Raw genomic sequence first — 55,858 nt, forward strand, 5'->3', positions numbered from 1 at the left:
CGAGCCGGTGATCCGTCGCCGGGCGGAGCGTCACCTGGAGAAGGGCCGCATCGTGATCTTCGCCGCAGGCGTCGGCGCGCCCTATTTCACCACCGATAGCGGGGCCGCCCTGCGTGCGGCCGAAATGCGCTGCGATGCGCTTTTCAAGGGCACCAGCGTGGACGGGGTCTATGATTCCGATCCCAAGAAGAACCCGCAGGCAAAGCGTTACGACAGCGTCACCTACGACAAGGTGCTGGCAGACAATCTGAGGGTGATGGACGCGAGCGCCGTGGCGCTGTGCCGCGACAACAACATCCCGATCGTCGTCTTCTCGATCCGCGAAAAGGGTAATCTTGCCCGTGTTCTCGCAGGCGAAGGCGTGCAAACGATCGTTCAGGAAGACTAGAGTTCACAAGGGTACGAGGAAGGCCGATCATGGCGAAATACGACAAGAGCGATATCGAGCGCCGGATGCAGGGCGCGGTGGAAAGCCTGAAGGGCGATCTGGCGGGCCTGCGCACGGGCCGTGCGAACACCAGCCTGCTCGATCCCGTGGTGGTCGAGGTCTACGGATCGATGATGCCGCTCAACCAGGTGGCGACAGTCTCCGCTCCCGAACCGCGCATGCTCAGCGTGCAGGTGTGGGACAAGGCCAATGTCAGCGCGGTTGAGAAGGGCATCGCGCACGCGAACCTGGGCCTCAATCCGATGCAGGACGGCCAGACGCTGCGCATCCCGATGCCCGACCTGACCGAGGAACGCCGCAAGGACCTTGCCAAGGTCGCCGACAAATATGGCGAGAGCGCGAAGATCGCGATCCGCAACGTGCGCCGCGACGGGATGGAAGCGCTCAAGGAAGACGAGAAGAAGAAGGACATTTCCGAGGACGATCGCAAGCGGTCGGAGGACGAAGTCCAGAAGCTGACCGACAAGTATGTCGCCGACACGGATACCGCCGTCGAGCACAAGAAGAAGGAAATCCTGTCGCAGTGATGGGCTGCCCAGCCACCGGTCGAGCCGAGCTGGTGGCGCTGTGCGCCGTCCGCGACTACAAGGGGCCAGCGCGCGCTCGCCCCTTGTGCTTCGACCGGTTGATCGAGGGCAGGCTCTGACGATGCCGGAAGAAAACCAGGCCAGACATGTCGCCATCATCATGGATGGCAATGGACGCTGGGCGAAGCGCCGCGGCCTGCCGCGCGCGATGGGCCACAAGCGCGGGGTGGAGGCGGTCCGCAAGCTGGTCCGCAGCCTGGAAGGCACCGGGATCGAGTGCCTGACGCTCTACGCCTTCAGCACCGAGAACTGGAAGCGCCCGGAGGAAGAGGTGTCCGACCTCATGAACCTCATGCGCAGCTTCATCCGTTCCGACCTCGAGGAATTCGTGGCCAACGGCGTGCGGCTGAAGATCGTCGGCGACTGGCGCGCGCTCGATCCCGATATCGTCGCGATGCTGGAGGACGCGCTGGAGCGTACCGCAGGCGGCACGCGCACCGTGGCGGTCGCGCTCAATTACGGCGCGCAGCAGGAAATCGCAGCCGCAGCCCGTGCCGCGGCGGAAGAAGGTGAGATCACCCCGGAGGCGATCGAGCGGCACCTGTTTACCGCCGACCTGCCACCGGTCGACCTGCTGATCCGCACCAGCGGCGAGGTGCGCCTGTCGAATTTTCTGCTATGGCAAATGGCTTATGCGGAAATGATTTTCGTCGATACGCTGTGGCCGGACTTTGGCCCTGAAGATTTGCGCAAGGCTTTGGACGTCTTTGCGAAGAGGGAGAGGCGCTATGGAGGCCGCTGAGAGCGACGGCGCAGACAAGCCGACGCTGGAAGAGGTGCGCGAGCATTCGCGGCGCAAGACGCTGGGCATCAGGGCCGCCTCTGCGGCGGTGATGCTCGCGATTGCGGTTGCGGTGTACTGGGCGCTGGGCGCCCGGGGTCTGGACATCATCGTGGCGGTGGTCGCCGCGCTGTGTTTCTTCGAACTGCTGTTCCTGATCGTGAAGGCGACCGACAACGTCGCATTCCGGCTGGCGGGAATCCTGGCAGGCGCGGTCTATATCGGGCTTGCGGCGCTGATCCTGATCGATTTCGACGTGCAGTATTTCTACATGGCGATCGCGGTCGTCGTGCTCGCCGATACCTTCGCCTATATTTTCGGGACGCTGATCGGCGGCCCGCGCATCATGCCCAAGGTCAGCCCGAACAAGACCTGGGCGGGGCTGATCGGGGGAATGTTCGGCGGCTTCCTCGCGCTGACCCCGCTGATCTATCTCTCTTCACGGATCATGGGCGTGCTGGACATGCAGGCCCTGACCGTCGCCGCCGTCGCCGGGCCTGTCCTGGCGGTGATCGCGCTGGCCGGCGACCTGTTCGAAAGCTGGTTGAAGCGTAAGGCGGGGGTCAAGGATTCCAGCCGCCTGATCCCGGGCCATGGCGGCTTCTTCGACCGGTTCGACGGCGTCATCCCGGTCGCGATCGTGATCGGCGTGATCGTGTCCCTGGCGTGATCGGCTGATGCGTTCCATCTCCATCCTCGGCAGCACCGGATCGGTCGGCGATTCGACGCTCAAGCTGCTGCGCCAGCACCGCAGCGACTGGCGGGTCGAGGCGCTGACCGCGCATTGCAGCGCCACCAAGCTGGCCGAACTGGCCCGCGAATTCGACGCGAAGATCGCCGTGGTCAGCGACGAGGCATGCCTGCCCGAACTGCGCGAGGCGCTCAGCGGGAGCGGGATCGAGGCTGCGGGCGGCCGCGCTGCGCTGATCGAGGCGGCGAGGCGCCCGGTCGATATCACCATGGCCGCGATCGTGGGCTGTGCCGGGCTCGCTCCGGTCATGGCCGCGATCGAGCAGGGCGGTACGATCGCGCTGGCCAACAAGGAAGCGCTGGTTTCCGCAGGCCCGGTGATGACCGAAGCGGTCGCCAAACACGGCGCGACGCTGCTGCCGGTCGATTCGGAGCACAACGCGATCTTCCAGTGCCTCGCGGGCAATCGCCTGTCCGAGGTGCGGATGATCACGCTGACCGCGAGCGGCGGCCCGTTGCGGCTGCTCAGCGCCGAGGAACTGCACCGGGTCACCCCCGATCAGGCGGTCGCGCATCCCAATTGGGACATGGGCGCGAAGATCAGCGTCGATTCGGCAACGATGATGAACAAGGGCCTGGAACTGATCGAGGCGCATCATCTGTTCCCCGTCGGGCTCGATAAGATCCGTATCATCGTCCACCCGCAAAGCGTGATCCACTCGATGGTCGAATATCTGGACCACTCGACGCTCGCCCAGCTCGGCCCGTCGGACATGATGGTGCCGATCGCCTCGTGCCTCGCCTGGCCAGAGCGGATGGATAGCCCTTGCGAGCCGCTCGACCTGGCAAAGATCGGCGAACTCAGCTTCTTTGCCCCCGACGAGACGCGCTTTCCGGCAACGCGCCTTGCGCGCGAGGCGTGCGAGGAGGGCGGGGCGGCCCCGGCGGTTCTCAATGCCGCCAACGAGATAGCCGTTGCGTCCTTCCTGGCCGGTCACATTCCGTTCACGCGGATTGCCGCACTGGTGGAGGACGTTCTGGAACAGTCGAACCGGCCGCCAAGGCCCGCCACGCTCGATGACGTGCTGGCGATCGACGAAGCTGCCCGCAGGCAGGCCCAGGCGATTCTGGAGAACGCATGATCGAACAGCCTCCCTTCTGGATGTGGATAGTCGGCTTCCTGCTGGTGCTGGGGCCGCTGGTGACACTGCACGAGCTGGGCCACCTGCTGATCGGCCGCTGGCTCGGCGTGAAGGCAGAGGCTTTCTCGGTCGGTTTCGGCAAGGAACTGGCCGGCTTCAACGACAAGCACGGCACCCGCTGGCGGATCTCTGCGCTGCCGCTGGGCGGCTACGTCCAGTTCAAGGGCGACATGAACCCGGCGAGCATGCCCGATCGCGATGCCCCGGTGGAAGACGGCGCGTTCCAGCACGCATCGCTGTGGCGGCGCGCGCTGATCGTGTTTGCAGGGCCCGCGACCAACATTCTGATCGCAGTGGGTATTTTCGCCGCCTTCTTCATGTTCATCGGGCGCCCGGTTCCGGTCGATCCCAACGCCCAGCTGACCATTGCGAGCTTTACCGAGGATTCGGCGGCGCGCGAGGCGGGGCTGCAGGTCGGCGACCGGCTGGTGTCGGTGAATGGCGAGAAACTCGAGTCGTTCAGCGAATTGCAGAACACGATCATGCTGCGTCCCGAAGAGACGATGACCTTCGAGATCGAACGTGACGGCGCGCTGAGCACGGTCGATGTGACCACCCGCAGTACCGAGGTCGAAGACCGTTTCGGTAACGAAATGCGGATCGGGATGATCGGGGTCGCTCCGCAGGAGGTCCAGTACGATTATCGTGCGCTCGGCCCGATAGAGGCGATCGGGGCGGGGGTCGACCAGTCGGTCAAGACGGTCGACATGATGATTACCGGTATCGGCCAGATTTTCACCGGCAAGCGCTCGGTCCAGGAGCTGGGCGGGCCGATCTCGATCGCGAAGTTCTCGGGCGAGCATCTCAGCCTCGGGCCGCTCGCGTTCATCAGCTTTGTTGCGCTGATCTCGCTTAATTTGGCATTCATTAACCTGCTGCCAATCCCGGCGCTGGACGGCGGTCACCTGGCTTTTTACGCGGCGGAAGCGATCCGTCGTAAACCGGTCGGCCCCCGGACGACGGAAATGGCGTATCGCACCGGTGTGGCCCTAGTGCTGGCATTGATGCTATTCGTGACTGTTAACGACCTGGTGAAGCTGTTGCCCTTCGGGTGATAGCGAGCCGGGAAGCATGAGAGAGGCGGACCCAGCAGCGATTTCGACCTGCTTGAAAGGGGCGCGCGTATCGGGCACAGGGCGCCGGATCGTTTGGTCCGGTTGTCGATACGACAAAGCAAGGTCCGATCCGGGGTCAGAAATTTTGACGGGACAACTTCGCCAATGACGGCCATTCAGACGGGCGCATCGCGCCGCAGCTGCAATATTCGCAATTATGCGCTCGCACTTCTTGCCGGCACTACGCTGGCCGGGCTTCCTCAGGCGGCCTTGGCCCAAGCGGAGGATGACGCGCAGCAGACCGATCAGGCCGCTGAGCAGGCCGATCCGGCTGCGGACACGACCGGCCCGGTTGCCGCGCTCCAGCAGGGCGACGTGATCCGGTCGATCTCCGTTCAGGGGGTCCAGCGGCTCGAGCCGAACACCATTCTCAGCTACGTCCGGCTGCGCCCGGGCGATACCTACACCACCGCAGCCGCCGACCAGGCGCTGAAGGATCTCGCCGCGACCGAGCTGTTCGAGAGTTTCTCGATCCGCAACGATAACGGCAATGTCGTGATCGAGGTCGAGGAAAACCCGGTCATCAACCGCATCATCCTCGAAGGGAACGAGCGGCTGAAGGACGACAAGATCGTGCCGGAGATCAAGCTCGCCCCGCGGCAGATCTTCACCCGCTCGAAAGTCCGTGCGGACGTTGCTCGGATCATCGAGCTGTACAAGCGGCAGGGGCGCTTCGCCGCGACGGTCGAGCCCAAGACCGTGCAGCTGAGCCAGAACCGCGTCGACCTCGTGTTCGAGATCACCGAGGGGCCCAAGTCCAAGGTCCGCCAGATCAACATCATCGGGAACGAGGAGTTTTCCGACGGTGATCTGAAAGGCGAAATGGTCACCAAGGAAACCGGCCTGTTCAGCTTCCTGAGCGGAAACACCGGTTACGATCCTGACCGTCTGGCATTCGACCAGCAGAAGCTGCGCGAATTCTACCTCAAGCAGGGCTATGTCGATTTCCGTGTCGTCTCGGCGGTGGCCGAGCTGACGCCGGACAAGCGCGATTTCATCATCACCTACGTCGTCGAGGAAGGCGAGCGCTACAAGTTCGGCGATGTCGAGGTGACGAGCGAGATTCGCGATTTCAATGGCGAGACGCTGACCCAGGGTCTGGGGATCACCAGCGGCGACTGGTACGATGCTCAGCGCATCGAAGACACGGTCGAGCAGCTGAGTGAGCTGGCCGGCCGCTTCGGTTACGCCTTTGCCGACGTGCGACCGCAGTTCCGCCGCAATTCCGATGACCTGACCATGGATGTCACGCTGGTCATCAACGAGGCGCCGCGCGTTTACATCGAGCGGGTCGACATCAACGGTAACACGCTGACGCAGGACAAGGTGATCCGCCGCGAATTCCGGTCCGCCGAAGGCGATCCGTTCAACTCGCTGCAGGTGGAACGAACCACGGCCCGCATCAACTCGCTCGGCTTCTTCCAGGAAGGCTTCGAGGTCGAGCAGAAGGAAACCGGGGAAGACGACCGGATCATCCTTGAAGCCAACGTTGTCGAACAGCCGACGGGTGAACTGCAGCTGTCGGCTGGCTTCTCCTCGCTTGAGAGCTTCCTCTTCTCTGGCTCGATCCGACAGCGCAACTTCCGCGGTCGCGGTCAGACCGTCGGGGCGTCCGCGCAGTTCTCGCGCTATTCGCGCTCGTTCAATCTGAGCTTCTCCGAGCCTTACGTGTTCGATCGGAACATCTCGGCCGGCGTCGATCTCTACCGTCGGGACGTCAGCAGCTTCAACTTCCTTGGCAATGATCGCGAGCCGAGCTTCAAGCAGGCGACCACCGGTGGCTCGCTGCGGCTGGGCGTGCCGTTGACCGAATATTCGACCATCGTCGGCAGCTATACGCTCAACTACGATCAGGTCAGCGTCGACGAGCGGCTCTATTTCCGCGATCTCGACGGAGACGGCACGACCGAGTGCGACCCGCTTCAGGCCAGCCGCTTCCTTTGCGACGTGATCGGGGACCGGGTCAGTTCGATCCTCGGCCTGAACTACGTCTACAGTTCGCTCAACAGCTATTATCGCCCGAGCCGGGGCGAGCGGATTACGCTCGGCGCGAGCTTTGCGGGCCTTGGCGGCGACGTTAAGTATGCCAAGTTCACCGCCAATGCCTCCAAGTACTGGTCCGTCTTCGGTGGCTTCATCTTCTCGCTGTCTGCCGAAGGTGGCTACATCAAAGGTCTTGAGGATCGCGGGCCGGGCGTCGACGATGTCCGCCTGACCGACCGCTTCTTCCTTGGTGAGCCGCAGTTCCGGGGCTTCGATATCCGGGGTGTCGGTCCGCGTATTCTGCGCCAGCCGTATGTGGACGGAGAAAACGGGCCGGAACTGATCACCGATCGCGACCGGGTCAGGGACGATTCGCTGGGTGGCAGCGCCTATTATCTGGGACGTGCTGAGCTCGAAATTCCGCTCGGCTCGGGTGCCCGTGAACTTGGTCTGCGCCCGTCGATCTTCGTCGATGTCGGTGCTCTGTTCAATGTGACGACGCCGACGCTGATCGATTACCCCAACGGGCTTCAGGGCACCGACGCCGACGGTAACCCGCAATATGTCGAGGATGGTCTGATCGTGACCGATCCGCTGGATGACGAGGGCAATGCCAACACTCCGTACATCCTGCCCAACTCGCGTGTTCGCGAAGTCTTCCTTGGCGACAGCGCGAGCCCGCGCGTGTCGATCGGCGCAGGCGTGGACTGGAACTCGCCCTTCGGCCCGTTCCGCATCGATTTCGCCTATGCCCTGCGCAAGGAGCCGGGCGACGACACCAAGACACTCTCATTCAACGTAGGGACGCAATTCTGATGAAACTCGCCAAAGCAATGCTCGCCGGTGCGACCATCCTGGGCGCCACGCTGGCCGCCGTGCCCGCCGCCGCTCAGGTCAACGGCATCGCAATCAGCAACCCCGAAGCGGTGATCCTGCAGAGCGCGGCGCGTCAGGCCGCCTATCAGCAGATCAGCCAGCAGTACCAGGCGCAGCTCCAGCAGCTCAGCACGGTCCGCCAGGAAGCCTCGCAGCTCGAGCGCAGCCTCGACACCAATTCGGACAACCAGGTGAGCGACGCGGAAATCCAGGCGAACCCGACCGTGGTCGCCCAGATCCAGCAGAAAGAGCAGCAGATCGCGCAGATCTATCAGCCCATCCAGCTGGCGCAGGCCTATGCGATCGAGCAACTGGTGGCCGACTACGAAAACGCGCAAAATCAGGTCATCCAGCAGAAGAAGATCCAGATGCTGCTGAGCCCGGACGTGGTCCAGTATGCGCCGGAAAACGCCAATGTCACGCAGGACATTCTGACCGTTCTCGACCAGCGTATGCCGACCGTGCAGACCGCGCCGCCGGCAAACTGGCAGCCGAGCCGTCAGGCAGTCGCGCTGCAGCAGCGCATTCAGCAGATCCTGCTGGGCCTCGCGCAGCAGCAGGCGATGCAGGCCGCGCAGCAGCAGGGCCAGCAGCAGGCCCCCGCGCAGCCGTCCGGGCGCTGATACCCTCGCCGACATGGATAATAGCGAAACAGCCGACACGCGGAAAATGGATGTGCGGCAGGTCCTCAAGGCCCTGCCGCACCGCTACCCCATGCTGCTGGTCGACCGGGTCGAAAGCCTGACCAAGGGCGAGGACATCCATGCGGTGAAGGCGGTGACCTTCAACGAGGATTTCTTCCAGGGCCATTTCCCCGGCGCGCCGATCATGCCCGGCGTCTTGCAGATCGAGGCGCTGGCGCAGGCCGCCGCGATCCTCGGCATCGAGACGCTGGAACTCGCCGGCAGTGGCAAGCTGGTCTATTTCATGGGTATCGACGGAGCCAAGTTCCGCGCGCCGGTGACGCCGGGCTGCCTGCTCGATCTCAAGGTCTCGTTCCTGCAGAAGCGCAGCCGGGTCTACAAGTTCGCCGGCAAGGCGAGCGTGGACGGCAAGGTTACCTGCGAGTGCGAGTTCACCGCGATGATCGCCGATCCGCCCGAATAGGGGCGGGAGCGAAGCAGGCTTGCCAATCGGGCGCGTTGGGACTATCGGCGCGCCTTTCCCACCCAACAGCTGGACCGGTCGGAACCGTTCCGAGGCTATGGAGACATGACATGAAGGCCGAAGGTCACCCCGATTATCACACCATCACGGTCAAGATGACCGATGGTACCGAATTCCAGACCCGCTCCACCTGGGGCAAGGAAGGCGACACGCTGACGCTGGAAATCGACCCGACCAGCCACCCGGCATGGACCGGCGGCAAGCAGCAGCTTCAGGAAGGTGGCCGCGTGGCCGCGTTCAACAAGCGCTTCGGTGGGCTCAGCCTCAAGAAGTAACGCGATTCTACGCGCTTTGCGGCCTCGTGCCGCGAGGGAAGGGCGGTCCGACGGGGCCGCCCTTTTTCGTTTGCCGAACCTGGTTGGCCCAACCTAGCTGGCGCAGTCGACGCAGCGTGTCGCGATGGGCCGCGCCTCCAGTCGCTTGCGAGCGATTGGTTTCCCGCACTGACTGCACCTGCCGTAGGTGCCGTTCTCGATCCGCAGGAGCGCCATGCGGATCTGTGCGATTTCCTGGCGCAGGACGCCATCGACGCCCTCGAGCGCCTCGTCGTCGGCCAGATCGATCGCCTGTTCGCTCGAATCGGCATCGAGGGGGTGGCGCAGATCGTCTTCGATCACGTCAGCCCGCTCGAGCAAGTCCGCGAGCCGCTGCTCCAGCTGTTCGCGCAGATCGCCATAGTCGGTCATTGCCACTCTCCTGTAACCGTTGTTGTCGACGGTTTAGCAGGAAGCGGCGGGGCAAAGATTGATCTCGGTCAATTCGAAAACGGTCGAACCGTGGTTCCTCTTACCAACCCCACGGCTTCTCGCGATACCACTTGGTGATCACGTACTTGGTGCCTTTGCGCACCTTCATCCCGTGATGCATCGTATTGGGATTGGTCGACTGGTCGGGGCGGCGGTTGTTCCAGCACAGCAGCTTGCCCGTTTCGGGCTGGAAGCTCTTCTTGAGCACCTTGAACCGCGTCGCGCCGCCAGCTTCGGGTTCGTTGAGGTAGATCATGAAGGTCCAGGTGCGCTGCCCCGCGACCGAGCAGTATTTCTCCCAGTCCTGCCCGTCGGGATTGAAATAGTCGCAATGCGCCTTGAACTCCTGCCCGACGGCATAGCGCTGTCCCTGCAGGGGCTCGCCATGCGCGGGGTCGATGCCTGAAAGCTGCGCCAGCATCGCCTCGAGCCGCTGGGTGCGCGGGTCGTCCATCGGCAGATCGCAGGTCTCGCTGGTGCGGAAATACATGTCGCCGTCGTGATCGGCGAGGGTGGAGGGCCGCCGGTCCGCATCGATCATCCCGATCAGCTCCCCGCAGAAATCCGGATCGAGGAAGCGCCGCATCTGCAGGAGCTCGATCTTGGGGAAGGGCAGGCGCTGCATGCCCCGCGCCGCGAGTTCGTCTGAATCGGATTCGCCCGGATCGCGCATGCGCGCCTCATGCGAAGCGGTGGACTATTTTGCAAGCCGCGCAATAATGCTGCGTAAAGACGATGATTTTGCGTTTTTCACTTCCCAAATCGCGCTCGCCGTGCAAGCGAGCCTCCACACGCAAGTTCCGCTCTTGACGCGGCGATTCGTGTACGTAACTGCCCTGCGCCTGGCGTGGCCGCGTCGGGGCATATGGCGATCGTAGCTCAGTTGGTTAGAGCGCCGGTTTGTGGTACCGGAGGTCGGGGGTTCGAGACCCCTCGATCGCCCCATTTTCCCCTGCGGGTCTAGGGTTCGAGAGAACCGGCGCTGCCGGGTTCGTGCGAGCCCGGGTCACTCTTGCAGGGATGATGCACAAGCCGATGAGCGCTTTCTGGACCGACCGCGATTTCGACGACCACGAGGTCGTCCACTTCGTTCATGACGAAAAGCGGGGGCTGACCGCGATCATCGCTCTCCATTCCACCCATCTCGGCCCGGCAGCGGGCGGCACGCGGTTCTGGCATTATGCCGAACCTGCCGCCGCGATGCGCGACGCGCTGCGTCTGAGCCGCGGGATGAGCTACAAGAACGCCATGGCCGGCCTGCCGATGGGCGGGGGCAAGGCGGTGATCCTCGCCAATCCGGAACGCAGGAAGACGCCCGAGATGCTCGCCGCGTTCGGCGATGCGGTCGACGCTCTGGGCGGCAAATACGTCACCGCCGAAGATGTCGGCATCACCGTGGAAGACATGGTCGCGGTGAACCAGCGGACCGATTACGTCTCCGGTCTGCCGGTCGCGGAAGGCGAGGCGGGCGGCAACCCTGGCCCGTTCACCGCACTTGGCATCTATCTGGGCATCAAGGCGGCGGTGAAGCACAAGCTGGGCCGTGACAGCGTCGAAGGCGTGCATGTCGCCATGCAGGGAATCGGCAGCGTCGGTGGCGGCGTTGCGCGTCTGCTCGCCAAGGACGGCGCGAAGCTGACGCTGGCCGACATCGATACCGACGGTGCACAGGCGCTGGGGCAGGAACTGGGTGCCGACGTGGTCGCTCCCGATGCGATCATGTCGCTGGGCTGCGACGTGTTCAGCCCCAATGCGCTGGGCGCGATCCTCAATGATGAGGGGATTGCCCGGCTCGACTGCGCGATCGTTGCAGGCGGCGCGAACAACCAGCTTGCCGGGCCCGGAAACGGTGCCGCACTGGCCGAGCGCGGGATTCTCTACGCGCCCGACTACGTGATCAACGCGGGCGGCATCATCAGCGTCACGATGGAATATCTGTGCCGCCGCGACAGCGCTCCGTGCGACATTAACGAAGTGCGCAAGCGCATCGCGCAGATCCCCGAGCGGCTGACCAAGATCTGGCAGGACAGCGAGGCGAGCGGTTCCTCACCCGACCAGGTCGCGGACGCGATGGCGCAGAAGCTGATCGGCCGCGGCTGATCCGATCCGGCTCGCCCCGATCAGGCCGGGGATGATCCCGCGGCCTGCGGGCAAAAAACGCGACGAATCCTTGCGCGCAGCCCGCGCGGGCGGCATAGGGGCAGGCGATAAAATCATGCATGGTTTCGCTAATCCCCGCCGGTTTCTAGGTCTCGCGAAAAGGCTGACACCGATCCTCCTCGTTGTGGGCCTGCTGGCCTCGACGGGCGCGATCGTGTGGGGCCTCGTCATGGTGCCGCCCGACCGCCTGATGGGCGAGACCGTGCGGATCATCTTCATTCACGTGCCGACCGCGTGGCTTGGCATGGCGGGCTGGATGACGATCGCGGGGTCGAGCCTTGCGCTGCTCGTCTGGCGCCATCCGCTTGCGGCTCTGGCCGCGCGTGCTGCCGCCATTCCGGGCGCGGTGTTCACGGCGATCTGCCTCGCCACCGGGTCGATCTGGGGCCGGCCGACATGGGGCACCTGGTGGGTGTGGGACGGGCGGCTGACCAGCATGCTGATCCTGCTGTTCCTCTACCTCGCCTATATTGCGCTGAGCCAGGCAGTCGACCGCGAGGGTGCCTCGTCGCGCCTGCCCGCGATCTTCGGGCTGGTCGGGGCGGTCAACATCCCGATCATCAACCGCTCGGTCGTGTGGTGGAACTCGCTTCACCAGCCGCCCAGCATCACCACCGGTGGCAGCAGCATCGACGGGGTCTTCCTGTGGCCGATGCTGATCGCGATGCTGGGCTTTACCTGCCTGTTCGCCGCGACCGTGCTGATGAACATGCGCGCGCTGCTGGCACAGGCGCAGGCAGAGGCGCGGTTGCGCCGCCGCGCGATGGAAGCGGAGCCCGCCTGATGGTTCGCGAAGCCCTCTCCCAATGGGACTATGTGATCGCCGCCTATGCGATCGCTATTCCGGCGATTGCCGCACTGCTGATCTTCAGCTGGCTGCGGATGCGCCGGGCAGAGCGTGCGCGCGACGAAGCGCGGCAGAAGGGTCGCAAGGGATGAATACGCAAAAGACCGGCCTCGCCCCCAAGCATCAGCGGCTGATTCTGGTGGTCGTCGCGCTGCTGGTGCTGGTCGCGGCAGGAATGCTCGCCGCGTGGGGCCTGCGCAGCCAAGCCGACTATTTCTATCTGCCCGAGGATATCGCCAAGAATCCGCCCGAGCCGGGCCGTGCGATCCGCCTTGGCGGGATGGTCCAGCAGGGTTCGATCCGCACGCTGTCGGATGGCGTGACCATCGCCTTCCGGGTGACCGGGCGTGAAGGCAATGCGATCCCGGTGACCTATCGCGGGATCGTGCCGGACCTTTTCGTCGAAGGATCGGGCGTGATCGCCAATGGCCGGCTGGGCACCAACGGCACTTTCGAGGCCGAGACCCTGCTCGCCAAGCATGACGAGAATTACACCCCGCGCGAACTCGAAGGCCTGAGCGATCAGGCCATGCACGAAGTGCTCGAAGAAAGCGCAGCAGGCACGCCGTGATTGCAGAGATCGGTCTTGCTGCCCTGTGGCTCGCCGCAGGGCTCTGCGCATTGCAATTCATCGCCGGCGTTCTCGGGGTGCGTGAGGCAGGCGCGGACGGCGCGGTTCATCCGGTCAGCGCGCTCGCGCGGCCTGCGGCGGTGGTGCAGGGCCTGCTGTTGCTGGTCGCCTTCGCCTGCCTGCTGCGCGTGTTCGCGGTGACCGACCTGTCCGTGTCGCTGGTCGCGGACAACAGCCACGTCGACAAGCCGTTCATCTACCGCCTGGCGGCGGCCTGGGGGAACCACGAAGGCTCGATGCTGCTGTGGGTCACCATCCTGGGCCTGGCTGGCGGGCTGGTTGCGCTGTTCGAGCGGCGGATGGACGATCGCTTCATGAAGGCGGTGCTGGCTGCACAGGCGTTCATCGCACTCGGCTTCCTTGCCTTCCTGCTGTTCAGTTCCAACCCCTTCGCGCGGCTGAACCCGCCGGCCGATTTCGGCGCCGGGCTCAACCCGCTGCTGCAGGATATCGGCCTCGCGTTCCACCCGCCCACGCTCTACCTCGGCTATGTCGGCCTGTCGGTTGCGTTCAGCTTCGTCGTCGCCGGGCTGGTGACGCGCCAGGCCGGGCCGGAACTCGCGCGCGTCATGCGCCCGTGGGTGCTTGCGGCGTGGGTCGCGCTGACCCTCGGCATCGCGGCCGGCAGCTACTGGGCCTATTACGAGCTGGGCTGGGGCGGCTGGTGGTTCTGGGACCCGGTCGAAAATGCATCGCTGATGCCGTGGCTCGCCGCGACCGCGCTGCTCCATTCGGTCAGCGTGCTGGCGGCGCGCGACGCGCTGCGCACCTGGACGATCATGCTGGGCGTGGTCGCCTTTTCGATGAGTATGGTCGGCACCTTCCTGGTTCGCTCCGGGATTCTCACCAGCGTGCACGCCTTCGCCGTCGATCCGGAGCGCGGGGCCTTCATCCTCGGCCTGCTGGCGATCTATGTCGGCGGTGGCTTCGGGCTGTTCGCGCTGCGCGCCGGTGCGCTGGCGGAGGGCAAGCGCTTCGCACTGGTCAGCCGCGAGGGCGCGTTGGTGTTCAACAATGTTATGCTGAGCGGCATTCTGGCAGTGGTGCTGCTGGGCACGCTGTACCCGCTGGCGGCAGAGGCGCTGGGCACGCGCGTGTCGATCGGCCCGCCCTATTACAATCCGGTCAGCGCGATCTTCGCCGTACCGATGCTGCTGGTTCTGCTGGTCGGGCCGCTGCTGCGCTGGAAGCGCGACAGCCTGTCGCGCATCGCGGTGCCGCTGGCGATCGTGGGCGCGCTGCTGGCCGCCTCTGTCACCGTGCTGCTGCTGTTCACCGATGCCGGTGTGCTGCCGATCCTCGGCCTTGCGATCGCCGTTGCACTCGCACTGGCCAGCTGGCTGCCGCTGCGCGGGCGCAAGCTCAAACGCGTTCCGCTGGCGCTGTGGGGATCGATGCTGGCCCACTTTGGCGTCGCCGTGAGCCTTGCCGGCATGGCCAGCGAAACCGCCTTCTCGATCGAGCGACTGGTTGCGGTCGAGGCTGGGGAAAGCGTTGCGGTCGGGCCGTACCAGGTCACGCTGCAGGAAGTGGACCCCGTGGCGGGTCCGAACTGGACCGCGCTGGAAGGGCGGCTGGCGATCACCGGGGGCGGGGTGGACACCGTGCTGCGCCCGCAGGCGCGCTATTTCACCGATCCCCCGCAAAGCACCAGCGAAAGCGCTTTGCTGACCCGGTGGGACGGACAGTTCTACGCCATCCTCGGCGATGCAGCGGGTGAGGGGCGCTGGCAGCTGCGGCTGTGGTGGAAGCCTTTCGTCACGCTGATCTGGTACGGCGCGCTGCTGATCGCGCTGGGCGGATTGCTGTCGATCTTCGGCCACCTGCGCGCCAGTGCACGTTCGCGCCGTATCCGCGAGGAAGTGGCCCGTCGCCGGGCGGAAAAGGCATTGCTGTGAAAAAGCTCTGGCTCATCATTCCGCTGATGCTGTTCGCCCTATTTCTGGGGGTTGCGGCCTATCAGCTGACCCAGCCGCGCGACACGCTGGTCCGCAGCACGATGATCGGCAAGCCGTTGCCCGCGTTCGATCTGCCGGGCGCGACCGATGACGCACCGCGCGTCGCCTCGGGCCTGTTCGCCGATGGCCAGCCGCGCCTGCTCAACGTGTGGGCGACCTGGTGCGTACCCTGCATCGCGGAGGCTCCGCAGCTGGAGGAACTGGCGAAACGCGGCGTTCCGATCGTCGGCATCGCGATCCGCGACGAGCCTGAGGCAATCGCGCAGTTCCTTGAACAATATGGCGATCCCTATGCCGCGATCGCGCGAGACGATATTGCAGAGGTGCAGCTGGCACTCGGTTCCAGCGGGGTGCCCGAAACCTTCGTGATCGATGGCAAGGGCATCATCCGCCACCAGCATATCGGCGATATTCGCGAGAGCGACGTCGACGAGATCTACGCCAAGTGGGAGGCCGCAAAGTGACGCCATTTCCGCTTCTGGCCGCAGCGATGCTCTCGCTCAGCGCACCCATCGCAGGTCCGGCGGCGGGGCAGATGACCTCTTCCGCGCCGCTGGCGAACACCCAGCTCGCCGATCCGCAGCAGGAGGCGAGCGCGCAGGCGCTGATGGAAGAACTGCGCTGCCTCACCTGCCAGTCGCAGTCTATCGCCGATAGCAATGCACCGATGGCGGGGGACATGCGCCATCAGGTGCGCAGCCGGATTGCGGCGGGCGAAAGCCCCGAACAGGTCCGCGCCTGGCTGGTCGAGCGCTATGGCGATTACGTGACCTACCGCCCGGGGCTCGATTCGGCGACCTGGCCGCTCTTCGCGCTGCCGGTGCTGTTTCTGCTGGTGGCGGGCGTGATCCTGTTCCGGCGGCTGGGGAGGCGCGGCGAATGATCGGCACCTGGATCGCAATCGGCGTACTTGCACTCGCCGCCTTTGGCGTCGCCTGGCTGGTGGCGGGCGAGGGACGCCGCGTGTGGACGCTGATCGCCTCCGCGCTGGTCTTCGCGCTGGCGGGCTATGCGTGGCAGGGCTCACCCGACCTGCCCGGCAGCCCGCGCTCCGCGAAGGTCGAGGTCTCACCGACATCGGAGTCGCTGATCGATCTGCGGCGCAGCTTCTACAATATCGAAGGCATCATGCCCGCGCGCTTCGTGGTGACTGCGGATGCATTCTCGCGCCGGGGCAAGCATCGCGACGCCGCTGGCCTGCTGCGCAACGGCGTGCACGAGAATAGTGACGACGGGGAAGCGTGGCTGGCGCTGGCGCTCGCCCTTGCCGAACAGACCAAGGGGCGGGTCACGCCGCCGGTGGAATATGCGTTCGAGCGTGCCCGCGAAGCCTCGCCGGGCAATCCCGCGCCGTCCTATTTCCGCGGCATCGTCTCGATGCGCGGCGGTGCACTGGGCGAGGCGCGCGAGTTCTGGGCACAGGCGGTCGAGGACGCGCCGGAAGGTGCGCGCGGCCGTGACTACGTCGCGGCGCAGCTGGAGCGGCTCGACGGCGTGATCCGCGTGCTCGGAGAACGTGCGATGGAGGAACGCCCGGCGATGCAGGGTGCGCCCGGAATGCAGGCACCCGGGGCGCAGCCGCAGATGGGCCCCGCGCAGCCGAGGCAATAGCCGGCACGCCGATCGCAACTGCGCGCGATGTTGCACTTGCACACGGGCACTGCTAACCGCGCCCGTCGCACCCGACAAACGCACTGGTTCGTCGACGCCGGGTCCGCAACAGGTTGAGCATCGCGAAGATTTTATGAGCGGAGCATCCGTCCAGCCGGGCCTGGCACCGGAAAAATTCACCGAGTCGCACTCCAGCGGCTCGAAGGCGGCGCTCGCTGTGGGCGCGGTCGGCGTGGTCTTTGGCGATATCGGGACCAGCCCGCTCTACGCCTTCCGCGAGACCTTTCTGGGCGAACACAGCCTGACCATCGACAAGCTGCACATCTATGGTGTGGTCAGCCTGATCTTCTGGTCGATGACGCTGATCGTCTCAATCCAGTACGTCACCATCCTGATGCGCGCGGATAACAAGGGGCAGGGCGGCACGCTGGCGCTGGTTGCGCTGCTCTCGCGCTATATCGGCAAGTCGCGCTGGGGTTTCCTCACCGTCGTGCTGGGCGTGTTCGCGACCGCGCTGTTCTACGGCGACTCGATGATCACGCCCGCGATTTCCGTGCTTTCGGCGGTCGAGGGCTTGACGGTGGTCAATACCGGGCTGGAGCCACTGGTCATCCCCATCGCGCTGGTCCTGCTGGTCGGGCTGTTCCTGATCCAGCGGCGCGGCACCGCCGCCGTGGGCAAGCTGTTTGCGCCGATCATGATCGTCTATTTCAGCGTGATTGCGGTGCTGGGCACGATCCAGATCGTCCAGAACCCCTACATTCTGCAGGCGCTCAACCCCTGGTACGCGGTGCAGTTCTTCCTCACCGACGGCTACATCGCCTTCCTCGCGCTGGGTTCGGTCGTGCTGGCGGTGACCGGATCGGAGGCGCTGTATTCCGACATGGGCCATTTCGGCCGCGGCCCGATGCGGCTGAGCTGGTTCGGCTTCGTGATGCCCTGCCTGCTGCTCAACTATTTCGGGCAAGGGGCGATGATCGCGGCGATGGACCCGGCCGAGACGCTGGAGGCGATGAAGAGCCCGTTCTTCGTCATGGCCCCCGACGTGCTGCGCCTGCCGCTGGTGATCCTCGCCACTGCTGCGACGTTCATCGCCAGCCAGGCGGTGATCTCCGGCGCGTTCTCGATCACCCACCAGGCGATCCAGCTGGGCTTCATCCCGCGTCTTTCGACCGAACACACCAGCGCGACCGAGCGCGGGCAGATCTACATTCCCTTCGTCAACAACGTGCTGATGGTCTCGGTCATCCTGCTGGTGCTGATGTTCCAGTCCTCGACCAACCTCGCCAGTGCCTACGGCATCGCGGTGACCGGCGCGATGTTCATCGACACGCTGCTGATGGGCGTGCTGCTGATCGCGGTGTGGAAGTGGAAATGGTGGCTGATGGTGCCGGTGTTCCTGCTGTTCGTCTTCGTCGACGGGGCCTACTTCGCGGCCAACCTGCCCAAGGTGCCCTCGGGCGGCTGGTTCCCGCTGGTCGTTGGCGGATTCGCCTTCCTGCTGCTGACCACCTGGTCGCGCGGGCGCAAGCTGATGCGGGAGCGGATGGGCGAGGTCGCGCTGCCGATCGAGATCTTCGCCAAGTCCGCGCAGAACAGCGCCACCCGCGTGCCGGGCACCGCGATCTTCATGGCGTCGAGCACCGCCGGTGTGCCCTCCGCGCTGCTGCACAATATCAAGCACAACAAGGTGCTGCACGAACGCGTGGTGATCCTGACGGTCGAGATTCAGGACGTGCCCTATGTCGATCCGGAGCAGCGCTGCGAGTTCACCGAGATCGGCGACGGCTTCTACCGTGCGGTGCTGCGCTATGGTTTCATGGACGAAACCAACGTGCCCGAAGGACTGAAACACATGAGCCGTTGCGGCGGCAAGTTCGACATGATGGACACCAGTTTCTTCCTCAGCCGCCAGACGCTGCTGCCGGGAGACAAGCCGGGCATGCCCGTGTGGCGCGAGAAGATCTTCAGTTGGATGCTGCGCAACGCGGCAAGCGCGATGGAGTTCTTCAGCCTGCCGACGAACCGCGTGGTCGAGCTGGGTTCTCAGGTGCGGATCTAGAGTTCTGCAAGACGCCATCCGCACGTTGCGGGTTTACGGCACCGACGGTTTCCCCTTGTCACCTTGCCGGTGATCGTCTCTCACGGGCCTATGCTGAGCCTTAGCCCGGAAGTCGCGCTCCTCGTCCTGGGCATCCTCCTTCTCGCCACGGTGTTCGCGGGCTCGCTTTCGAGTCGGTTCGGATTGCCGGCGCTGATCGGCTTCCTGTGCCTGGGCATGCTGGCCGGGGTGGACGGGCCCGGCGGGATCGCGTTCGACGATTACCTGCTGACCCAGGGCGTAGGCATCGCGTGCCTCATCTTCATCCTGTTCTCTGGCGGCATCGACACCGACTGGCGCGACGTGCGCCGTGTTGCCACGCCCGCGCTGGTGCTGGCCACTGGTGGCGTTCTGATCAGTGCGGGGATCATGGCGCTCGCGGCGAACCTGCTGCTGGGGTTCAGCCCGTATCAGGGCTTCCTGCTGGGCGCGATCATCGCTTCGACCGATGCGGCGGCGGTGTTCGCCATCCTGCGGTCCACCGGGCTCGACCTGCATGGCGACGTCCCCGCGCTGATCGAGGTGGAATCGGGCTCCAACGACCCGATGGCGATCTTCCTCGTCGGGGCTGCACTGATGTTCATTACCGTGCCCGACTTCTCGCCGATCACGCTGGTCCCGCAATTCCTGCTCCAGATGGTGCTGGGCGCAGCCGTCGGCTTCGGCGCGGGCTACCTGCTGCCCGAGATCCTCAAGCGCTCGCAATACCGCCATGGCGGCCTCGCGTTCGTCATTTCCATCGCTGCTGCGCTGATCGCCTACGGGCTGGCATCCGTCCTTGGCGGAAACGGCTTCCTTGCCGCCTATGTCGCAGGTCTGACCGCAGGCAACCGGACCTACCGCGCGAGCACGATCGTCTCCACCTTTCAGGATGGGCTGGCGTGGCTGGCGCAGGTGGTCATGTTCCTCACGCTCGGCCTGCTGATCACGCCGTCCAACCTCACCGGCGTGATCGTGCCCGGCCTCGCCATCACCTTCATCCTGATGTTCATTGCCCGCCCGGTGAGCGTGTTCGTGTGCCTCGCGCCGTTCCGTCAGTTCGGCTGGCGGGCCAAGCTGTTCGTGTCATGGGCGGGGCTGCGCGGCGCGGTGCCCATCGTGCTCGCCACCTTCCCCATCGTCGCGGGCGTGCCGAGCGCGTTCACGATCTTCAACATCGTGTTCTTCGTGGTTCTGCTGTCGAGCATGATCCAGGGGCCGACGATCAACTGGCTGGCCAACCGCCTGGGCCTGCGGGCCGAGCAGGATGTGGCCGGCCCCGTGCCTGCGGATGACGCGGAGCTCTAGGCTCCGGTACTCTAGGCGCCCGTGGGCGGTTCTTCCTCGACCAGGCCTTCCTTGCGCTCCGGGTCGAGCCCGTGCCTGAGCAGCATCGGGATCTGGCTGAAGGTGAACGCGAAGCTGAGCCCCATGAACACCCACAGCTTGGACCAGAGCCAGTCCTCGAAGCTCAGGTTCATGCGCAGCACTTCGTTGAGCACCGCGAGGAACAGGAAGAAGAAACCCCAGTTGCGCGACAGTTTGAGCCAGCCTTCTTGGCTGAGCCCTTCGAACGCGGCCTCCAGCAGCCATTGCAGGAACGCCTTGCCGCGCAGCCAGCCGATCAGCAGCACGACACCGAAGAAGGCGTAGAGCACGGTCGGCTTCACCTGCACGTAGAACGGATCGCGCAGCAGGATCGTCATCCCGCCGAAACCGACGATCAGCACGGTCGACAGCATCAGCATCTTGGAGATCTGCCCGGTCAGCAGCTTGCTCGCGATCAGTGCGGCGATGGCGGCAACGATGAATGCGCCGGTCGACTTGATGATGGCGACGAGCGTGCCGACGGAATCATCGCCATCGGGCCGGAAGAGGTAGAACGAGAGCAGGAAGACGATCAACGGGCCATAGTCGATCGCGACGTTGAGCCAGCCGGATCTGGTCTTCTTGGGCGGCGTTTGGGTGTCGGCCATCAATGTCTTCCCGTGTCGTTACGAGCGGCGCAGCCGCGCGGCATTCCATGCGCCAGGTCGGTCGCAAAAGCGAATCGCAATGACGACCTGTCAGGCCACCCCTGCGATGACGCGCGCGACCAGATCGGGGTCGAACGGGCGCAGGTCGTCGAGCTGTTCGCCGACTCCGATGGCGTGGATCGGCAGGCCGTATTTCTGCGCCGCCGCCACAAGGATGCCACCGCGTGCAGTGCCGTCCAGCTTGGTCATGATCAGCCCGGTGACGCCTGCGACCTCCTGAAACACGTCGATCTGGCTGAGCGCATTCTGGCCGTTGGTCGCATCGAGCACCAGCACGACATCGTGCGGCGCCTCGGGGTTGAGGCGGCCGAGGACTTTGCGGATCTTCGCCAGCTCATCCATCAGCTCGCGCTTGTTCTGCAACCGGCCTGCGGTGTCGACGATCAGCGCGTCGGTGCCTTCATCGGTCCCGCGCTTGACCGCGTCGAACACGATCGAGGCCGGATCGCCGCCCTCGGGCCCGCGCACCAGCGGCACGCCGACGCGGTCCGCCCAGGTCTGCAACTGGCCGATCGCGGCGGCGCGGAAGGTGTCGCCCGCCGCCAGCATGACCTCGTAATCGTCTTCCATGAAGAGGTGCGCGAGCTTGGCGATGGTGGTGGTCTTGCCGCTGCCGTTGACGCCGATCACCAGGATCACCTGCGGGCGCGGAAAGGCGGTGACTTCGAGCGGCTTGGCGACCGGGCGCAGGATCGCGGCGATTTCCTCCGCCACCGCCTCGCGCAGCTGGCGTTCGGTAATCTCGGCGCCAAAGCGCTGTTCGCGCAGCGCCTCGCGCACGCGGCCAGCGGCTTCGGGGCCGAGGTCCGACATGATCAGCGCATCCTCGATCTCGTCGAGCGTGGCGTCGTCGAGCCGCGTATTTCCCACCGGCGCGATATTCTCGCTCAGGCGGTCGGAAGTCTTGCGAAAGCCGCCCAGCAGGCGGTCGCTCCAGCTGGAGGAGCTCTGTTCGCTCATGCGAGCATCCCTTCGATGATCCGGGTGGGGGTAATGGAGGCGATGGTGCCCGGCGCGGTGCCTTCTGGCAAGGCGACGCGCGCGAAGTGCGGGGTGTAACCGCTGCCGTCCTTCTCGGCGAGCACTGTGTGCGGCTGGCCGATCAGGCTGGCGAGCCAGCCATCGCGGGTGCGCCGCACGGCGCTGCGCAATTCGGCAGCGCGCGCCTTGATCGTGGCGACGCCCACCTGCGGCATCCGCGCGGCAGGCGTGCCCGCGCGGGGCGAGTAGGGGAAGATATGTCCGTGGACGATGCCGCATTCGCGGATGATCGAGAGGTTATCGGCATGATGCGTATCGGTCTCGGTCGGAAAGCCCGCGATCAGGTCCGCGCCGATCGCGATCTCGGGCCGCTGCGCCTTGAGCCGCGCGACCAGATCGACCGCATCGCCGCGCAGATGCCGCCGCTTCATCCGCTTGAGGATCAGGTCGCTGCCATGCTGGAGCGAGAGGTGCAGGTGCGGCATCACCCGTGGTTCGTCTGCGATCAGATCGAACAGCGCGTCGTCGATCTCGATCCCGTCGACAGAGGACAGGCGCAGGCGCGGCAATTGCGGGAATTCATCCAGAATTGCGGCGACCAGCGCACCGAGTCGCGGCTCGCCCGGCAGATCGTGGCCCCAGGAGGTCAGATCGACCCCGGTCAGCACCACTTCCCGCGTGCCTTCGATCAGCCGCGCCTCGACCGCGCGCAACACGGCGGCGATATCGTCAGACCGGCTGGTGCCACGCCCCGCCGGGATGCTGCAGAAGGTGCAGGCATGGTCGCAGCCGTTCTGCACGCCGATGAAGGCGCGGGTCCCCTGCTGGCGCAGCGCCACGCGCGGCTCGGGGACGTTCCAGCTGCGCGCGTCGAGCTTGGCTTGATTGGCAACGAACCCGTCGACCTCGTCCATCGCGCCCAGCGCCTCGCGCTCGGTCTCGGCGGCGCAGCCGGTCACCAGCAGGCGCGCTCCGGGATGCGCCTTGCGCGCACGGCGGATCGCCTGCCGCGTATGGCGCACCGCCTCGCGCGTGACCGAGCAGGAATTGACCACCACCAGATCGGGCTGCGCCTCTACCAGCGCGGCGATCCGCTCGCTCTCGGCATGGTTGAGGCGGCAGCCGAGCGATATGACCCGGGTTTCGCTCAAGAATAGTCGTCCAGCTCGAAGGTGCCGCGAAACGCTTCGCTGGCAGGGCCGGCCATGTGAATGCCGCCTTCCTCGTCGTGGCGGATGGTCAGCGTGCCGCCGGGCAGCGTCACCTCGACCTCGGCATCGACCAGCCCCTGGCGATAGGCGACGGTCGCGGTGGCGCAGGCCCCGGTGCCGCACGCCAGCGTGAGCCCGGCACCGCGCTCCCACACACGCAGCCGGATCGCCTTGCGCGACAGGATCTGCGCGACGTTGACGTTGATCCGCTCGGGAAACAGCGGGTCGGTCTCGATCTCCGGGCCCAGCGTCTCCAGCGGCACGGCGCGTGCGTCGTCGACGAAGAACACGATATGCGGGTTGCCGACATTCACCGCGCTCGGCCGTTCGAGCATGTCCCAGCCCAGCGGCATCTCTCGCGTGTCCATCGCGTAGGCGAGTGGGATGTCCTGCCAGTCGAACCGCGCGCGGCCCATTGCGGCTTCGGCCATGTTCTCGCCCGGGCGCACGCGAAGAGTGCCGCCGGCGGTGGCGATGCTGGCGGGCTGGCCATGCAGGACCGCGACCGCGCGGGTCGCGTTGCCGCATGCCTCCACCTCGCCGCCGTCGGCATTGTGGATCCGCATCGCGAGGTCCGCCTCGTCCGACGGGCGGAGTACGATCAGCTGGTCGAAGCCGATCCCGCGGTGCCGGTCCGCCAGCGCGCGGATTTGCGCGGTGTCGAGTGAGGGCAGGTCGATCTCGCGCCCGTCGAGGATCACGAAATCATTGCCCAGGCCGTGCATCTTGATGAAGGGAAGGCGCATAGTTCTGCGCACTTATGGCGGGGTGGCCCCCGCGTAAAGGCCGTGCGCGTATAATGCGAGGTGTGCGGCGCGTGAGGCTCAGGCGCTCTTTCGGTGGTCGGGATCGGGAGCGGGCTGCGCGCCGGTTGCCACCGCGTTTTCGGCAAGCAGGTCGAGCTCGCTCAGCCGCTTGACCACGGCTGCCGCATCTTCCGGCTTGCCGTAGAGATAGCCCTGGCCCTTCATCTCCCCCATGCCGCGCAGGGTTTCCAGGATCGAAGCATCTTCGATCCCCTCGGCGGTAATGGGAATCTGGAGGCCCTGGCCCAGCGAGACGAGCGTGTTGACTATGTGATCCTGTTGCTCGCGATTGTGCATCAGCTCAGGCGAGGCCTGCGCCACGCGGCGCAGCTCGCCGACGAAACTCTTGTCGATCTTGACGCGGTCGAAGGGCAGGGTGCGCAGCTGGGTGAGGGTGGAAAAGCCGGTTCCGAAATCGTCGAGGCTGACACGCACGCCCAGGTTCTTCAGGCTGACGATCATCGTCTGCACCGCGGCGAGGTTTTCCTGCAGGCAGGCTTCGGAAATCTCCACGTCCAGCCGGTGGGGCGGAAAGTCGCTGCCCAGCAACAGCTTCAGCAATTTCTGCGGCAGCCACGGATCGCGCAGCTGAACCGGAGAGATATTGATCGACAGGGTCAGGCTGGGGCTCCAGCTCTGGGCGTCGATCAGTGCGCGGCGGATCAGCATTTCGGACAGCGGGCCGATCAGGCCGCAATTTTCGGCGATCGGAATAAAGATATCCGGGCTGACTTCGCCCAGTTCCGCCGAATGCCAGCGGGCGAGCATTTCGAAGCCGACCAGTTGCCCGGTCTCAAGGTCGATCTGCTGTTCGTAATGAGGGGTGAACTCGCCGCGTTCGAGCCCGGCGCGAATCGCCGTTTCCATCTCGCGTCTAATCCGCGCCTCGGCCTCCATCGAAAGATCGAACCAGCAGAACCGGTTCCGGCCTTCCTTCTTGGCCTGATACATTGCGAGGTCGGCGCGACGCATCAGTTTGCGCGCCGCCGTTTCCAAATTCTCGATCGGCTCTTCGGGCCGGTGAACCGCGATACCTACCGAAATGGTCACCTCGAGCGAACCGACCTCGGTATCGATCGGCCTGGCAATATTGCCGGTCATCTCGCATGCCCACAGTTCCAGACTGTCGGGATCATCCTTTACCAGCGGCATGATGAACGCAAATTCGTCGCCACCCAGGCGCGCACAGTCCCCGCCGGGCGGCGTCATCGACTTGAGCCTGCGGGAGACTTCCAGCAGCACCTCGTCGCCGGCCTGGTGACCATTGGTGTCGTTGATCTCCTTAAAGCCATCGAGATCGATCATCACAAAACCAGCAGCGTACTGCGTGTCGCCAATCGCGGCGAGGGCGTTCATCATTTTCTCGGTCGCGCAGCGGCGGTTGAGGCAGCCGGTGAGAGGGTCGATCTGCGAAAGGTGTCGCGCCTGTTCTTCGGCCTCGCGGCGCTGCTCGATCTCCTTGCGCAGATCGACATAGCGACGCCAGCCGAAGATGATCAGCGCGATATTGAGCAGCAGGGCGTTGACGAGTGCGGTATCGGGCGGTGTGGCGCTGCTGTCGAGCCAGTGCCGCGCGACCTGCGGCATCACGGTGCCGCCGATGCCGACGAACAGGATGATCGCCGCAGTGGCGATGCCCAGCATCACCACGTCGCGCTGCGCCTTGTCGAGGCGGGGCAGATCGTCGACCTTGTCACCCATGAGGCGTGGCAATCTTCATCCTGAGAATGCAGTTTTCCGTCCGGTTCGACTCACTTTTGGCAGCAGGTCTTGAAAATCGGGTAAATGCGCCGTGCGAAAGTCGCGCCGATTGTGGTTTGCGTGCGATGGACCCTCGGCACGATCATGCGTTCTCCCCGAGGACGCTACAGATTCAAGGGAGCAGACATTGCGCTACTGGCTGATGAAATCGGAACCCGACGTTTATGGGTGGGACGATCTGGAAAAGGAAGGCACCGGCGTGTGGGACGGTGTCCGCAGCCATCAGGCGAAGAACAACCTCGCCGCGATGGAGGTGGGCGACCAGGCGTTCTTCTACCACTCCAATATCGGGCGCGAGATCGTCGGCATCGTCGAAATCGTCGAGGCTCACATGACCGACCCGACCGACGATACGGGCAAGTGGGCTGCGGTGCGGGTAAAGCCCAAGACCAAGCTTCCCAGCGTCGTGACCCTGAAACAGGTCAAGGCGGAGCCCCAGCTGGCCGAAATGCAGCTGGTCAAGCTGTCGCGCCTTTCGGTGGCCGAGGTGATGCCGGACGAGTGGTCGATCATCCTCGAAATGGCGGGTGTCTGACGCGGCTTTCGCGCACTCCGATGCGCGGCGTTTGTTCCGAAATTATGATAGGTGGAGCGCCGTGACGCGCTGGTCGCAAGCGGCACTCGCTTGGGCGCATCCGACCCTGCCAAAGGGAACGTAAACCCCTGTTTCCCGGTTTCTTTATCACATCGGCGCTGATGCCGACGCATGAGATGGAGAACGCAAATGGGTGAACTGAAGAGCAAGGTCGAAGGTAACGTCAACGAAGCCATCGGCAAGGTCAAGAAGCAGTCCAACGATCCCGAAACGCGCGCCGAAGGCCGCGGTCAGGAAGTGAAGGGCAAGGCCCAGCAGGCCAAGGGCGAAGTCCAGGGCGCGCTCGGCGACGATATCTGATCGTCACGCAGTGAAGTGAAAAGAGGGGCGGTGCCATTGCGGCGCCGCCCCTTTTTCGTCGCGTCAGGCCTTTGCGCGCAGACCGCTGACGGTCGCGCCGCTTGCAGCGAGCTGTTCGATGTCGATCTTCGCGTGGATCAGCCGCAATCCCTTGCGTCCCTTCGCCTCGATCAGGGCATCCTCGAATTCGCCGGTGGTTGCGGCAGTCGCGCTCCAGGCACCGAAACTCGCGGCGAAGGCCGCAAAGTCTGGATTGACCAGGTGGGTGGCAGAGATCCGTTCGGGAAACTCGCGTTCCTGATGCATCCGGATCGTGCCGTAGCCGCTGTTATCGACCACGATCGCCAGAAGATCGCAGCCCGCCTGCGCCGCGCTCGCCAGTTCCTGCCCGTTCATCAGGAAATCGCCATCGCCCGCCACGGCGACCACGGTCCGCTCCGGAAAACGCTGCGCCGCCGCGACCGCTGCGGGCACGCCATACCCCATCGCGCCGCAGGTCGGCGCGAGCTGGCTGGGATAGCCCTCGTAACGCCAGTAGCGGTGCCACCAGCCGGCGAAATTGCCCGCACCGTTGCAGATGATCGTATCGGCGGGCAGCGTATCGCGCATGAACTGCACGCAGGCCGCGAGGTCGAGCGGGTAGGTGTCGCTCGGTGTCGCTGTGGCCCACTCGGCCCATTCCTGGTGCGCTTGTGCACCCGCGTCGAACGGCAGCGGATCCTCGCCCGCCCATAGCGCCGCGCTCTCTGCAAATTCGTCCATGCTGGCGCAGATGGAGAGGTCGGCGGGGTAGACGCTGCCGATTTCCGCAGGATCGGGATGGACGTGGATCAGCGTGCGCTCCTTGTCCTCCAGCGGCGGGATGCGGTAGCTGTCGGTGGTTGCCTCGCCCAGCCGCGCGCCGACCACCAGCAGCAGGTCGGCCGCCTTGACCCGCTCTACCAGCTTGGGGTTCGGGCCATAGCCCAGGTTCCCCGCATAGACCGGAGAGGATGGCGAAATCGCATCCTGCCGGCGGAACGCTGTCGCCACCGGCAGGCCCAGCCGCTCGGCAAACAGCTGGAAATACTCGCGGGATTTGGTGTTCCAGCCCGCTCCGCCGATGATCGCGAGCGGCGCGGCGGCATCGCCGATCAGCGCCATCATCGCCTGCATCGCATCGGGGCAGGGTGCCTGCGCGGGCCGCGTCACAGCCGCCCGGGGAAGCGCTTCGGTCGCGTCGTAAAGCATGTCTTCGGGCAGGGCGAGCACCACCGGGCCGGGCCGCCCGGAGATCGCGGTGGCATAGGCACGCGCGATATATTCGGGAATCCGGTCCGCCCGGTCGATCCGCGCGCTCCACTTGGAGATCGGCGCGAAAAATGCCGGGAAGTCGATCTCCTGAAAACCCTCGCGATCGCGCATGTCGCGCCCGACGTCGCCGATGAACAGGATCATCGGCTGGCTGTCCTGCATGGCGACATGCACCCCGATGCTGGCATTGGTTGCGCCCGGCCCGCGGGTGACGAAGGCAACGCCGGGCCGCCCCGATCCCGCAGCATTCATCGCGCCGTCGGCACAGGCCATGAACGCGGCGCCGCCTTCCTGCCGGCAGGTCGTCACATTGATCTGCGGAACATCGACCAGCGCGTCGAGCACCGGGAGAAAGCTCTCGCCCGGGACGGTGAAGATGCGATCGCAACCCTGCGCAGCAAGGCAATCGACGAGCAGGCGCGCAGCCTGCGGAGTTTTGTGGTCAGCCATCCGCCCGCGTCTAGAGCGGGCTGCGGCGGTGGGCAATCATCCCGCGCGTTAACGCTTGAACGCGGGCAGTGTCCCACCGGCGGACGGGTAGGAGGGGCCGCTCGCCAATCCTTACCAAAAGGTTAAGCCTCGTGGACATGAGACGTTCGCTTGTCCTTACAAACGAATCGGCGCGGCACCCTTTCCGCGCCTCGCTGCCCGTGCGGCCCGATCTGAGGCGCGACCTGATTGTCCGGCGCACGCGCTGGTCCTTCGGGCGAAGCGACTGGGCCGGCTTTCTCGGCGCCTATGTCGTGTGCCTTGCCGGCGCGCTGATGTTCATCTTCTAGTCGAGGTGGACGCTCGGCAGATGCTCCTCGGCGTGGAGCTTGCGGGCCATCCAGCAGGTAATCAGGCATAGCGCCACGCTGGCGAGCAGCTGTTCTGCGATCGATATGCCCAGATAGGTCATGACCAGGGCCAGCACCGATCCGAACACCATGTAGCTGGAACTGATCACATTGGTTGCCGCGATGGTGCGCGAGGCCATGTTCCCCGCCACCCGGGTGGTCAGGAAGGCGTAAAGCGGCACCACGAAGATGCCTCCGGCGACCGAGATCATCAGCAGGTTGACCAGCAAAACCCACGCCAGCGGGTAGGTCAGAAACTCGGGCACGGTCAGGAAGGGGCCTTCGAGGCCGGTCGGCCACTGGCGCACGAACACGTAGAACAGGACGAGGAAAAATCCCATCGCCACCACCCCTGCGGGGGCATGCCGGGCCGAAACCTCGCCCTTCAGCAGGTGATTGATCACTACCGATCCGATCGCGATCCCGATCGAGAACATTACGATGAACAGCGTCGCGACTTCCTTGTTGGCGTGGATCACGTTCTTCACCAGCGGGGGGAACTGGATGAACAGGATCGCGCCGACCATCCAGAACACGCTGATCGAAAGCGTGGCCAGCCACACGACCCGGTCTTTCCGGACCGAGCGGATAAGCGCGATGGAAGAGCGCAGGATGTTCCAGTCGATCGGTTCGATCTCGCCCAGCGCCGGGGCTGCCGGGATCTGGCGGCTCATCGCGTATCCGACCAGCGCGGTCATGATGATCGCCACCATCGCGGCCTCCACCGGAATCCAGCCTGCGATGATCGTGCCGAAAAGGATCGCGACATAGGTGCCCGCCTCGACCAGGCCGGTGCCTGCCAGCACCTCGGTCTTGCGCAGATGCTGCGGCAGGATCGCGTATTTGATCGGCCCGAGAAAGGTCGATTGCAGCCCTGCCAGAAACAGCGCGAACAGCATCAGGGGCACCGCCACGCTGTGCACCAGCGTATCCTGCCAGGCCAGGAAAAGCCCGGCTGCGCCGATGGTCATGATGCCGATCTCGCACAGCTTGACCGTGCGGATGATCTTCGCCTTGTCGCGCATGTCCGCCAGCTGGCCGGCGATCGCGGACACCACGATGAACGGACCGATGAACAGCCCGGTCGCGATCGCGCTGAACACGGTTTCCGTCTCGGGGTCGCTGTATACCGCGTACACCACGAACAGGACCATCGCGGTCTTGTAGAGATTGTCGTTGAAAGCGTTGAGCAGCTGTGTGCAGAACAGCGGCAGAAAGCGCCGCCGTCGCAGCAATCTCAACGTCGTCATAAATCCACTCCGGCGCGCATGGCCGCACCTCTTGCCTGCCACGCGTTAGAACAGGCCAGCGACATGCGCAAAGGGTGATGACGCTTTTTCTGGGAGCCTGCATCGACTAGGGGCATTCACCAAGAGATGCTGACACTTCCCAACCTGCTCACCCTGTCACGGATCCTCGCCGTGCCGTTGCTCGTCCTGTTCCTGTGGTGGCCGGACTGGCAACTCGGGTATGCGCTGGGCTTCGTGCTGTACTGCGCGGCGGCGATAACCGATTATTTCGACGGCATGCTCGCCCGTTCGCAGGGGACCGTGTCCAAGCTGGGCCAGTTTCTGGACCCAATCGCGGACAAGATCATGGTTGCGGCGGTAATCCTGATCCTGACCGCCAAAGGCGGGCTCACGGGGCCGATCGTCGGCGACGCCCACGTTATTGCGGGGCTGATCATCCTGATGCGCGAGATTATCGTGTCGGGTCTGCGCGAATTTCTCGGCGGTATTCAGGTCTCGGTCCCGGTTAGCCGGCTCGCCAAGTGGAAGACCACGCTGCAGCTGATCGCGCTGGGGACGCTGATCCTGGCCGGCGTGTTCCACGAGATCGAGCCGATCCGGTGGGCAGGGCTGGGCGCCTTGTGGGTTGCCGCAGTCCTGACCTGCGTGACCGGCTACGATTACCTGCGTGTCGGGCTGCGCCACATGGATACGTGATTCGCACGCAAGAAATTGTGCGAATCACTACCCAACTTCTTTCAGGTTTGTCTAAGTGACGGTTCCAAAAGGGGTAAAAATTCTTCGCTCGGTTAGCATCGGTGAAAGCTTCTTCGCGCCATAAAGGGGCATGGCGACGAACCCCACGATAGAGGCGAACCCACCGGTAGCGACCTTGTTGCAGCGAATCGGGCTGCCGCGTCTGCGGTGGCCGCGTCTGGTGGCAGACAACTCCGAAATGCCGGCATCTGCGCAGATCGATCCGCGCGCGCGTCGTCGGCTGCTGGACGAGATCAGCAACTTCCTGATCGAGCATGATCTTGAGGTCACACCGTCCAACCTGCTTGCGGCGCATGAGGCCTGTTCGGGCATCAATCCACGGCTGGCACGCAGGATCGAGTGGCGTCGCGAACAAGGCGAGCCGATCACCCAGACATGGCTCGAGGAGGCCACCGTGGTGGATCCTTGCGCGGGTAAGAAATCGATCGAAGATCTGGCGAAGGATATGGAACGCGGGATCGACGAGCTGTCGCGTGCGTCCAAGTCGATGCGCCGGGCGACCTCGGACTACGGCGACGAGCTTGAGCGCCGTGTCGATGATCTGCAGGGGCCGTGCGACACTGAAGAGCTGATCTCCACGCTCTCGAATTTTGCCGAGGCGATGATTGCGCGGTCACGCCAGACCGAGGAAGAACTGAAGGCGAGCGAACGCGAAACGGCCAAGCTGCGCAGGAACCTGGATCGCGCTCGGCAGGATGCGCAGGTCGACTACCTCACAGGGTTGCCCAATCGCCGGGCCTTCGAAGAAGTTCTGGAAACATCCTATCGCGAGGCCCAGGACACTGGCGAGCCGTTGAGCGTGGCCTTCTGCGACATCGACCGGTTCAAGACAATCAACGACACACACGGTCATGAAGCGGGCGACCGGATCATTCGCGAGATTGCTGAGACGCTGTCGAGTCTTTGCACGAAAGACTGCTACATCGCGCGGCATGGGGGCGAGGAATTCGTTCTGCTCTTCAGGGGCGTAGAGCCGCAAGATGCACTCGCTCAGCTTGATGAGGCGCGCGAAGCGCTCGCATCGCGGCGAATGGTCAATCGGCGTACCGAAAAGCCGTTCGGCATGGTGACCTTTTCAGGCGGCATAGCCGATGTGCTGCAGTGCGCCGATCCGCGCGAGGCTCTCGCCGCTGCAGACCAAGCGCTCTATTGTGCGAAGCGCAGCGGGCGGAACCGAATTCGCCTTGCAGGCGAGCAATCGCGCGCTGCCTAGCCTATAGTGCGTTGCTGATCGCGGCGCGAAAATCCTGCCGTGTCCGGCGCAGCACGCGCGCTGCAGGTCTGTTGCTGACAGACGTGTGGACCCGCTTGTCGAACGATAGGTTGAGATCGTCGAGCAGGCTCGCAATCTCTTTGCGGCTCGATTCATGCGGCCGGATCATGTCGGGGATCAGCCCGAGGTCGAGATGGGTCAGCCCGAACTGGAACAGCTCACGAAAAGCGACCCTCTCCGTCAGGCCCTGACCGATCCGGAAATCATGCGCGATGGAGAGCCTCTCCAGCGCGTCGTCGACCCTGCTTATGTGGCGCTTTTCTGCGCTGCGGACCCGGTTCTTGACTACGATCCATTCGATTGGCCCCATCTCCTGCGTCAGCCGCTCTTCGCGCAGCGAGGCGACCGTCTGGCCGAAGCAGCCAGCCCGCTCGGGAACCCCGCTGACCGGGTTTAGATGCCCGAGCAGTTCGAGATCGAGGAACGACGCGTTGACCGGCGTCACCAGCGTGTCGGCAAGCGCGACGGCCCGGCGAAAGATCGCCGAGTCTGATCCGGCGGCGTCCAGTATAACGAAATCCGCGTCGCCGCCTAATCGGTTGATGGTCTGAAAAAGCGACGCCGTACTTGGCTGTTCGAGCACGGCAAACTGCGGTGTTGGCAGCCTGATGCCAAGATTGTTGGCGGTGCCCTCGCGATAGGTCAGCCCGCGCTCGAGAGTGCGCTGGCGCCGGTCCAGATCGACCGCGACGACCTGCTGGCCAACATGGGCGAGCGCGACTGCGACGTGGAAGGCGAGGGTCGACTTGCCGACGCCGCCCTTCTCGTTCGCGAAGGTGATGATGTGGGGATGCAGTCTGGGGCGCATGGCCAGATCGGCGACGACGTTGCGCGGAATTTCCTCGTCGGACCAGCGCGGATTGATCCGCGCTGCCAGGGGCGGCTTCGCCCCTGAACCTTTCCACATTGCCGTCATCCCGTACGCCCGCCCCGATTGCTGTGGTCCGGATGTGCGGTGATCCTGGTGCGCTGCGACCCGCCCGAAATCTCTATTTTTAACGCCTGCTGATCACCGACGGATCGGACACCTGCCATAAAAGCTCTGCGCCAGTCACGGTTTTTCTGGACTTTTTGGGCATTCAGGGTGCGCCGATCGGTCGATCAGCCGGCCCGTAATTCATCCGCCAGCAGGCGGAAGTCATTCTCTCTAGGGCTATTCTTCCGCCATATCAGGGCGATGTCGCGCGCCGCAGCCGGCGCATCGAGCGGGCGCGCGATCACGTTCGTGCCCTTCAGGATGCCCGCTTCCAGCGCCATTTCGGGCAGCATGGTGACCCCCAGACCGTTATCGACCATCTGCACCAGCGTGTGGAGACTCGTGCCGATCATGCTGGTCGCGGCGCGCAACTCGGGCCGGTTGCACGCGGCCAGCGCGTGTTCCTTCAGGCAATGCCCGTCTTCCAGCAGCAGCAGCCGGCCGTCCTCGATCGTCTCGGGCCGTATTTCCTTCGGCAGGTCGCGTGGCTCATCACCGGGATAGGCGACGTAGAAGCGATCCTCGCCGATGATCTCCTGCTCCACCTCGCCGGTGGGGAAGGGGAGGGCGAGCAGCACGCAGTCGACCCGCCCGTGGTGGAGCGACTCCACCGCGTCGCTGCTGGTCTCCTCGCGCAGGAACAGTTCCAGCTCGGGCCGTTCGCGGCGCAGGCGGGGCAGGATGCGCGGCAGCATGAACGGCGCGATCGTCGGGATCACGCTCATCCGCAGCGTACCGGTGAGTGGCTGGCCAGCGGCGCGCACCAGGTCCGACAGGTCTTCCGCCTGCCGCAGCAGAGCGTGCGCCTTCTCGACCACCTGCTGGCCAAGCGGAGTGAAGCGGACAACCCGCCGGCTGCGCTCCACCAGCGTCACGCCCAGCAGCGTCTCCAGCTCGCGGATGCCTGCCGACAGGGTCGATTGCGAGACGAAGCTCGCATCCGCCGCGCGGCCGAAATGGCCATGCTCGTGCAGCGCGACCAGATATTGCAGCTGACGGATCGTCGGCAGGTAAGTGCTCATCCCGGGCTAGTCCTCGACATCGTCGATATGGGTCATCTTCAGCTTGCCCTTCTCGACCGCGAAGGCGAGCTTGCCTTCGACCAGGTCGAGCGCATCGCGGCCGAACACCTCGCGCCGCCAGCCTTCCAGGATCGGCAGGTCGCGCACGCCTGCCGCCAGCTGCTCCAGCTCGCCCGAGCGGGTCAGCAGGCGCGGAGCGACGTCGATTTCGCGCGCGCGGATCTTGAGCAGCAGCTTGAGCAGGTCGGCGACCAGCGCGCCTTCCTTGCCCAGCGGTGCGCCGCGACTATTGCGCGCGGGCATCTCGCTGTCGGGCAGCGGCTCGGCGTTCTCCAGCACGTCCATCAGGCGGTTGCCGATCTCGTTGTCCTTCCACGCGTTCGAAAGGCCGCGGACCTTGGCAAGGTCGGCCTGCTTCTTAGGCGGATGGGAAGCAATGTCGGCCAGCGTCTCGTCGCGCATGATCCGCCCGCGCGGGATATTCTTGTGCTGCGCCTCGCCCTCGCGCCATGCGGCAACGGCCTTCAGCCGCCCGAGCACCTGTGCGTTGCGCCCCTGCGCGCGGATGCGCTTCCACGCCTTGTCGGGCTCGATCGCATAATTTTCCGGGTCGGCGAGCTTTTCCATCTCGGCGTTGAGCCACATGCCGCGATCGGTCTTCATCAGCTTCTTGAGAATTCGCGGGAAGATCTTGGCGAGATAGGTCACGTCCCCGATCGCGTATTCCAGCTGGCGGTCGGTCAGCGGGCGGCGGCTCCAGTCGGTAAAACGCGCGCCCTTGTCGATCGTCTTGTCGAGCCAGTGTTCGACCAGATTGGCATAGCCGATTTGTTCGGACTGGCTGATCGCCATCATCGCGATCTGCGTGTCGAAGATCGGGTGCGGGGTCTTGCCGGTGAGGTTGTAGAAAATCTCCACATCCTGGCTGCCCGCGTGGAAGATCTTCAGCACATCCTCGTTCTCGGTCAGCAGGTCGAGCAGGGGTTTGAGGTCGATCCCCTCGGCCAGCGGATCGATCGCCGCAGCCTCGTGCTCGTCGCCGATCTGGACCAGGCACAGCTCGGGCCAATAGGTGTTTTCCCGCATGAACTCGGTATCGACGCAGACGAAGTCGCCTTTGCCGAGCCGATCGCACAGGTCGGCCAATGCATCGGTGGTCGTGATCAGGTCGTGGATTTTCATATTTGATCTTTCTTTGCCGGGCGGAGTGCCGCCCTCGGGCCGTCGTGGCCCCTCCAATCGAGCGCGCCCGGCTTGACAAAACCGGGCCATTCGCGTGTTAGCGCGCGCAAGCTTTCAGGGCTTTCGCCGTCCAGCTTCGGCACGCCCCTAGCGCCTAATCCCCGAACCGGAAAGTTCCACAATGCACGCCTATCGCACCCATACTTGCGCACAGCTTCGCGAAAGCAATGTCGGCGAGACCGTTCGCCTGTCCGGCTGGGTCCACCGCAAGCGCGACCATGGCGGTGTCCTGTTCATCGACCTGCGCGACCACTACGGCATCACCCAGATCGTCGCGGACGAGGATAGCGAGGCATTGAGCCTGCTGGATTCGCTCAAGTCCGAGAGCGTCATCACGATCGACGGCGTGGTGAAGGCGCGGTCGCAGGAAACGCGCAACGCCAACCTGCCGACCGGCGATATCGAGGTCTTCGCCAAGTCCGCCACGGTCCAGTCGATGGCGGAAGAACTGCCGCTGCCCGTCGCAGGCGAGCAGGAATATCCCGAGGATATCCGCCTCAAGTACCGCTTCGTCGATCTGCGGCGCGAGCGGGTTCACAACAACATCATGCTGCGCAACCGGGTCATCACCAGCCTGCGCCGCCGGATGATCGACCAGGGCTTCTCCGAATTCCAGACGCCGATACTCGGCGCATCGTCGCCCGAAGGCGCGCGCGACTATCTGGTGCCGAGCCGCCTGCATCCGGGTCGTTTCTACGCGCTCCCGCAGGCGCCGCAGATGTTCAAGCAGCTGCTGATGGTCGCCGGCTTTGATCGCTACTTCCAGATCGCGCCGTGCTTCCGCGACGAAGACCTGCGCGCCGACCGCAGCCCCGAATTCTACCAGCTCGACTTCGAGATGAGCTTCGTGACGCAGGAAGACGTCTTCCAGGCGATCGAGCCGGTGCTGGCGGGCGTGTTCGAGGAATTCTCCGGCGGCAAGACCGTGACGCCCGCGGGCGAATTCCCGCGCATTCCCTATGCAGAGGCGATGCTCAAGTACGGCAGCGACAAGCCCGACCTGCGCAACCCGATCATCATCACCGATGTGACGCATCACTTCGAGAAGAGCGGCTTCGGTATCTTCGAGAAGATCGTCGGCGGTGGCGGCATCGTGCGCGCGATTCCCGCGCCGAACACCAACGAGAAGAGCCGCAAGTTCTTCGACGAGATGAACGACTGGGCGCGGCGCGAAGGCTATTCGGGCCTCGGCTACGTCACCCGTAAGGGTGGCGAGTTTGGCGGACCGATCGCCAAGAACCACGGGCCCGAAGAAATGGCCAAGCTCTATGACGAGCTGGGTCTGGGCGAGAATGACGGCCTGTTCTTCGCGGCAGGCAAGCCCAAGGAAGCCGAGAAGCTGGCCGGTGCCGCGCGCACGCGCGTCGGCGAGCAGCTCGAACTGATCGAACAGGGCTGCTTCAAGTTCTGCTGGATCGTCGACTTCCCGATGTTCGAATACGACGAAGATCAGAAGCGCATCGATTTCAGCCACAATCCGTTCTCGATGCCCCAGGGCGAGATGGACGCGCTGGAGAACCAGGACCCGCTCGAGATCAAGGCGTGGCAGTACGATATCGTCTGCAATGGCTACGAGCTGTCCTCGGGCGCGATCCGGAACCACCGTCCGGACATCATGTACAAGGCGTTCGAGGTGGCGGGCTATTCCAAGGAAGACGTCGACGCGAACTTCAGCGGCATGATCGAAGCGTTCAAGCTGGGGGCGCCGCCGCACGGCGGCTCGGCTCCGGGGATCGACCGGATCGTGATGCTGCTGGCGGACGAGCCGAACATTCGCGAAGTCATCGCCTTCCCAATGAACCAGCGCGCGCAGGACCTGATGATGGGCGCACCGTCGATCGTCAGCCCCAAGCAGCTGCGCGAGCTTTCGATCCGCACGGTCGAGCAGCCGAAACCGGACGCGCCCGAAGCAACCCGGGTCGATCGCGCCGGCGACGCCTGACGGGGCCGGGTTACTCCCCATCTTGCCGCTTCGCCCGATGCCTGTAAGGTTCGGGCGAAGCTGGTGAGGAGGGGAACTCATGCGGACTTTGAAGATGGTCGTGGTCGGGCTTGGCCTGGGCACGCTTGCCATGCCGGTTTCGGCGGAGACCTTGCGGGTCGTCGGGGTGTACCCGGCGCATAATGGCGATGCTGCCGAAGTGCAGTCGATCGGGATCGAGCAGTTCGGCGGGATCGACGGTCCCACGCTTTCCATCAAGGCCGCCGACGCACTGCGCAGCGCGTCGATCGATGGCGAACCCTATTTTCGCGTCGCCCCGGCAAGCGTGCTTCGCGATGGTGATGCGGTGCTGAGTGGCAGCGTGGCCACCGACGTCGATGTCTACCGCGCCTCGCCCAAGGAGGTGGAGACTTGCGTCAAGCGCGACGACAAGAACAAGTGCCTCGAAAAACGCAAGGAGAAGGTTCCCTGCGAGCAGCTGACGCTGTCGGTCAGGCCGACCATCCGCCTGTATTCATATGACGGCGTGCTGATCCACGACGATGATGCGGAGTCCCAGCGTCAGGTGCGCTATTGCGCCGACGAGAGCGAGCCGGCGATCGACCCGATGGTCGACGAGGTGCTGGACGAGATTGCCGCGAGGCTGCGCTACGCGCTCGCACCCCAGCAGCGTGCGGAAGACATCCGCGTGCTCGAAACGCGCAAGGGCATGGAAAAGGAGCCCGGCCGTGCGTTCCGCGACGCGATCGCGATGACCAAGCGCGACGAGGAAATGGCATGCGATGCCTTCGCCGCGCTGGAGCCGACCATCGGCGAGCATGTCTCGCTGCTGTTCAATATCGGACTATGCGCGGAAGCCGGGGGCGATTTCGAGCGCGCGCAGGAATATTATCGCCGCGCAATCAAGGCGGACCCCTCCAAGTCGAATCCCGGTGAGGGGCTCGACCGGATTCGGGCACGGCAGGAGGCCGAGCGGCAACTGGCGATCCATCACGGCGACTGATTGGCGAGAGCCGGCTGGCCCGCCGCTGCTACAAACAGAAAGAGGCGGCCCGCATCGGTGCGAGCCGCCTCTTTTTTCGTCATCTTGGACCCGGCTTACTGCGCGAGTGGTGCATCCTCTGCCGCGTCGTAGGGCAGGCCGCCCATTTCATCGATCAGCTTGGTGTACGCGTCGAGATAGGCGAGCACGATGACCTGACCGATCTGCGTGTTCTGGTAGCTGCCGCCACCCGCACCGGCGAGGCCGCCCCACCAGCCTGCGCCACCGCCGGCAGCCCAGCCGAGATCGGTCTTGCGGGCATAGCCTTCGACCAGCGCTTCCTCGACCGTGGTGCGCGAATTGACCACCACCAGCGTAACGTTGGCCTCTTTCTTCTTGATGTTGATCCCGCCGACGATGCCGCCGATCGCGCCGCCCAGCAGGCCGCCCAGAATGCCGGTCACCGCGCTGCCGCCCGAGTTGGAGTTACCCGAGACGATATCCGGCTGGAGGAAATAGTCGGCCACCTGAACCTGGCCGCGGCCGAGGTTGGAGCCTTCCTGCAGCTCGCCCTGGTCCGCCAGCGCGCGTTCCATTGCGCGGCTCTGCATCGAGCGGCCGCGGTTGACCATCGTGAAGCAGCCCGAACGCTGCACGAACAGGCGCAGAATCGCTTCGGGGCTGCCGAGGTTGTATTCGCGCCACCACTGATCGTCGGGCTCGACGATCGCGATCGTGCCGAGATTGCGGCTGCACCGCGGAATCTGCTGCTGGCCGCGCTCCTGCTCCTTGCGTCCCGAAGAGGCGCCGCGCGTGGTGCCGTCGCGGTTCTGCGCTCCCGACGACCTGCTCTGCGCGCTTGCTTCCGCCACCGGCGCGCTCAGCATCGCGGCCGCCGCAAGGGCCATAACAATCTTTCGCATAATTCTAAGGCTCCCATCCAAAAAATCACACGGGAGCCCCTACGCGATCCAGCGCAGCCCCCCGTTTCTTCAATGTGCGACCCTGATGAACAGCCTATAACACCACGGCGGGCTTTGCGCCACGCAAGGATTTGGGCCTAACAGAGTTTTTCACATGACGGGGCGCGTAGAGGGGATTGCCCCCCTTGCGCGGGGTCGAGGGCTTGGATAGGGCGGTTGGCGATTAGCAACAGCAAGATGTCGAGAGGACATAGGTAATGAGCGATACCGCCGAGCGCGTACAGAAGATCGTTGTCGAGCATCTGGGCGTGGAAGCCGACAAGGTGACGCAGGATGCGAGCTTCATCGATGATCTGGGCGCGGACAGCCTCGACATCGTTGAGCTGGTGATGGCGTTCGAAGAAGAATTCGGTGTCGAAATCCCCGACGATGCGGCTGAGAAGATCAGCACCGTCGGCGACGCCACCAAGTACATCGAAGAGCACAAGGGCTAAGTCCTTGATGCTCTCGCGGCGGCGTGCTGCCGCCGCCATTTGCAGGCCCGACCCGGTTAGCGGGCCGGGCCTGTGCTGTTTTTGGAGATAAGTATGCGCCGCGTCGTTGTAACCGGTCTTGGCCTTGTCACCCCGCTGGGCGGCGATGTCGAAACCTCGTGGAAGAACCTTATTGCCGGCAAGAGCGGGGCGGGGCCGATCACCCGCTTCGACGCTTCCAACCAGAAGGCGACCATCGCCTGCGAGGTGAAGGGCAAGGATCACGAATGGGGCTTCGATCCCGACAAGCGGGTCGACACCAAGATCCAGCGCCAGGTCGATCCCTTTATCGTCTACGGTCTGGATGCGGCCGGCCAGGCGATCGAAGACGCGGGCCTCACCGAAATGGACCAGGCGACGAAGGAACGCACCGGCGTCTCGATCGGCGCGGGTATCGGCGGCCTCCCGGGGATCGAATATGAATCGGTCAACCTGCACGAGCGCGGGCCGGGCCGGGTCAGCCCGCACTTCGTCCACGGGCGTATCATCAACCTCATCAGCGGCCAGGTTTCGATCCGTTACGGCCTGATGGGCCCCAACCACGCCGTGGTCACCGCGTGCTCGACCGGCGCGCACTCGATCGGCGACGCGGCCCGCATGATTCGCGATGACGATGCCGACATCATGCTCGCGGGTGGTTCGGAATCGACCATCAACCCGCTGGGCATTGCCGGCTTTGCACAGGCCCGCGCGCTCAACACCGGTTACAACGACCGTCCCGAGCAGGCGAGCCGCCCCTATGATCGCAATCGCGAAGGCTTCGTTCTGGGCGAGGGCGCGGGCGTTGTGGTGCTGGAGGAATACGAGCACGCCAAGGCGCGCGGCGCGAAGATCTACGCCGAAGTGGTCGGCTACGGCCTGTCGGGCGATGCCTACCACGTCACCGCGCCGCACCCCGAAGGCAAGGGCGCGGAACTCTCGATGCGGATGGCGCTGCGCAAGGCGGGACTGGAGCCGGACGATATCGATTACATCAATGCTCACGGCACCTCGACCATGGCTGACACGATCGAGCTCGCCGCGGCCAAGCGCGTCTTCGGCGACGATCTGGGCGGCGCTTCGATGAGCAGCACCAAGTCCGCCATCGGGCACCTTCTCGGCGGCGCAGGCGCGGTCGAGAGCATCTTCTGTATCCTCGCCATGCGCGACCAGATCGTTCCGCCCACGCTCAATCTCGACGATCCCGACGAGGGGACCGAGGGCGTCGATCTGGTGCCGCACACCGCGAAGAAGCGCGAAGTGAACGCCGTGCTCAACAACAGCTTCGGCTTCGGTGGCACCAATGCCAGCCTCGTGATGCGGAAGATCGACTGATGTTTCGCGCGCTCGCAGCGCTGGTGCTGATTGCGCTCGCGCTCGGCGCAGGCTGGTTCGCGTGGGGCTGGTATGGTGCCGGCCCCACGCAGCAGGACACCTCGTTCATCGTCCGCTCGGGCTCGACCCTCACGGGCGTCGCGCAGCAGCTGGAAGACGAGGGGCTGATTCGCAGCCATGAAGCCTTCCTGCTGCGGGCGAAGATCATGGGCGGCGACGATCCGATCAAGGCTGGCGAGTTCCTGATGCCGGGCGCCGCCAGCCCTGCGACGATCCTCGATACGCTGCAGCATGGCGAGGTGATCCGCCGGTTCGTGACCATTCCCGAAGGCACGCCTTCGATCCTGGTCTACGAAACGCTGATGGCAGAGGATCTGCTGACCGGGGAAATCCCGGTGCCCAAGGAAGGCAGCGTGCTGCCCGACACCTACGATTTCGAGCGGGGCGAAGATCGCGCGGCAGTGCTCGCCCGCATGCAGGCGGCAATGCGCAATTACCTCGCCGAAGCATGGCCGAGGCGCGCAAAGGACATCGCGGTCGACAATATCGAAGATGCGGTGACGCTCGCCTCGATCGTCGAGAAGGAAACCGGCGTGCCCGAAGAACGGCGCATGGTCGCCGGACTCTATTCCAACCGGGTGAAGGACGGGATGCTGCTGCAGGCGGACCCTACGATCATTTACCCGATCACCAAGGGCAAGCCGCTGGGCCGCCGCATCCGCCAGTCGGAGATCGCGGCGGTGAACGGCTACAACACCTACACCAGAGTTGGCCTGCCGACCGGCCCGATCACCAATCCCGGACGCGAGGCGATCGCGGCGGTGCTCAATCCGGCGGAAACCGACGCGCTGTTCATGGTCGCCGATGGTTCGGGCGGGCACGTGTTCTCCTCTACGCTGGAGGAGCACAACGCCAATGTCGCCAAGTGGTACAGGCTCCGCCGCGAACGGGGCGAGATGTAGCGGCGCTCGATGGGCGATTCCCCGCTGATCCTGACCGCGCAATTGCCCGCAGACCTGCAAGGCTGGGCAACCGCGCTGCGGACAGAGCATTTCCCGCCGGAGCGCAATTACCTCGCGGCGCACGTAACGCTGTTTCACGCATTGCCGGGCTTCTGCGAGGGCGAAGCGATCCAGCACATGCGCCAGCTGGCGAGTGAATTTGCGCCGGTGGAGGGCCGAATCGCCGGGGTGATGTCGCTCGGCGGGGGCACCGCCATCAGGCTCGAAAGCGAGGGCATGCTGCGCCTTCGCGCAATGCTTGCCGAGCATTTCCATGGGCTGCTCACCGAGCAGGACCAGGGTGGCAAACGGCTCCATGTGACCGTGCAGAACAAGGTCTCCGGCAGACAGGCGAAAGCGCTGCAGGCCGAGCTTACCCCGCAGGTCGAACCGCGCGACTTCGCCTTTCGCGGCTTTGGCCTGCACCGCTATCTGGGTGGTCCGTGGGAGCTGGTGGATGCCGTCAATTTCCGGGGAAGGGCACGCGCCTGATCGCGCATCAACACAGCGCCTTGACCGCCGCGCAACCGCGCCCTAAGAGCGCCGCCTGCCGTCGAGCTAACCGCTCCGGCAGGCCTCATGCCTTACCTGGTATGGCAAGATTGGGGCGGAGTAGCTCAGGTGGTTAGAGCAGCGGAATCATAATCCGCGTGTCGGGGGTTCGAGTCCCTCCTCCGCTACCATTCTCGAATCCGCATGGGTTCGCTTGGGGCCGTATACATCCGCAAAATTCAATTAAAACAGAATGATGTGAGCGATTCGCGTCCGCTTGCGTGCGCTTGCATTCGCTTGAAGCCGGATTTGGTGTGGGGGTATTTTGGGGGTATTTTCCGGGGGTAGCGAAAAGGAGCGATACCCCCAATGGCCTTGAGTGAGATTCAGATCAAAAAATCGAAGGCGGCAGAGCGCCCATACAAGCTTGCGGATGGGGAGGGTCTATTCCTCCTTGTTCAAAAGAACGGCTCGAAGCTCTGGCGGTTGAAATACCGGTACCACGGTAAGGAGAAGCTGCTTTCTTTCGGCGCCTATCCCGAAGTAGGAATAGCGGCAGCAAGAGAACTCAAGAAAGTTGCCAAGGGGGTGTTGGCCGAGGGCCGGGACCCGATGGTCCACAAACCAGGTCGGGATTTCGAAGAAGCCAAGACCTTCAGGGCGATCGCCACCATGTGGCATCAGAACAGAGCAAGTAGTCTCGATCCCGCGCATGCGAAGCGTGTCTGGTCACGCATGGACCAGGATGTGTTTCCTGCCTTGGGCGAGCTCATGATGCATGAGATCACCCCACCAGAAGTGCTGAAGGTCATTCGGAAAATCGAAGAGCGCGGCGCGCTCGACATCAGTCGGCGGGCAAAGCAATGTATTGGACAAGTGTTCCAGTTCGCTATTGCCAGCGGCCTTTGTGATTCCGACCCTACTGCGCATCTTCGTGGGGCATTGAAGCCACGGCCTCGGGTCAAGCATATGGCGAAGCTACCTCTCGCGCAGCTACCCGAGCTGATGATTAAGATCGAGCAATATCAAGAAGAGGGTGAGAGACGCTCCGAGATTACCCGGGCAGCATTGAATTTCGCTCTTCTTACATGGGTGCGGACGAAGGAGCTTCGGTTCGCCAAGAAGCACGAGTTCCAAGATATGGGTGGACCTTCACCAGTATGGCGCATTGGCGCTGATCGGATGAAAATGGGCCGCGAGCATATTGTGCCATTGTCACGGCAAGCTGTCTCCCTAGCCCAAGAAATGATCAGCAAGTCCGAAGGCGAATACGTTTTTCCAGGTCAGAAGCCCAAGATGCCGCTTTCCGAGAATACGATGATCTACGGCCTATATCGGCTCGGGTATCACGGGCGGCAAACTGTTCATGGTTTCAGAGGTCTGGCGAGTACTTGGGCAAATGAGCAGCTTGTCGAAGTGGGAGAGCCCCCGATGTGGATCCGGAGATACCATGAGGATTGGGTCGAACTTCAATTGGCGCACAGCGAAGAGAACGAAGTTCGCGGAGCCTACAATGCTGCGGAGTATCTCGCTCCTCGTCGTGCAATGTTGCAGGATTGGGCGGATTACCTCGACTGCCTTGGCGGCAAAGCGCAGAACATTGCTGTTTTGAGGGCCGCTTGATCCGCTCCTAAACTGTCGCCTGTCCTAGCCATTCCACCCGAAGGCGGTCGAACCCGACGACGATGCCCTCTGCGGTAACTTCAAATCCAAAGTCATCGTTCGAGGGCTCATAGTCTTCGAGAACCCAGTGATCCCCTGCATCAGTTACGATGGCGGCTCCTCGAGGCAGGTGCTCAAGCCGTCCGCTGATCCTTTTCCGATTCGCATTCATGTCGAGCTGTATGCCATCCATCGCGCGATAACGCTCTTCACATATCCAGGTGTTTCTCGATTTTTCGGTATCCCGCCGGCTCGCGACACAGCGCCAGGGCCTGCGTTGTAAGCGGCCAGCGCGAGATGGATCGCGCCGAAGCGATCGAGCATCTGCTTCAGATACCGCGCGCCACCGTCGATGTTCTGAACCGGATCGTGGCGATTGCTGACACCAAGTTGCCTCGCGGTTCCCGGCATGAGTTGAGCGAGCCCCGCCGCGCCAGCCGGACTGATTGCCATGGGATTGAAGCGAGATTCTTGCCACACCAGAGCCAGGAGGAGGCGAGGGGGGAGCGAGTATCGCGCTTCGGCTTGCCGAATGAGTGGCTCGTACAAGGCTTCCTTGAAGCTTCGATCGATATGATCCGGTTCGCCATCTGACTTGCCGAGATAGAACGCAGTTGGGTGAAAAGCGGGAGCTTGGTCGCTTCTAACCTCAACCTTGCTAAGTTCATGGTCGAAAACCTGAAATTCCTGCGCGCAGGCAGATCCAGTGATCGCAATCGCAAAGGCACCGCAACCACAGGTCACCAAGGACTTTCTAATCGCACTACCTTTCGCCTTGCTTCGACTCGTGTGAGAACATAAATAGAACACTGAGGTGTAGGAAAGCGCCTTCTGCAGGTTTATTCGAGAGGAGAGGAGCTCGTTTGGACAGGGCTATTATGCAGCGATGGAGCCAGTATGCCTGTTCCGACTTCAACCCTCCCACGCTCCTCGCTCGAGGACACCGCCCGCAAAATCTGCGAAAGCCGAGGCGGCAAATGGTCCGGCACCAAGGGAATGGCTTGCTGCCCTGCGCATGACGACCGCACGCCGTCACTCGGTGTGTCCCTCGGTCGACAGGCTATCCTTTTCCATTGCTTTGCGGGATGCGATCAGCAGAGCGTGCTGGCTGCTTTGGCGCGTGAAGGTTTCGAAGCACCGGCGCTTTTTTCAGCGGCTGCGACCGCCAACCAACCCGAGCCGACCAGCACGCGCAAACCCTCGGCGGCAGCGCTGAGGATCTGGCGCGATGCACAGCCACTGGGTGCCAGTCCGGCAAAGGAATATCTTGAAGGTCGCGGCATCCTCGCCGCATCTCCGGCGCTCCGCTTCCACCCACGAACGCCGCTTGGTCCGAAGGGACGCACTCGCTTTTTGCCCGCCATGATTGCGGCAGTTAGCCTCGACGAGGGGCCGATCGCCATCCATCGCACATTCCTTTCGGGCGACGCCAAGGCCGACTTCGACAAACCGAAGCGCGCGCTCGGCGCGCTCGATGAAGCTGCTGCCCGTCTCTTCGCTCCGGTTTCCGGCAAGCTCGGCCTTGCTGAGGGAATCGAGAGCGCGATGTCGGCCTATGCTCTCACCGGTATTCCCGTCTGGGCGACCCTGGGCAATGAGCGCTTCGGCCTCGTCAGCGTGCCCGAAAGCGTGACCGAGCTTCATCTCTTCGTCGATCATGATGCTGGCGGCGAGCTGGCCGCGTCGCGTGGCCTGGCCGCTTATGCCCGCGATGGGCGAACGATCCACGTTCGCAAACCATCCTCACGCGACACCGACTGGAACGATGAACTGACAGCATGGCTGCGCCGCAAAGCGGCGCGGTAGAGGAGAGAGAGCTTCTCGAATTCCTGATCCGGCAGAGGGCGTGTCCCAATGCCCCCATCAGGAGGACGAATTGCCATGTTTCAATCAGACCTTTTTCCCGCCGGCGAGCAGTTGCCGTCCATGCCCTTGGCCTATGCCATTGGCACCCGAGTTGCCGCGCTTCTTGCTTCGGGACGTCATCTTACCCGTACCGACATTTCCGGGCTGTTCGCCGAAGAGACCGGTGTTCTGGACTGGGGAGGTGCCTGGACGATCGACGACTACAACAGCGCGGTCGAGATCGGCGCACTACTCTGGCTTCGAGAGTCCTCACGGATCGATCTGGCGACGAATGTCCACGAAGCCGAAGCGCGGTTCGACTGGCTCGAAGCAGCCTTGCCGCCGCGGCATGTGCGCAGCGAAGCACAGGTCGAGCTCCAGCAGTTTTCGACCCCGCCGATGCTGGCCTGGCTGATGGCGAAGGCTGCAGCTGTCTGCGCGCAAGACACACTCCTCGAACCGTCCGCAGGCAATGGCGCCCTCGCTCTCTGGGGCTGCCTCCAGAATGCTTCGCTGCTCCTCAACGAGATCGATCCGGCAAAACGAGACGGTCTGGCCCATATCTTCTCTTCGGCCATGATCACTGCGCATGACGGGGAACTGATCGCCGACCTGCTTCGCGGCCCTGTTCCGTCGGCCGTGCTGATGAACCCGCCGTTTGCCCACAGCCAGGAACGCGGCAAGGATGGTGATACCGCGCAGCGCCACCTACGCAGCGCGATCCGGGCGGTTGCCAATGGTGCGAGGATTGTCGCCATCATGCCCGATGGCTTCGATGCTCCCACCTTCGCCAAGGCACAGGACGAAGCGTCACTACTTCTCGATGTTCGCCTGCAGCAGGCTTTTCGCCGAACAGGGACGGGGATCGTCGTTCGCCTGGTCGTCATCGATAAGGTGCCGACTGCGTCATCGCCCGCAATCACCGGAGATACCTGCGACCTGATCGCGCTCCACGAGCAGCTCAACGCGCTTCCGCCACGCGTACACACCTCCGCCAACCTCCATCGCCTGCCAATCGGGAAGCCAGTCTGTCTCGTTGGCAAGACTTCGACCCAAAGCGTGCCGGTTCGGCCGGTGGCGCCGTTCACCGCGACACCAGCAGCCACGGCGAATGCGACCAATCTTGCCTATTCGGTCCTCGCCGACCCCGCGCCTGTGCCCGAACAGGCAGGCATCTACCTACCTTACCGGCCCAGTCGCATCGCGTTCGAAGACGCGCCGGTTCATCCTACCCCGCTCGTGGAATCGGTCGCCATGGGTTCGGTCGCGGCACCGCAGCCCGATGTTTGCCCGCGCCTTCCCGCAGGTTGGCAGGCCGACGGCCCTCTGTCCGAAGCGCAGTGCGAGACACTGGTCTACGCTGCCCAGGCATTCGCGCGCGACCTACCGGGCCAGTTCAAGGTCAGCCAGGAAGGCACCGCGCTGGAACTGTCCAAAGATGGTCACGAATACCGCCAGGGCTTCTTCCTTGGCGACGGAACCGGAGCGGGCAAGGGACGACAGATCGCGGCGGTCATCATGGACCGCTGGCTCGCAGGCGAACGTCGTCATGTGTGGATCACCAAGAACGAGGCGCTGCTCGAAGATGCACGCCGCGACTGGGAAGCGCTTGGCGGGTTGCCGCTCGATCTACAGCCGCTCTCGCGCTGGAAACTCGGCCACCCTGTAACGATGTCCGAAGGCATTCTCTTCGTCACCTATCCGACGCTGCGCTCGGGCCGCGCCGAGGATACGCGGCTCGACCAGATCCTTGCCTGGGTGGGCGAGGATTTCGACGGCGTGATCGCTTTCGACGAAGCCCACGCCATGGCCAATGCTCTCGGCGGCTCGTCGGCCCGCGGCAAGGTCAAGGGCTCCGAACAGGGGATGGCGGGCCTCAGGCTGCAGAACCATCTCCCGCGCGCCCGCGTGCTCTACGCGTCTGCCACTGGCGCTTCGGATATCGCCAACCTCGGTTACACTTCCCGCCTCGGCCTTTGGGGACCCGAGACCGCTTTTCCGACCCACGAGGCATTCATGACCGAGATCCGCGCTGGCGGCGTCGCGGCGATGGAGCTCGTCGCCCGTGATCTCAAGGCCCAGGGCCTCTATCTTGCCCGTGCGCTGTCCTTCGCCGGGGTCGAGTACGAGATCCTCGAACACAGCCTGACCGATGCGCAGATAAAAATCTATGATGCCTATGCTGATGCCTGGGCGATCATTCACCGCAACCTCGAAGCTGCGCTCGAAGCAACCCGCGTGGTCGACGAGGACAGCGGCGACACGCTCAACCGCAATGCCAAGGCTGCGGCGCTATCGATCTTCGAAGGCACCAAGCAGCGCTTCTTTGCCCAGCTCCTGCTTTCGATGAAATTGCCGAGCCTGATCCCCGCGATGGAAGCGGCGCTTGGTGAAGAGCATTCGGTTGTCGTGCAGCTGGTCTCGACCGCCGAGGCCATGCTCGACCGGCGCCTTGCCGACCTTACCGTGGAAGAACGCGAAGCTCTCGATATCGATCTGTCCCCGCGTGAATACGTAATCGACTACCTCACGAAGAGCTTCCCGGTACGATTGATGCAGGTTTTCGCCGACGAGGACGGCAATCTTCGCTCCGAGGCGATGAGCGATGACGAGGGCAATCCCGTCTTCTGCCCGCGCGCCCTGGCCGCGCGCGATGCGCTGATCGAACAGCTCTGCGCACTGCCGCCCATCGCCACTGCGCTCGATGCGATTATCGAGCATTTCGGAACCGACGCAGTGGCCGAAGTCACGGGCCGGACCCGCAGGCTTGTCCTGGGCCGCGATGGTCAGCAACGCCTCGAACGGCGTAGCCCCAGCGCCAATGTCGCCGAAGCGCAAAGCTTCATGGAAGGCACCAAGCGCATCCTGGTCTTCTCGGACGCAGGCGGCACGGGTCGATCCTACCATGCCGACCTTGGCTGCCGGAACCAGCAGCGCCGGGTTCACTTCCTGCTTGAACCGGGATGGCGCGCCGACAACGCGATCCAGGGTCTCGGTCGCACCAACCGCACCAATCAGGCTTCGGCCCCGCTCTTCCGCCCGGTCACCACAGATGTGAAGGGCGAGCGCCGGTTCATCTCGACTATTGCGCGAAGGCTCGATGCATTGGGCGCGCTGACGCGCGGCCAGCGCCAGACCGGCGGACAGAACCTGTTCGACCCGGCCGACAATCTCGAAAGCGACTACGCGCGCGACGCGCTCAGCCGCTGGTTCCAGCTGCTCTATGACGGCAAGCTCGAAGCCACCACGTTTGGCAATTTCGTCGAGCGGACCGGCCTCCGGCTCGAAAGTCCTGATGGCGGGCTGACCGACAATCTACCGACGATCCAACGCTCGCTCAACCGCATCCTCGCACTGCCGATTGCGCTTCAGAACGCGATCTTCGAGGAATACCTTGGCCTCGTCGAAGCGCGGATTGAAGCCGCGCGCGAGGCTGGAACGCTCGACCAGGGACTGGAAACCGTGAGGGTTGATCGCTTCACGGTCCTTGCCGACGAACTTCTCCGCACCGATCCCGTGACCGGAGCGGAGACCCGGCTCGTCTCGCTCGAAGTGACGAGGCACCTTCGGCCTCTGCGATTGCAGCGCCTCGTGCGGATGCACGAGATTGGCAGCCCGCACGCGATCCCGATGCGCAATGCGCGCTCGGGCAAGGTCGCGCTGTCGGTTCCTGCCCGGCGCCTCATCGCTGACGACGGCGCCGTGATCGAACGGCGCCGCCTGCTGCGCCCGCTCAACTCTGCTAACTGGACGCTTGAGGCAATCGGCGAGAGCCAGTGGGAAGAAATTGGCGTCACCGCGTTCACGAGCGCCTGGCGGGCCGAGGAAGTGGAAGCGGCCAAGTCACCGGTGACCGAGCTCGTCCATCTCGCCACCGGACTACTACTGCCAGTCTGGAAGCGCCTGCCTGGCGATCATGTCCGCGTCACCCGCCTCGTTGCCGAAGATGGCCAGACGATCATCGGCCGCGAAGTGCTCGATGTCGATCTCGCCGCAGTCGCCGAGACCTTTGGCCTATCCGTAGTTACCGGACCATCGGCTGAGAGGATCGGCGACCTCGTCATCGCCAGCGGCAAGCCGCTGGGCCTCGCAAGCCACGATGCCTTGACCGTCAAGCGATCGCTGGTCGGGGGCGAACAGCGCCTTGAACTGACCGGGTTCTCGCCGGATCGCCTCGACTGGTACAAGAACAAGGGCTGCTTCACCGAGATCATCCGCTACCGCACGCGGCTGTTCGTGCCAGTCTCCGTGGCTTCGTCCGTTCTTCCCGCGCTTGCCGCCTGATCCCTCGGGCAGACCCCTATCTCAGAATGAGAGTGGAGGGAGCCCTTTGGGCTTGTGGGCCTCGTGATCCTCACCTGCGCCTTCATTCCATCAGGAGAACACCCATGATCCAGTCGATTCCTTTGAAGAAGCTCGTCCCGAGCCCGCGCAACGTTCGCAACTCGAGCGACGTGCTGGCCGACCTCCAGCTGCGGGCAGACATTGTAGCGCGCGGCTTGCTGCAGAACCTTGTCGTGCGCAAAGGAAAGCGCGGCAAGTTCGAGGTCGAGGCCGGCGGTCGCCGCCTCGCTGCGCTGCAGGCGCTGGCCGAAGAGGGCACCTTGCCCGACAACCACGAGGTCACCTGCCTCGTCATCGAAGGCGAGGAAAGCGAAGTGCGCGAGGCCAGCCTTGCCGAGAACTTCCAGCGACTCGCAATGAACCCGGCCGACGAGGCGCAAGCCTTCGCTTCCATCATCGAGGCGGGAGCCACCCCTGAAGACGTGGCGCGTCGCTTCGGCCTCACCGTCCGGTTCGTCGAAGGGCGTCTGCGCCTGGCCTCTCTCGCGCCTTGCGTCTTTGAAGCCCTCGCCGAAGGCACGATCACGCTCGACATGGCGAAGGCCTACGGTGCGATTTCCGACGTGGAGCGCCAGGCGCATGTCTATGCAGAGTTGCAGGACGCCTGGTACGAGATCACGCCCGACACGATCCGCCGCATGGTGCTCGACGCCACGGTGCGCGGTTCCGATCCGCGAGCTGTCCTCGTCGGACGCGACGCCTACCTCGCCGCAGGTGGCCGGATCGAGCGCGAACTGTTCGACGATGATGCCAGCGAGAGCTGGATCGATGTCGCGCTGCTTGAGGACCTCGCGCACAAGGCCATGGAAGAGGCAGCAGAAAAGACCGCGCTCGAATATGGCCTTGCCTGGGTGCGCCCGACACTTGGCACCTATGTCAGCCATGACCTCGTCGAAGGTCTCGGCCGTCTGCCATGCGAGCCTGCGCCAATGACCGAGCAGGAAGCGCAGGAGCTCGGCGAACTCGAGGCCGACTACGACCGCGTCGCCGCTGTGCTCGAAGACGAGGACAGCGACGAGGACGAGATTGCCAAGGCCGAACAGGAACTCGTGGTGATCGACCGTGCAATGCGTGCGATCAACGATCGCCCACCGGTCTTGGCCGACGAGCTGAAGGCCGTGGCCGGTGCCTTCCTCGTCCTCTCGCGCAATGGCGAACCGACCTTGGTTCCACAGTTCTACACCGAGGCCGAAGTCATCGCTGACGAAGGTGTGGTCGAGACCATCGAGGAAAGCGGTGCGGCGAAGCCCAAAGGGAGCTCGCTGTCCCAGCGCTTGCTTGACGAGCTCGCGATGCAACGCCGCGACATCCTGGCAATCCATCTCGCCAATGATCCGGCACTGGCGCTCGACTTCATGGTTTTCACGCTCGCTGATGCCGATGGGCATGACTGGCGCGCCAAGAAAGCTTCGACCCTGGTCGGCTCGGTTGCGTCCGGGCCTGTCACCGGGTTCGAGGCCAAGGATGCACCGGCGAGTGCTGCGCTGGCCGAGTTCGCCGGTTCGCTCGACGAAAGCTGGCGCTCGGGAGAGAGTGATGTCGAGCGGTTTGCGAAGTTTCGAGCGCTTTCCGACGAGGCACGTTCGGCCTGGCTCGGCCATGTCGTCTCGCGCACTCTGGTTGCCAGCCTGGCCTGTGAAGGCGAACGCTCGGTGCCGCTGCACGAGGCGCTCGGCTCGCTCCTCGAAATCGAGACCGCGCATTGGTGGCGTCCCACGGCAGCCAACTACTTCGACCGCGTGGCCAAGGCCCGCACGCTCGAAGCGCTCGATGCCGCTGGCGGTCCCGAACTGGTCAGTCGCTATGCTGCTTCGAAGAAGGCAGAACTGGCGAGTGCTGCCGAGCGCATTTTCTCGGGCAACTTCATCGGCGAGGCAGATATCAAGGAACGAGCGCAGGCCTGGGTACCTTCGATCATGCGTTTCGCCGGTGCCGAAGAGGTCGAACCGGTTGACGCCGAAGGGGATGAGCCGGTCAGCAATGTTACAGCTGATGAGATAGCCGAGCAGGCTGCCTGACCCCTCCTGACAGGTCCAGGTCACTCGGCAGGCGGTCCGTTCCATTTGGGACGGGCCGCCTTTTCATGTCAGATATCGGTTCGATAGATGACCACTCCCGCTAAATGATCACACGCCAAAAGCAGGCAATAAATGTGCCGACGTATTGATTTTTCTAACTTCCAGAGAAAGGGTGTAGCGATCATGAGAACCACGCCCGCCGCCAAATGCACTGAGCGATACAAGGACCCGACAAGAAGGGAACGAAAGCCAGGATGACGACGAATACCCTGACGCGACGAACTGAGCCATTCCTAATGGGTTTCGCCACTGAGCGAGGTGGGGAAGTCGAGGAGTTGCGCGGTCGTTACAGCGACCGTCGCCAGATGTGGGTCGTCGAGGCCGAAGGGGTCGAGATCCCGATCGTCCAGGCCGGGGCAACGATGCTAGGCCAGACCCACACTAAGACCATGACCCAGGTAGAGGCGGACGACGACGACCAAGCGCGCGGCGCCTTGGGAGAGACGTCGACCACAACCCGCGTGCGGCAGGAGACGGACGACCAAGACCATGACATGATGGCTTTCGGCGGGACAAGGACATTGACTGAGGTACAGCAAGAGGCCGACGACCAAGACCAGAGCTTGGCCCCGATGGCGGAGACTTCTACGCTGACCAAGGTTAGGCAGGAGGCGGACGATCAGGATGCATCGCTTGCACTCCCTGAGCTGCAGACAAAGACCGATGTCCAGCAGGAGACTGACGACCAAGCCGGAATGTTGATCTGACCAGCCCCGATGACCGTCCTTCTGGCCACCAACAAGCGCGACGTGACGACGGATTTCATCGCCCTTGAGCTTGAGCGTAGGGCCTTGGCCTTCCACAGGCTCAACACTGAGGACATGCTTGAATACCGCGTCTTAATGCCGAACGGTGATCCATCCTGTATGCGTCTCGTTAATCGAACACGCGAACTTGAACTCAGCGAGGTGACCGGGGCCTATTACCGCCGCCCCCTTCCGCCGGAAATCCCCCATAACACCCCGTCAACCGCTGCTTATATGCAGGCGGAATGGTCAGCCATACTAAGGAGCGTGTGGAACGCGCTTGCAGGGCGGTGGCTCAATTGTCCCTTTGCGATACTGCGAGCTGAGGACAAACCAAGACAGCTGGCCGTCGCACGGGCGGAAGGGCTGCAGGTTCCGCGGACCCTGATTACTAACGATGCTGAGCATGCGAAGAACTTCTTGGCGGACGGTGCAATCGTGGCGAAGCCGCTACGCCACGCACTCATCGAAGACGGAGGCGCCGGCAAAGTCGTTTTCACGTCGCGGGTCGAACAGGACAACGGGCTGACTGGAATCGAAAGCGCACCGGTGATTCTGCAGAGTGAGGTGCCCAAGCGTGCGGATGTGCGCGTTATTGTCGTCGATGACCAAGTCTTCGCGACCATGATCGAATCGCAGGCACACGAAGAAACAAGTGTCGACTGGCGCAAGGGCGTGCGGACGGACTTGGAGCATCGCGCTATTACTCTGCCTCACGAAGTCGAAAAGGCCTGCGTAGCAGTGACACGTTCTCTCGATCTGCGGTACTCTGCGATCGATCTCATCGAAGATCCTGGCGGCATCTTCTGGTTCCTCGAGGCTAATCCAAACGGCCAATGGGCGTGGATTGAGCAACGCACCGGAGCTCGGATCGCAGAGGCTATCGTTTCGGGGCTGGTCAGATGAATCTCCTCGACCTCCTATTCCCCTATGCCGAGCCTCTATCGGACGCTGAGAGCAAAGCGCAGAAAGAAGGCCTCGACAGCGATATCGCCGCCATCGAGTCTGCCAAGTTCAAAAACGATCCCGCCCGCGCGCTTGCGGAGGCCCAACGCGTGGCCGACGCCGAGACCGCCAGGGTCCGCACTGCTGAAACAAAGGCTACGACCTATCTCGCCGTTCTCGCGGCGCTGGTCCCTCTTATCATTGCGTTCCAGGCGGCGACTTGGGAGGAACGAGCTGGTCCGGCCCCGACCTGGTTGAAGCTGCTCGTACTGAGCGTGGCCATGATCTACTTGGCGGCTGCGGGATACCACGCGTTTCGAACATTGCAGGTTTCGGGCTTCGAGCGGGTCGTGGAAGGAGAGATCGCGGCTGCTTGGAGCACGCGTCAACCGCTCCGTAGGCTGACACGAAGCACACTGCTCGCTTCCCGCCGGTCGAGAAATGCAGTCAACCGGAAGGTCACCTGCATCAAGGTTACCCACGAACATCTCATCCGCGCATTCGCGGCGTTCGTGCTCATGCTCGCGCTCGACCCAATCTTCTACGCCGTTGATTGGACAATGGGCGATGCTGACGGGTCGGTCAAAGATACTCCGACGGCCGCAGCGACAATTGCTGTCGAAGCAACCGGAGAGGTCTCGGATGAAAGTCGAGAAGCGTTGCCGGCAGACGACGGTCCAGTGGTCGGCCCTTCGGGCACGCCTTCCACTGGAACTCCTGAGGCACCGCCAGCACAACCGGGCTCAGATGCCGACGGATCTCCAAGGGGCGTGCGAAAGGACTGAGCGCAGTCATGATGGGTGAGGTGCTTCCGGCCGGCTGAGACCCCGACATCTGCTGTTAGGATCAGCCTCCTTCATCACAAGCATCCCAAATTTGGGCGCAAAGGACCCACCAAGTACGAGAGCAGAGGGAGCTTTGCTCTTCCTGAACCGGGACATGTCCGTCCCGGCGATCAGGAGAACTCCCATGACCAAATCCCGCCGCACTGCTTCAGATTCGCCAGCCCGGCGCATCACCGATGCCATCATCGAAAAGCTTGAGCAAGGCACCAAGCCCTGGGTCAAGCCGTGGCGAGGCGTGCCGGATTCACGGCCCTTGCGCTCCTGTGGAACCCCCTATCGCGGCATGAACACCTTCTGGTTGTGGATGGTGGCCGATGGCTGCGGATACGCCTCGCCATACTGGATGACCTACCGTCAGTGCCAGAAGCTCGGCGGACAGGTCCGCAAAGGCGAAAAATCGACCATCGCGATCTTCTACAAGAGCTACACCAAGGAGGTCGAGAACGCCGAAGGCGAAGCCGACACTGAAAACCGGCGTGTGCTCAAGGCCTATGCCGTGTTCAATGCCGATCAGTGCGACGGCCTCCCTGAGTTCTACCATCCCAAGCCGCTGGTTGCCGCGCTTGAGCCCGAAGGGCGCAAAGAGCGGCTCGATGCCTTCTTTGCCCATATCGGCGCAGACCTGCGCCACCATGGCGCGCAGGCCTATTACGAACCGCTGCGCGACCGCGTCACCATGCCGCCAGCTGAACTGTTCGAAGCCTACGACCACTACTACGCGACGCTCGCACACGAGTTGTCGCACTGGACGGGTCATTCTTCGCGGCTCGACCGCGATCTCAAGAACCGCTTCGGCAGCGACGCCTATGCGGCCGAGGAACTGATCGCCGAACTGTCCTCGGCCATTCTCGGGGCAGAACTGGGTCTTCCGGTCACACACCTTGACCATCACGCCAGCTACATCGCGTCCTGGCTCAAGATCCTCAAATCAGACGAGCGTGCGATCCTCACCGCTGCGGCCAAGGCCGAGGAAGCGGCCAGCC

General features: G+C 63.9%; 54 protein-coding genes and 2 tRNA genes (2 of these 56 cut by a window edge). 41 read left to right on the forward strand and 15 right to left on the reverse strand.

The features are described from left to right. The 10 genes from pyrH to rpmE form a co-directional block, all read left to right on the forward strand. On the forward strand, positions 1-388 hold the 3' portion of the coding sequence (gene pyrH, locus KYN89_RS00265) for a UMP kinase (protein ID WP_010239297.1). 332 nt of this gene lie to the left of the window's left edge; only the last 388 of its 720 coding nucleotides appear in the window; the start codon falls outside the window, past its left edge; its stop codon occupies positions 386-388. 29 nt (positions 389-417) lie between these two features. After that, the gene (frr, locus tag KYN89_RS00270; RefSeq protein ID WP_054525884.1) at positions 418-975 is read left to right on the forward strand and encodes a ribosome recycling factor; all 558 of its coding nucleotides are present in this window, start codon (positions 418-420) and stop codon (positions 973-975) included. A gap of 121 nt (positions 976-1,096) precedes the next feature. Further along, complete coding sequence (uppS, locus tag KYN89_RS00275; protein WP_222823294.1) at positions 1,097-1,777, forward strand: polyprenyl diphosphate synthase; 681 nt, start codon at positions 1,097-1,099, stop codon at positions 1,775-1,777. Beyond that, positions 1,764-2,486, forward strand: a complete 723-nt coding sequence (locus KYN89_RS00280; RefSeq protein ID WP_222823295.1) for a phosphatidate cytidylyltransferase — start codon at positions 1,764-1,766, stop codon at positions 2,484-2,486. The genes uppS and KYN89_RS00280 overlap by 14 nt, the downstream gene beginning before the upstream one ends. A gap of 7 nt (positions 2,487-2,493) precedes the next feature. After that, positions 2,494-3,648, forward strand: a complete 1,155-nt coding sequence (gene dxr, locus KYN89_RS00285) for a 1-deoxy-D-xylulose-5-phosphate reductoisomerase (protein ID WP_222823296.1) — start codon at positions 2,494-2,496, stop codon at positions 3,646-3,648. Next, positions 3,645-4,763, forward strand: a complete 1,119-nt coding sequence (gene rseP / locus KYN89_RS00290; RefSeq protein ID WP_222823297.1) for an RIP metalloprotease RseP — start codon at positions 3,645-3,647, stop codon at positions 4,761-4,763. Before dxr ends, rseP begins: the two co-directional genes overlap by 4 nt. A gap of 165 nt (positions 4,764-4,928) precedes the next feature. After that, positions 4,929-7,622 carry an outer membrane protein assembly factor BamA gene (gene bamA / locus KYN89_RS00295; RefSeq protein ID WP_222823298.1) on the forward strand — a complete coding sequence of 898 codons (2,694 nt, stop codon included), beginning with the start codon at positions 4,929-4,931 and terminating at the stop codon, positions 7,620-7,622. After that, positions 7,622-8,305: an OmpH family outer membrane protein gene (locus tag KYN89_RS00300; protein ID WP_222823299.1), complete on the forward strand. Its 684-nt coding sequence runs from the start codon at positions 7,622-7,624 to the stop codon at positions 8,303-8,305. The genes bamA and KYN89_RS00300 overlap by 1 nt, the downstream gene beginning before the upstream one ends. Before the next feature lie 46 nt (positions 8,306-8,351). Further along, positions 8,352-8,789, forward strand: a complete 438-nt coding sequence (fabZ, locus tag KYN89_RS00305) for a 3-hydroxyacyl-ACP dehydratase FabZ (RefSeq protein ID WP_222824070.1) — start codon at positions 8,352-8,354, stop codon at positions 8,787-8,789. Positions 8,790-8,899: 110 nt separating this feature from the next. Then, complete coding sequence (gene rpmE / locus KYN89_RS00310; protein WP_010239309.1) at positions 8,900-9,124, forward strand: 50S ribosomal protein L31; 225 nt, start codon at positions 8,900-8,902, stop codon at positions 9,122-9,124. A 93-nt stretch (positions 9,125-9,217) separates the two neighbouring features. Here the strand turns inward: rpmE and KYN89_RS00315 are convergent, their stop codons facing one another. Next, positions 9,218-9,535, reverse strand: coding sequence for a TraR/DksA family transcriptional regulator (locus KYN89_RS00315; protein ID WP_222823300.1), 318 nt, complete (start codon positions 9,533-9,535; stop codon positions 9,218-9,220). A gap of 100 nt (positions 9,536-9,635) precedes the next feature. Further along, complete coding sequence (locus KYN89_RS00320) at positions 9,636-10,268, reverse strand: prolyl hydroxylase family protein (protein WP_222823301.1); 633 nt, start codon at positions 10,266-10,268, stop codon at positions 9,636-9,638. Between the two features lie 195 nt (positions 10,269-10,463). Between KYN89_RS00320 and KYN89_RS00325 the strand changes: the two genes are divergently transcribed. The 11 genes from KYN89_RS00325 to KYN89_RS00375 all read left to right on the forward strand — a co-directional run bounded on the left by KYN89_RS00325 (position 10,464) and on the right by KYN89_RS00375 (position 20,190). Next, positions 10,464-10,540 (forward strand) — tRNA-His (locus KYN89_RS00325). Positions 10,541-10,630: 90 nt separating this feature from the next. After that, positions 10,631-11,695, forward strand: a complete 1,065-nt coding sequence (locus tag KYN89_RS00330; protein WP_222823302.1) for a Leu/Phe/Val dehydrogenase — start codon at positions 10,631-10,633, stop codon at positions 11,693-11,695. A 115-nt stretch (positions 11,696-11,810) separates the two neighbouring features. Continuing rightward, complete coding sequence (ccmC, locus tag KYN89_RS00335; protein ID WP_029140593.1) at positions 11,811-12,539, forward strand: heme ABC transporter permease CcmC; 729 nt, start codon at positions 11,811-11,813, stop codon at positions 12,537-12,539. Further along, entirely contained in the window at positions 12,539-12,694 is a 156-nt protein-coding gene (locus KYN89_RS00340; RefSeq protein ID WP_156313776.1) for a heme exporter protein CcmD, read from the forward strand. Before ccmC ends, KYN89_RS00340 begins: the two co-directional genes overlap by 1 nt. Continuing rightward, a complete protein-coding gene (gene ccmE, locus KYN89_RS00345) occupies positions 12,691-13,173 on the forward strand; it encodes a cytochrome c maturation protein CcmE (protein WP_222823303.1) in 483 nt (160 codons plus the stop codon). The genes KYN89_RS00340 and ccmE overlap by 4 nt, the downstream gene beginning before the upstream one ends. Next, on the forward strand, positions 13,170-15,131 hold the full coding sequence (locus tag KYN89_RS00350; protein WP_222823304.1) for a heme lyase CcmF/NrfE family subunit: 1,962 nt from the start codon (positions 13,170-13,172) through the stop codon (positions 15,129-15,131). Before ccmE ends, KYN89_RS00350 begins: the two co-directional genes overlap by 4 nt. Then, complete coding sequence (locus tag KYN89_RS00355; RefSeq protein WP_010239327.1) at positions 15,128-15,655, forward strand: DsbE family thiol:disulfide interchange protein; 528 nt, start codon at positions 15,128-15,130, stop codon at positions 15,653-15,655. Before KYN89_RS00350 ends, KYN89_RS00355 begins: the two co-directional genes overlap by 4 nt. Positions 15,656-15,681: 26 nt before the next feature. Beyond that, on the forward strand, positions 15,682-16,074 hold the full coding sequence (locus KYN89_RS00360; protein ID WP_222824071.1) for a cytochrome c-type biogenesis protein: 393 nt from the start codon (positions 15,682-15,684) through the stop codon (positions 16,072-16,074). Then, complete coding sequence (locus tag KYN89_RS00365) at positions 16,071-16,802, forward strand: tetratricopeptide repeat protein (protein ID WP_222823305.1); 732 nt, start codon at positions 16,071-16,073, stop codon at positions 16,800-16,802. Before KYN89_RS00360 ends, KYN89_RS00365 begins: the two co-directional genes overlap by 4 nt. Before the next feature lie 133 nt (positions 16,803-16,935). Further along, positions 16,936-18,864, forward strand: coding sequence for a potassium transporter Kup (locus KYN89_RS00370; protein WP_222823306.1), 1,929 nt, complete (start codon positions 16,936-16,938; stop codon positions 18,862-18,864). A gap of 90 nt (positions 18,865-18,954) precedes the next feature. After that, positions 18,955-20,190: a potassium/proton antiporter gene (locus KYN89_RS00375; protein WP_222823307.1), complete on the forward strand. Its 1,236-nt coding sequence runs from the start codon at positions 18,955-18,957 to the stop codon at positions 20,188-20,190. A gap of 11 nt (positions 20,191-20,201) precedes the next feature. Here KYN89_RS00375 and KYN89_RS00380 read toward each other — a convergent pair whose 3' ends face one another. From KYN89_RS00380 to KYN89_RS00400, 5 genes are all read right to left on the reverse strand, one after another. Then, positions 20,202-20,858: an inner membrane-spanning protein YciB gene (locus KYN89_RS00380; RefSeq protein ID WP_222823308.1), complete on the reverse strand. Its 657-nt coding sequence runs from the start codon at positions 20,856-20,858 to the stop codon at positions 20,202-20,204. Between the two features lie 90 nt (positions 20,859-20,948). Further along, positions 20,949-21,878: a signal recognition particle-docking protein FtsY gene (gene ftsY / locus KYN89_RS00385; RefSeq protein WP_222823309.1), complete on the reverse strand. Its 930-nt coding sequence runs from the start codon at positions 21,876-21,878 to the stop codon at positions 20,949-20,951. Next, on the reverse strand, positions 21,875-23,050 hold the full coding sequence (locus tag KYN89_RS00390) for a MiaB/RimO family radical SAM methylthiotransferase (protein WP_222823310.1): 1,176 nt from the start codon (positions 23,048-23,050) through the stop codon (positions 21,875-21,877). Before KYN89_RS00390 ends, ftsY begins: the two co-directional genes overlap by 4 nt. After that, a complete protein-coding gene (dapF, locus tag KYN89_RS00395; RefSeq protein WP_222823311.1) occupies positions 23,047-23,856 on the reverse strand; it encodes a diaminopimelate epimerase in 810 nt (269 codons plus the stop codon). The genes KYN89_RS00390 and dapF overlap by 4 nt, the downstream gene beginning before the upstream one ends. Positions 23,857-23,934: 78 nt before the next feature. Then, positions 23,935-25,617, reverse strand: a complete 1,683-nt coding sequence (locus KYN89_RS00400) for a putative bifunctional diguanylate cyclase/phosphodiesterase (protein WP_222823312.1) — start codon at positions 25,615-25,617, stop codon at positions 23,935-23,937. Between the two features lie 202 nt (positions 25,618-25,819). Here KYN89_RS00400 and KYN89_RS00405 point away from each other — a divergent pair, with 202 nt between their 5' ends. Next, entirely contained in the window at positions 25,820-26,212 is a 393-nt protein-coding gene (locus KYN89_RS00405) for an EVE domain-containing protein (protein ID WP_222823313.1), read from the forward strand. A gap of 189 nt (positions 26,213-26,401) precedes the next feature. Continuing rightward, complete coding sequence (locus tag KYN89_RS00410; RefSeq protein ID WP_222823314.1) at positions 26,402-26,572, forward strand: CsbD family protein; 171 nt, start codon at positions 26,402-26,404, stop codon at positions 26,570-26,572. A gap of 63 nt (positions 26,573-26,635) precedes the next feature. Here the strand turns inward: KYN89_RS00410 and KYN89_RS00415 are convergent, their stop codons facing one another. Then, positions 26,636-28,315, reverse strand: coding sequence for a thiamine pyrophosphate-dependent enzyme (locus KYN89_RS00415; protein WP_222823315.1), 1,680 nt, complete (start codon positions 28,313-28,315; stop codon positions 26,636-26,638). Between the two features lie 137 nt (positions 28,316-28,452). Between KYN89_RS00415 and KYN89_RS00420 the strand changes: the two genes are divergently transcribed. Continuing rightward, a complete protein-coding gene (locus tag KYN89_RS00420; RefSeq protein WP_222823316.1) occupies positions 28,453-28,644 on the forward strand; it encodes a hypothetical protein in 192 nt (63 codons plus the stop codon). On the opposite strand, the gene KYN89_RS00425 is transcribed toward KYN89_RS00420, so the two are convergent. Continuing rightward, positions 28,641-29,954: an MFS transporter gene (locus KYN89_RS00425; protein ID WP_222823317.1), complete on the reverse strand. Its 1,314-nt coding sequence runs from the start codon at positions 29,952-29,954 to the stop codon at positions 28,641-28,643. The genes KYN89_RS00420 and KYN89_RS00425 overlap by 4 nt on opposite strands. Positions 29,955-30,080: 126 nt before the next feature. On the opposite strand from KYN89_RS00425, the gene pgsA reads away from it, so the two are divergent. Together pgsA and KYN89_RS00435 are read left to right on the forward strand one after the other, a co-directional pair. Continuing rightward, positions 30,081-30,650, forward strand: coding sequence for a CDP-diacylglycerol--glycerol-3-phosphate 3-phosphatidyltransferase (gene pgsA, locus KYN89_RS00430; RefSeq protein ID WP_222823318.1), 570 nt, complete (start codon positions 30,081-30,083; stop codon positions 30,648-30,650). A 220-nt stretch (positions 30,651-30,870) separates the two neighbouring features. Then, positions 30,871-31,923: a GGDEF domain-containing protein gene (locus tag KYN89_RS00435; protein WP_346727164.1), complete on the forward strand. Its 1,053-nt coding sequence runs from the start codon at positions 30,871-30,873 to the stop codon at positions 31,921-31,923. Between the two features lies 1 nt (position 31,924). Here KYN89_RS00435 and KYN89_RS00440 read toward each other — a convergent pair whose 3' ends face one another. The 3 genes from KYN89_RS00440 to rnd form a co-directional block, all read right to left on the reverse strand. Then, positions 31,925-32,890 carry a division plane positioning ATPase MipZ gene (locus tag KYN89_RS00440; protein ID WP_248284925.1) on the reverse strand — a complete coding sequence of 322 codons (966 nt, stop codon included), beginning with the start codon at positions 32,888-32,890 and terminating at the stop codon, positions 31,925-31,927. 194 nt (positions 32,891-33,084) lie between these two features. Further along, entirely contained in the window at positions 33,085-33,981 is an 897-nt protein-coding gene (locus KYN89_RS00445; protein ID WP_222823320.1) for a hydrogen peroxide-inducible genes activator, read from the reverse strand. A gap of 6 nt (positions 33,982-33,987) precedes the next feature. After that, positions 33,988-35,163, reverse strand: coding sequence for a ribonuclease D (gene rnd, locus KYN89_RS00450; protein ID WP_222823321.1), 1,176 nt, complete (start codon positions 35,161-35,163; stop codon positions 33,988-33,990). A gap of 181 nt (positions 35,164-35,344) precedes the next feature. Between rnd and aspS the strand changes: the two genes are divergently transcribed. Then, a complete protein-coding gene (aspS, locus tag KYN89_RS00455; RefSeq protein ID WP_222823322.1) occupies positions 35,345-37,165 on the forward strand; it encodes an aspartate--tRNA ligase in 1,821 nt (606 codons plus the stop codon). Between the two features lie 79 nt (positions 37,166-37,244). Next, positions 37,245-38,168 (forward strand): tetratricopeptide repeat protein, encoded by a 924-nt coding sequence (locus KYN89_RS00460; protein ID WP_222823323.1) that lies wholly within the window; start codon positions 37,245-37,247, stop codon positions 38,166-38,168. A gap of 95 nt (positions 38,169-38,263) precedes the next feature. Here the strand turns inward: KYN89_RS00460 and KYN89_RS00465 are convergent, their stop codons facing one another. After that, positions 38,264-39,070 (reverse strand): CsgG/HfaB family protein, encoded by an 807-nt coding sequence (locus KYN89_RS00465; protein ID WP_222823324.1) that lies wholly within the window; start codon positions 39,068-39,070, stop codon positions 38,264-38,266. Between the two features lie 257 nt (positions 39,071-39,327). On the opposite strand from KYN89_RS00465, the gene KYN89_RS00470 reads away from it, so the two are divergent. The 6 genes from KYN89_RS00470 (at position 39,328) to KYN89_RS00495 (ending at position 44,033) form a co-directional block, all read left to right on the forward strand. Further along, a complete protein-coding gene (locus KYN89_RS00470) occupies positions 39,328-39,564 on the forward strand; it encodes an acyl carrier protein (protein WP_010239367.1) in 237 nt (78 codons plus the stop codon). A gap of 93 nt (positions 39,565-39,657) precedes the next feature. Beyond that, positions 39,658-40,917 (forward strand): beta-ketoacyl-ACP synthase II, encoded by a 1,260-nt coding sequence (gene fabF, locus KYN89_RS00475; RefSeq protein WP_222823325.1) that lies wholly within the window; start codon positions 39,658-39,660, stop codon positions 40,915-40,917. Beyond that, the gene (gene mltG, locus KYN89_RS00480; RefSeq protein WP_010239369.1) at positions 40,917-41,879 is read left to right on the forward strand and encodes an endolytic transglycosylase MltG; all 963 of its coding nucleotides are present in this window, start codon (positions 40,917-40,919) and stop codon (positions 41,877-41,879) included. Before fabF ends, mltG begins: the two co-directional genes overlap by 1 nt. A gap of 9 nt (positions 41,880-41,888) precedes the next feature. Next, a complete protein-coding gene (locus KYN89_RS00485) occupies positions 41,889-42,410 on the forward strand; it encodes a 2'-5' RNA ligase family protein (RefSeq protein ID WP_222823326.1) in 522 nt (173 codons plus the stop codon). A 114-nt stretch (positions 42,411-42,524) separates the two neighbouring features. After that, a tRNA-Met gene (locus KYN89_RS00490) sits at positions 42,525-42,601 on the forward strand. A 178-nt stretch (positions 42,602-42,779) separates the two neighbouring features. Further along, positions 42,780-44,033 carry a tyrosine-type recombinase/integrase gene (locus tag KYN89_RS00495; RefSeq protein ID WP_222823327.1) on the forward strand — a complete coding sequence of 418 codons (1,254 nt, stop codon included), beginning with the start codon at positions 42,780-42,782 and terminating at the stop codon, positions 44,031-44,033. A gap of 7 nt (positions 44,034-44,040) precedes the next feature. Here KYN89_RS00495 and KYN89_RS00500 read toward each other — a convergent pair whose 3' ends face one another. Further along, positions 44,041-44,265, reverse strand: a complete 225-nt coding sequence (locus KYN89_RS00500; protein ID WP_222823328.1) for a DUF5818 domain-containing protein — start codon at positions 44,263-44,265, stop codon at positions 44,041-44,043. After that, positions 44,241-44,819 (reverse strand): lytic transglycosylase domain-containing protein, encoded by a 579-nt coding sequence (locus KYN89_RS00505; protein ID WP_248284926.1) that lies wholly within the window; start codon positions 44,817-44,819, stop codon positions 44,241-44,243. The genes KYN89_RS00500 and KYN89_RS00505 overlap by 25 nt, the downstream gene beginning before the upstream one ends. 150 nt (positions 44,820-44,969) lie before the next feature. Between KYN89_RS00505 and KYN89_RS00510 the strand changes: the two genes are divergently transcribed. From KYN89_RS00510 to KYN89_RS00540, 7 genes are all read left to right on the forward strand, one after another. Then, complete coding sequence (locus KYN89_RS00510; protein ID WP_222823329.1) at positions 44,970-45,878, forward strand: DUF7146 domain-containing protein; 909 nt, start codon at positions 44,970-44,972, stop codon at positions 45,876-45,878. Between the two features lie 75 nt (positions 45,879-45,953). Beyond that, entirely contained in the window at positions 45,954-50,201 is a 4,248-nt protein-coding gene (locus tag KYN89_RS00515) for a strawberry notch family protein (protein ID WP_222823330.1), read from the forward strand. Positions 50,202-50,305: 104 nt separating this feature from the next. Further along, the gene (locus KYN89_RS00520) at positions 50,306-52,279 is read left to right on the forward strand and encodes a ParB/RepB/Spo0J family partition protein (protein ID WP_222823331.1); all 1,974 of its coding nucleotides are present in this window, start codon (positions 50,306-50,308) and stop codon (positions 52,277-52,279) included. A gap of 254 nt (positions 52,280-52,533) precedes the next feature. After that, entirely contained in the window at positions 52,534-53,046 is a 513-nt protein-coding gene (locus tag KYN89_RS00525) for a hypothetical protein (protein WP_222823332.1), read from the forward strand. A gap of 9 nt (positions 53,047-53,055) precedes the next feature. Then, entirely contained in the window at positions 53,056-53,991 is a 936-nt protein-coding gene (locus tag KYN89_RS00530; protein ID WP_222823333.1) for an MvdC/MvdD family ATP grasp protein, read from the forward strand. Continuing rightward, on the forward strand, positions 53,988-54,815 hold the full coding sequence (locus tag KYN89_RS00535; RefSeq protein WP_222823334.1) for a hypothetical protein: 828 nt from the start codon (positions 53,988-53,990) through the stop codon (positions 54,813-54,815). Before KYN89_RS00530 ends, KYN89_RS00535 begins: the two co-directional genes overlap by 4 nt. 184 nt (positions 54,816-54,999) lie before the next feature. Beyond that, a protein-coding gene (locus tag KYN89_RS00540) for an ArdC family protein (RefSeq protein ID WP_222824074.1) crosses the window boundary here: on the forward strand, positions 55,000-55,858 show its 5' portion. The gene runs 71 nt beyond the window's last position; 859 of the gene's 930 nt are visible here — the first part of the coding sequence; the start codon lies at positions 55,000-55,002; its stop codon lies off the right edge, out of view.

Source organism: Alteriqipengyuania abyssalis (genome assembly GCF_019857185.1).
In the GTDB taxonomy this organism is placed as follows: domain Bacteria; phylum Pseudomonadota; class Alphaproteobacteria; order Sphingomonadales; family Sphingomonadaceae; genus Alteriqipengyuania; species Alteriqipengyuania abyssalis.

Coding starts and splice junctions, on each gene's coding strand:
- KYN89_RS00360 (WP_222824071.1), top strand. CDS start 15,682: ATGCTCTCGCTCAGCGCACCCATCGCAGGTCCGGCGGCGGGGCAGATG.
- ccmC (WP_029140593.1), top strand. CDS start 11,811: ATGCATGGTTTCGCTAATCCCCGCCGGTTTCTAGGTCTCGCGAAAAGG.
- ftsY (WP_222823309.1), bottom strand. CDS start 21,878: ATGAGCGAACAGAGCTCCTCCAGCTGGAGCGACCGCCTGCTGGGCGGC.
- KYN89_RS00440 (WP_248284925.1), bottom strand. CDS start 32,890: ATGTGGAAAGGTTCAGGGGCGAAGCCGCCCCTGGCAGCGCGGATCAAT.
- dapF (WP_222823311.1), bottom strand. CDS start 23,856: ATGCGCCTTCCCTTCATCAAGATGCACGGCCTGGGCAATGATTTCGTG.
- aspS (WP_222823322.1), top strand. CDS start 35,345: ATGCACGCCTATCGCACCCATACTTGCGCACAGCTTCGCGAAAGCAAT.
- rpmE (WP_010239309.1), top strand. CDS start 8,900: ATGAAGGCCGAAGGTCACCCCGATTATCACACCATCACGGTCAAGATG.
- KYN89_RS00485 (WP_222823326.1), top strand. CDS start 41,889: ATGGGCGATTCCCCGCTGATCCTGACCGCGCAATTGCCCGCAGACCTG.
- KYN89_RS00405 (WP_222823313.1), top strand. CDS start 25,820: ATGAAATCGGAACCCGACGTTTATGGGTGGGACGATCTGGAAAAGGAA.
- KYN89_RS00370 (WP_222823306.1), top strand. CDS start 16,936: ATGAGCGGAGCATCCGTCCAGCCGGGCCTGGCACCGGAAAAATTCACC.
- mltG (WP_010239369.1), top strand. CDS start 40,917: ATGTTTCGCGCGCTCGCAGCGCTGGTGCTGATTGCGCTCGCGCTCGGC.
- KYN89_RS00525 (WP_222823332.1), top strand. CDS start 52,534: ATGACGACGAATACCCTGACGCGACGAACTGAGCCATTCCTAATGGGT.
- KYN89_RS00520 (WP_222823331.1), top strand. CDS start 50,306: ATGATCCAGTCGATTCCTTTGAAGAAGCTCGTCCCGAGCCCGCGCAAC.
- fabF (WP_222823325.1), top strand. CDS start 39,658: ATGCGCCGCGTCGTTGTAACCGGTCTTGGCCTTGTCACCCCGCTGGGC.
- KYN89_RS00465 (WP_222823324.1), bottom strand. CDS start 39,070: ATGCGAAAGATTGTTATGGCCCTTGCGGCGGCCGCGATGCTGAGCGCG.
- KYN89_RS00460 (WP_222823323.1), top strand. CDS start 37,245: ATGCGGACTTTGAAGATGGTCGTGGTCGGGCTTGGCCTGGGCACGCTT.
- KYN89_RS00510 (WP_222823329.1), top strand. CDS start 44,970: ATGCCTGTTCCGACTTCAACCCTCCCACGCTCCTCGCTCGAGGACACC.
- KYN89_RS00470 (WP_010239367.1), top strand. CDS start 39,328: ATGAGCGATACCGCCGAGCGCGTACAGAAGATCGTTGTCGAGCATCTG.
- KYN89_RS00340 (WP_156313776.1), top strand. CDS start 12,539: ATGGTTCGCGAAGCCCTCTCCCAATGGGACTATGTGATCGCCGCCTAT.
- KYN89_RS00400 (WP_222823312.1), bottom strand. CDS start 25,617: ATGGGTGACAAGGTCGACGATCTGCCCCGCCTCGACAAGGCGCAGCGC.
- fabZ (WP_222824070.1), top strand. CDS start 8,352: ATGGATGTGCGGCAGGTCCTCAAGGCCCTGCCGCACCGCTACCCCATG.
- KYN89_RS00280 (WP_222823295.1), top strand. CDS start 1,764: ATGGAGGCCGCTGAGAGCGACGGCGCAGACAAGCCGACGCTGGAAGAG.
- KYN89_RS00530 (WP_222823333.1), top strand. CDS start 53,056: ATGACCGTCCTTCTGGCCACCAACAAGCGCGACGTGACGACGGATTTC.
- KYN89_RS00365 (WP_222823305.1), top strand. CDS start 16,071: ATGATCGGCACCTGGATCGCAATCGGCGTACTTGCACTCGCCGCCTTT.
- KYN89_RS00330 (WP_222823302.1), top strand. CDS start 10,631: ATGAGCGCTTTCTGGACCGACCGCGATTTCGACGACCACGAGGTCGTC.
- KYN89_RS00445 (WP_222823320.1), bottom strand. CDS start 33,981: ATGAGCACTTACCTGCCGACGATCCGTCAGCTGCAATATCTGGTCGCG.
- KYN89_RS00410 (WP_222823314.1), top strand. CDS start 26,402: ATGGGTGAACTGAAGAGCAAGGTCGAAGGTAACGTCAACGAAGCCATC.
- KYN89_RS00300 (WP_222823299.1), top strand. CDS start 7,622: ATGAAACTCGCCAAAGCAATGCTCGCCGGTGCGACCATCCTGGGCGCC.
- uppS (WP_222823294.1), top strand. CDS start 1,097: ATGCCGGAAGAAAACCAGGCCAGACATGTCGCCATCATCATGGATGGC.
- KYN89_RS00320 (WP_222823301.1), bottom strand. CDS start 10,268: ATGCGCGATCCGGGCGAATCCGATTCAGACGAACTCGCGGCGCGGGGC.
- frr (WP_054525884.1), top strand. CDS start 418: ATGGCGAAATACGACAAGAGCGATATCGAGCGCCGGATGCAGGGCGCG.
- KYN89_RS00380 (WP_222823308.1), bottom strand. CDS start 20,858: ATGGCCGACACCCAAACGCCGCCCAAGAAGACCAGATCCGGCTGGCTC.
- ccmE (WP_222823303.1), top strand. CDS start 12,691: ATGAATACGCAAAAGACCGGCCTCGCCCCCAAGCATCAGCGGCTGATT.
- rnd (WP_222823321.1), bottom strand. CDS start 35,163: ATGAAAATCCACGACCTGATCACGACCACCGATGCATTGGCCGACCTG.
- KYN89_RS00415 (WP_222823315.1), bottom strand. CDS start 28,315: ATGGCTGACCACAAAACTCCGCAGGCTGCGCGCCTGCTCGTCGATTGC.
- KYN89_RS00535 (WP_222823334.1), top strand. CDS start 53,988: ATGAATCTCCTCGACCTCCTATTCCCCTATGCCGAGCCTCTATCGGAC.
- KYN89_RS00315 (WP_222823300.1), bottom strand. CDS start 9,535: ATGACCGACTATGGCGATCTGCGCGAACAGCTGGAGCAGCGGCTCGCG.
- bamA (WP_222823298.1), top strand. CDS start 4,929: ATGACGGCCATTCAGACGGGCGCATCGCGCCGCAGCTGCAATATTCGC.
- pgsA (WP_222823318.1), top strand. CDS start 30,081: ATGCTGACACTTCCCAACCTGCTCACCCTGTCACGGATCCTCGCCGTG.
- KYN89_RS00495 (WP_222823327.1), top strand. CDS start 42,780: ATGGCCTTGAGTGAGATTCAGATCAAAAAATCGAAGGCGGCAGAGCGC.
- KYN89_RS00375 (WP_222823307.1), top strand. CDS start 18,955: ATGCTGAGCCTTAGCCCGGAAGTCGCGCTCCTCGTCCTGGGCATCCTC.
- rseP (WP_222823297.1), top strand. CDS start 3,645: ATGATCGAACAGCCTCCCTTCTGGATGTGGATAGTCGGCTTCCTGCTG.
- KYN89_RS00500 (WP_222823328.1), bottom strand. CDS start 44,265: ATGGATGGCATACAGCTCGACATGAATGCGAATCGGAAAAGGATCAGC.
- KYN89_RS00420 (WP_222823316.1), top strand. CDS start 28,453: ATGAGACGTTCGCTTGTCCTTACAAACGAATCGGCGCGGCACCCTTTC.
- dxr (WP_222823296.1), top strand. CDS start 2,494: ATGCGTTCCATCTCCATCCTCGGCAGCACCGGATCGGTCGGCGATTCG.
- KYN89_RS00425 (WP_222823317.1), bottom strand. CDS start 29,954: ATGACGACGTTGAGATTGCTGCGACGGCGGCGCTTTCTGCCGCTGTTC.
- KYN89_RS00515 (WP_222823330.1), top strand. CDS start 45,954: ATGTTTCAATCAGACCTTTTTCCCGCCGGCGAGCAGTTGCCGTCCATG.